The organism is Streptomyces sp. NPDC006140, from assembly GCF_040628815.1.
Taxonomy (GTDB): Bacteria; Actinomycetota; Actinomycetes; order Streptomycetales; family Streptomycetaceae; genus Streptomyces.
In genome coordinates this window covers 127,840-184,688 of record NZ_JBEXTS010000008.1, presented here as the reverse complement: position 1 = coordinate 184,688, position 56,849 = coordinate 127,840, and the positions used below count along the sequence as shown (strand labels likewise).

Here is a 56,849-nt window from a genome sequence, read left to right as displayed (position 1 = left end):
CCGCAGCACGGAGCCCCACAGGGCCCGCAGCCCGCCCTCCAGGGGCGGCGCGAAGAGCCCGGCGGCCGCCACGGAGGCGTACGCGAGGGCCAGCGACCCGATGCCGGCGAAGGCGAAGACGGCCATGGCGAGCGCGGCCAGGACGGCCGCCGGCAGCTGCACGCGCGGCTGGCCGCGCAGGTCAACGAGCCGGCCCAGCACCGGCTGTCCCACCGCGTTGGCGACGCCGTACACGCCCGCCAGCGCCCCGGCCAGGCTGTACGAGCCGCCTTCGGCCCGCACGAACAGCACGATCGCGATGGCCGCCGTGGCGTTGGGCAGCCGCCCCACCAGCGTGCCGACGAGCAGTCGGGCGGCGTGCCGCGCCCGAAGGATCTCCAGGTATCCCGTGGCCATGTCCCCGCCCTAGGTTTTACGTATAACGTCGGTTCCCATACGTACCATGTCCGCTGTTCGCGAGTCCAGACGAAGGAGCGGCCCGACGGTGGCACGAGGCAGCACACGGCCCACGAGCCGGGACGTCGCCCAGGCCGCCGGCGTCTCGCAGGCGGCGGTCTCCCTGGTCCTCGGGGACAAGTGGCGCGGCCGGGTCTCGGAGGCGACGGCCGAACGGGTCCGCGAGGCGGCCCGCGACCTGGGCTACCGCCCGAACCTGGCCGCCCGCAACCTGCGCCTGGGCCGCACGCGCACGGTCCTGCTGGTGGTCCCGGCCCTGACCACGGAGTTCTTCGCGGGCGTCTACACGGGCGCGGCCCGGGTCGCCGCCGAGCACGGCTTCGGCGTGGTCCTCTACCCCTCCCCCGAGGGCATCGGGCCCGCCCGCGACCCGTTCGCCTCCGCCCAAGCGGCCCTGGACGGCGTCATCGCCTCGTCCATGGCGGCGGACGCGCTGACCGCGATCCGCGGCGAGGCGCTCCCCCTGGTCATGCTGGACAGCGACCCGGCGGGCAGCCTCGGCGCGGCGACGGTCAACCTGGACATCGCCGACGGCGTCCGCCAGGTCGCGGAGCACCTGCTGTCCCTGGGCCACCGCCGCTTCCTCCATCTGGCGGCGGACGTGCCGTCCTGGACGTTCGAGGTACGGGCCCGGGAACTGGCGGCGCGGCTGGCCGGGGTACCGGGCACGTCGGTCCGCACGGCCCGGGCCCCCATCTCCATCGAGGGCGCCGTGGCCGCCACGGAGGCCGCCCTGTCGGTGCCCGGGCCGCGCCCCACCGCGCTGGTCTGCGACGACGACAAGCTGGCCGCGGGCGCGTACAAGGCGGCCCGCCGCCTCGGCCTCCGCATCCCCGACGACGTCTCCGTCACCGGGCTGGACGACCTGGCCCTCGCCACGGCCATCGACCCCGAGCTGACGACGGTCCGCCTGGACGCGGAACTCTTCGGCGAACGGGGCATGCGGGCCCTCCTGGCGGTCCTGGAGGGCCGTTCACCCGAGGGCGGGGACATCCCGGTGCAGTTGCTCGTACGGGGGTCCACAGCACCACCTCGTTAGCCCGCACCCGGCGCCGGTGCTGGGGCCGGGTGGGTCCGCAGCCCGGCGAAGCGGGGTGCCTCCCCCAAGCTCTCGGCTTCGCTCGAGCAGGGGGGACCCCCACGCCCACCCGTGCCGCCCTTAGCGGCACGATTGCCCGCAGCTAGGGCCGCAGCGGTTGGCGCGTCAACGGGGGGCGAGTCGGTACACAACCCCATCGCGCCGTTCCGAGGACGGACACCCCCCGACGCGGCCCCGACCCACCACCCGGCGTCACGCGCTACGCCCACCCCCACGCCGCCGCACAGGCCGCCGCAGGCGCACGACGGCGCGCCCCGGCCAGAAGCAGCCGGGGCGCGGCAAGCGCAAGCGGTGGGTCGCTACTCGGCGTCCTCGGATCCCTCCGGCTCCGACTCCGCTCCCGGCTTCCCCCCGTCCTCGCCCAGCAGCCGCTCCAGCTGCCGCCCACTGATCCGCTTGAACTTCCGCTTCTGCGGTCGCGTCCGGTCCAGCACCGCCACCTCCAGCCGCTCCGCGGGAATCTCCCGCTCACTGCCGTTGGTGTCCCGGGACAGCGACTGCACCGCCAGCTTGAGCGCCTCGGCCAGCGTCATACCGTCCCGGTGGCGCTGGTCCAGATAGCTGCTGATCTGCTCCGCGTTGCCGCCCACCGCGACCGAGCCGTGCTCGTCCACGATGGAACCGTCGTGCGGCAGCCGGTAGATCTGGTCCCCCTCCGGGGTCTCACCGACCTCGGCGACGACCAGCTCCACCTCGTACGGCTTCTCCCCGACGCTGGAGAAGATCGTGCCCAGCGTCTGCGCGTACACGTTGGCCAGACCGCGGGCCGTCACATCGCCCCGGTCGTAGGTGTAGCCCCGCAGGTCGGCGTAGCGAACGCCGCCGATCCGCAGGTTCTCGTACTCGTTGTACTTGCCGGCGGCGGCGAAGCCGATCCGGTCGTAGATCTCGCTGAACTTGTGCAGCGCACGGGACGGGTTCTCGCCGACGAACACGATGCCGTCGGCGTACTGCAGCACGACCAGGCTGCGGCCACGGGCGATGCCCTTGCGGGCGTACTCCGCCTTGTCGGCCATCGCCTGCTGGGGTGAGACATAGAACGGCGTCGACACCGGTTATCCGTCCCTCTCTTGAAGATTCCGTCGGTTCACTGGACCACCCTCACAAGAACGCCCGCCGCCTACAGCAGCGCGGCCCGCGGACCGTCCGGCTGCTGGAGACGCCGCTCCAGGACGGAGCGCGCGATCTCGGACGACTCGTCCTCGGTGAGCCGGCGGAAGCCGTCCTCGGTGATCACGGTGACGATGGGATAGATCCGGCGGGCGACATCGGGACCACCGGTCGCCGAGTCGTCGTCTGCCGCGTCGTAGAGCGCCTGGACCACGAGCGTCGTGGCCTCGGCCTCGCTGAGGTCGTCCCGGAAGAGCTTCTTCATCGCGCCGCGCGCGAAGATCGACCCGGAGCCGGTGGCCGCGTAGCCCTGCTCCTCGGAACGCCCGCCCGTGACGTCGTAGGAGAAGATCCGGCCCTTTTCCCGGTCCACGTCGTACCCGGCGAAGAGCGGGACGACGGCCAGACCCTGCATGGCCATGGCCAGGTTGGAGCGGATCATCGTCGAGAGCCGGTTGGCCTTGCCCTCCAGGGACAGCTGCGCGCCCTCGACCTTCTCGAAGTGCTCCAGCTCCAGCTGGAACAGCTTCACCATCTCCACGGCCAAGCCCGCCGTACCGGCGATGCCCACCGCCGAGTACTCGTCGGCGGGGAAGACCTTCTCGATGTCCCGCTGCGCGATGACGTTGCCCATGGTGGCGCGCCGGTCACCGGCGAGGACCACGCCGCCCGGGAAGGTCACGGCCACGATCGTCGTGCCGTGCGGCGCCTCGATGGCGCCCTGGACGGGCGGCAACTTCTTGTTGCCCGGCAGCAGTTCGGGCTGGTAGTCGGAGAGGAAGTCCATGAAGGAGGAAGAGCCTGGCGTCAGGAAGGCAGCTGGTAGACGCCCGGTGCTACGAGTGTTGGCTTCCACGCGATTCCTTCCACGTATGCGACAGCCCGCCCTGTGATCGTCGGGCCGATCCTTGGAACAACACCCCGGTCCGGTTGCGACCGGGGGCTCTGTATGCCACGGACCCTACCCGTCCTTTGGCGGTGATCCACATGCCCGGCGGATCCAACTCCGCCGGAGCGACGCCGCTGTTGCCCGCCGCTCACGCCCGGCGGGCCGCCGGGCTTTCCGGACGTCACGGACGCCCGGAGCGCCGCACACGAAGGCATCACCTGTCGCTGCCCCGCGCGCAGCGCTCCGCGCTCCGCCCGTCCGTCACCCGTGCACCCCATTCACCTTCGGAATGAAGGCGCTAGGGCCTTACTGGCCGCCCTTTTGAACGAAGGACCGCACGAAGTCCTCGGCGTTCTCCTCAAGGACGTCGTCGATCTCGTCCAGGACCGAGTCCACGTCGTCGCTCAGCTTCTCCTGACGCTCCTTGAGGTCCTCGGAAGCCTGCGCCTCTGCCGCCTGCTCCTCGACCTCCTCGGTGGACCGGGTGGCCTTCTGCTGTCCGCCGCCGGTGTCCTTGGTCGCCATATCCCTCACCCCGCTCGGTTCGCCCGACACAGTTGCTCGGTCAAGATCAGACCCTACTCGCCGGGTCTGACAATGGCCCCGCAGTTGCTCCAACGTACGGGGACCACCTCGATGATTCCCGGACCAGGGATTTTCCACCCTGTCCGACGGGCCCGACCCGAGTACCCGCTGATCGCGTTCATCCTCCCGAAAGCACCCTGACCAGGTCTTCCGCCGTGCGGCAGCGGTCCAGGAGCTCCTTGACGTGATTACGCGTTCCGCGAAGCGGTTCCAGGGTTGGGACGCGCTGCAGCGAGTCCCGGCCCGGCAGGTCGAAGATCACCGAGTCCCAGGAGGCGGCCGCGACGTCATCGGCGTACTGCTCCAGGCAGCGGCCGCGGAAGTACGCGCGGGTGTCCTCCGGAGGCGCCGTACGGGCCCGCTCGACATCCGCCTCGTCCAGCAGCCGCTTCATGCGCCCGCGGGCCACCAGACGGTTGTACAGGCCCTTGTCGGGCCGTACGTCGGCGTACTGGAGGTCGACCAGGTGGAGCCGGGCCGCGTCCCAGTCCAGGTTGTCCCGGCGGCGGTAGCCCTCCATGAGCTCCCGCTTGGCGACCCAGTCCAGCTCGCCGGCCAGACTCATCGGGTCGTGCTCCAGACGGGTGAGGGTGTCCTCCCAGCGGGACAGGACGTCCTTGGTCTGCTCGTCGGCGTCGGCGCCGAACCGCTCCTCCACGTACTTGCGCGCCAGCTCGTAGTACTCCATCTGCAACTGCACCGCCGTGAGCGTCCGGCCGCTGCGGAGCGTGACCAGACGCTTCAGGGACGGGTCGTGCGAGACCTGGTGGAGGGTGCGGACGGGCTGGTCGACGGCCAGGTCGACGGCGATGAAGCCGTCCTCGATCATCGACAGGACCAGCGCGGTCGTACCCAGCTTCAGATAAGTCGAGATCTCCGACAGGTTCGCGTCGCCGATGATCACGTGCAGGCGCCGGTACTTCTCGGCGTCCGCGTGCGGCTCGTCGCGGGTGTTGATGATCGGGCGCTTGAGCGTCGTCTCCAGGCCGACCTCGACCTCGAAGTAGTCGGCGCGCTGGCTCAGCTGGAAGCCGTGCTCGTGCCCGTCCTGGCCGATGCCGACGCGGCCCGCTCCGGCGAAGACCTGGCGGGAGACGAAGAACGGCGTCAGGTGGCGCACGATGTCCGAGAAGGGGGTCTCCCGCTTCATCAGGTAGTTCTCGTGCGTGCCGTAGGACGCGCCCTTGTTGTCGGTGTTGTTCTTGTACAGGTGGATCGGCTGGGCACCGGGCAGCTGGGCGGCCCGTTCCGCGGCCTCCGCCATGATCCGCTCGCCGGCCTTGTCCCAGAGGACGGCGTCCCGGGGGTTGGTCACCTCGGGGGCGCTGTACTCGGGGTGCGCGTGGTCGACGTAGAGCCGTGCACCGTTGGTGAGGATCACGTTGGCCAGGCCGATGTCCTCGTCGGTGAGCTGGCTGGAGTCGGCGGCCTCACGGGCGAGGTCGAAGCCTCGCGCGTCCCGCAGCGGGTTCTCCTCCTCGAAGTCCCAGCGGGCCCGGCGGGCCCGGTGCATCGCCGCCGCGTAGGCGTTCACGATCTGGGACGAGGTGAGCATGGCATTGGCGTTGGGGTGGCCGGGGACGGAGATCCCGTACTCCGTCTCGATGCCCATTACTCGCCGTACGGTCATGCGGCCCTCCTTGCCCGGCGGCACCCTCGGTCGTGGGCGCCACTCAGATACCGCTGGCGCTCGGTTGCGTGTGCGGTGCCCGTCCCCGCACTGCGCGACTCGGCGGTACGCAAGAGCCTAGAACGCCTTTGCGCTGGTGGGGAGATCATTTGCGTCATTGCGTTGCTCCAGCCGTGGCCTGAAAAACAGTCGGCTGCGGGTACCCGCGACGGGCACCCGCAGCCGCCCTGCCTTTTACAGGTACTGACCGGTGTTCGCCACCGTGTCGATGGAGCGTCCGGTGTCCGCACCCTGCTTTCCGGTGATGAGCGTACGGATGTACACGATCCGCTCGCCCTTCTTTCCGGAGATACGGGCCCAGTCGTCCGGGTTGGTGGTGTTCGGCAGGTCCTCGTTCTCCTTGAACTCGTCCACGCAGGCCTGGAGGAGGTGGGAGACGCGGAGGCCCTTCTGGTTCTTCTCGAGGAAGTCCTTGATCGCCATCTTCTTGGCCCGGCCCACGATGTTCTCGATCATGGCGCCGGAATTGAAGTCCTTGAAGTACAGGACTTCCTTGTCACCATTGGCGTAGGTGACCTCCAGGAAGCGGTTCTCCTCGGATTCGGCGTACATGTGCTCGACGGCCGTCTGGATCATGTTCTGGACCGTGGCACCCTTGTCGCCGCCGTGCTCACCGAGGTCGTCGGCGTGCAGCGGGAGGCGCTCGGTCAGGTACTTGCCGAAGATGTCCTTGGCCGCCTCGGCGTCCGGACGCTCGATCTTGATCTTCACGTCCAGCCGGCCGGGCCGCAGGATGGCCGGGTCGATCATGTCCTCGCGGTTGGAGGCGCCGATCACGACCACGTTCTGCAGGCCCTCCACGCCGTCGATCTCGGCGAGCAGCTGCGGGACGATGGTGTTCTCCACGTCCGAGCTGACACCGGAGCCACGGGTGCGGAAGAGGGACTCCATCTCGTCGAAGAAGACGATGACGGGCGTGCCCTCGCTGGCCTTCTCACGGGCCCGCTGGAAGACGAGGCGGATCTGCCGCTCCGTCTCACCGACGTACTTGTTCAGCAGCTCGGGGCCCTTGATGTTCAGGAAGAAGCTCTTGCCGGCGGCCTGGCCGGTCACCTCGGCGACCTTCTTGGCCAGTGAATTGGCCACGGCCTTGGCGATCAGTGTCTTACCGCATCCAGGGGGTCCGTACAGCAGCACACCCTTGGGCGGCCGCAGTTCGTGCTCCTTGAACAGGTCCGGGTAGAGGTAGGGGAGCTCGACGGCGTCCCGGATGGCCTCGATCTGGCCGCCGAGACCACCGATCTGCTCGTAGCCGATGTCGGGGACCTCTTCGAGGACGAGCTCCTCGACCTCGCTCTTGGGGACGACCTCGTAGACGTATCCGGAGCGGGGCTCCAGGAGCAGGGCGTCGCCGGGGCGGATGGTGACGTCCAGCAGCGGCTCGGCGAGCCGTACCACCCGCTCCTCGTCGGTGTGCCCGAGCACCAAGGCCCGCTCGCCGTCCTCGAGGATCTCCTTGAGGGTGACGATGTCACCGACGCGCTCGAACTCCATGGCCTCGACCACGTTGAGCGCTTCGTTGAGCATCACTTCCTGGCCGCGCCTGAGCTCCTCGAGCTCGACGCTGGGGCTGACGTTCACCCTGAGCTTGCGGCCGCCGGTGAAGATGTCGGCGGTGCCGTCCTCGTTCGCCGTCAGGAAGACACCGAAGCCGGCCGGCGGCTGTGCGAGCCGGTCGACCTCCTCCTTGAGGGCCACGATCTGGTCACGGGCCTCACGGAGCGTGTTGGCGAGTCGCTCGTTCTGCGCGGACACGCCGGCCAGATTGGTCTGCAGCTCGACGATCCGCTCTTCGAGAATCCTCGTGTGTCGCGGAGAGTCGGCGAGCTTGCGTCGCAGGACGGCGATCTCCTGCTCAAGGTAGGCGATCTGCCCGGCCGGGTCATCGGACCCGCGTCCCGGGCGGATGCCGCGGTTCATGTCGTCGTCGTGGGCTGCCACGGTCCTCACCTCCTCCAAGGGGAGCTGGACGCTTCCAGACCCTACCTGGGCGGGTGTCGATTGAAACCCCTAGATCACAAAGACGGTCGGGGTGTGTCCGATCTTCACCCTTGCGCTCTCCCTCACGCCAGGGGAATACCCACCGAACCTGATTGGAACCCAGGCGGAGGTAGGGTCGAAGCGTTCAACACCCGTCAGAGCTGGCCGGATTCCCGATACGGCTCGGCGGAGAAACGGCAGGAGAGATGAGCGTGCAGCAGGAGGCCGGGGTCGACGGCGAGGCTCTGGAGGTCTGGATCGACCAGGACCTGTGTACCGGCGACGGCATCTGCGCCCAGTACGCGCCGGAGGTGTTCGAGCTGGACATCGACGGTCTGGCCTATGTGAAGAGCGCCGACGACGAGTTGCTCCAGGACAAGGGCGCGACAACGCCCGTACCGCTGCCGCTTCTCACGGACGTGATCGACTCCGCGAAGGAGTGTCCGGGCGAGTGCATCCACGTACGTCGGGTTTCGGACAGGACAGAGGTCTACGGACCGGACGCAGAGTGACTACTTCTCTACGCACTGTCACTACTGTCTGATATCTCACACGCGCTGGCGCACGCGCCTCACACGCTGCGGGCACCGGCCGGCGTCGAGCGGACGAACGCGCCGTTCTGCCAACGCCATTTCACGTCGCTCCGCACGTCGGGGCAGCAACGCGGCACGTCGGTCGACGAGTAGCCGAGGAGCGTGGCCGTGACGGCCCCGTCGCGCACGGCGAAGTCCGCGACGGTGGTGCCGTCCTTGGGGTCGAGCAGCGTGGCCACCACCCGTGGCTTGCCGCCGTCGCCGCCCCGGGTGAGGACGAACACGCCGTCCGGCGGGGTGCCCATCGGGGAGTCGCAGCGGACCACGGCCACCGTCTCGGGTACGCCGTCGCCGTCGAGATCCCCGGAGGCCTTCTTCCGCACCACGGCCTTCACCGGGCCGCACTCGATCGGGAAGTCCACCGCGGCCGGATCGGGCGCGGCCGCGTTCGCCGGAGCGCTTCTGGTCTCGGGGGCGGCCGGCTGAGCGGCCGTCGCGGCGCCGGGCTGGAGGACCGAGGAGAGGGCCACCACGCCGGCCACGGCCGTGGCGGTGGCGAGCCAGTGGATGGGGCGGGTGTGGGTGTGGGCGAGCTCCGGGACGGCGGAAGGCTGCACTAGGAGTGTCTCCTGAGGGCTGTGCCGGTGGGGTGGCCAAGATGGTGCCACACGTCACACGGCGAGGGAACGGCGGGGTGTGCGCGTCCCGTGCCGGGGAAGTCAGAGGGGTTACGGTTCCTGCCGCTGTGTCAGCAAGCCGGGGCCGGCGCGGGCCGCCGGCGGCGGGCGAGGCGGCTGCCGGTCGCCTCGGGCCAGGTCAACGGTGTCGCGCGCGGTTTCACCCCGGGCGGCAACGAGAAGGCGCCGTGGCGCAGTTCCGGTGCGGTGTCCGGGAACTGCGCCACGGCGCCTGTGCGTTGTGTGCGGTGAGGTCTGTGCCTCGTGTGCGGTGACGGGCCGTCTCAGCGGGCGGTGCCGCCGTCGGCGTTGGGGCCGGCGTAGTCCTCGCCGTAGGCGCCCTTGGCGGGGCGGCGGCGGCGCATGGGGGGCTCGACGCCGTCGGCGAGGCGGCGGGCGGTGAGCAGGAAGCCGGTGTGGCCGATCATCCGGTGGTCCGGGCGGACGGCGAGGCCCTCGATGTGCCAGTTGCGGATCATCGTCTCCCAGGAGGTCGGCTCGTTGAAGCAGCCGATCTCGCGGATGGACTCGACGGTCCGGGCGAGCTGGGTGGTGGTCGCGACGTAGCAGCAGAGGATGCCGCCGGGGACGAGCGCCTTGGAGACGGCCTCCAGGCACTCCCAGGGGGCGAGCATGTCGAGGATGACGCGGTCGACGTCGGTGTCCGACAGGTTGTCCTGGAGGTCGCCGACGGTGAGCTGCCAGGCGGGGTGCGGGCCGCCGAAGTAGCGCTCCACGTTCGCCTGGGCGATCTCGGCGAAGTCGGCGCGGCGCTCGTAGCTGTGGAGCATGCCCTGGTCGCCGATGGCGCGCAGCAGGAAGCTGCTGAGCGAGCCGGAGCCCACGCCGGCCTCCACGACGCGCGCGCCGGGGAAGATGTCGGCGAAGGCGAGGATCTGCCCCGCGTCCTTCGGGTAGACGACGGCTGCCCCTCGGGGCATGGACAGGACGTAGTCGGGGAGCAGGGGGCGCAGCGCGAGGTAGGCGACGTTCCCCGTGGTGCGGACAACGCTGCCCTCGGGAGCGCCGATCAGTTCGTCGTGCGGGAAGGAACCCTTGTGGGTGTGGAAGTTCTTCCCGGCCTCGAGCGTGAACGTGTAGTGGCGGCCCTTGGGGTCGGTCAGCTGTACCTGGTCCCCGACCTTGAAGGGCCCGCGCCTGCGGGCGGCACCGGTCGGTTCGGACATGTGACCAGCCTACCGGCACCGGAGGGGGCCGCCGACCACCAGGACGGGCACCGGGGCGGCCACCGGGACGGCCGGCGGCCGGCCGCTAGGACGGCCTGGCCATCGCCTTGACGAAGGCGCGCTCCACGTCGGCCGCCGACAGGACGCCGTAGATCTCGCCGGTCTCCTCCACGACCAGGTACTCGGTGGCCGGGGCGGCGCGCAGGGCGTCGAGGAGTTCCTCGCCGGACAGTTCCGCCGAGACGCGCATGCCGTCGGTGAGCTCCTGGGCGAGGCCGCTGACCGCGACCCAGGGGCGGCGGTGCTCCGGTACGCCGACGATGGCGGCCTCGCGGACGAGGGAGAGCGGTTTGCCGTCGGCGTCGACGACGACCAGGGCGCGGGCTCCGGCGGCGTTGGCCCGGCGCAGGGCCTCGGAGAGGGGGGTGTCGGTCTCGACGGGGACCGCGCGGCGGGTCAGCGTGCGGGCGCGCAGCTCGGGGAGGTGCTCGCGCAGGCGGGCCATGCGCAGGCTGTTGCCGGCGCCGGTCCAGATGATCGCGGCGAGGATGGCGGCGAGCAGGGCGTCCAGGACGGTGTCCATGCCGACGTTGTCGACGGCCTCGGCGCCGAGGGCGCCGGACTGGGTGAGCAGGGGCAGGCCGATCAGGACGGAGACGGCGAGGGCGCGGCCGACCCAGGCGGCGGCGATGGTGCCGGCCATCGGCTTGCCGGTGAGCTTCCAGACGACGGCGCGGAGCATGCGGCCGCCGTCCAGGGGCAGGCCGGGCAGGAGGTTGAACGCGGCCACGATGAGGTTGGAGATCATCAGGCCGGCGAGCAGGACGCCGGGGACGGTGCCGGGTTCCACGGTCTGCACGGCGGCGTAGAAGACGCCGGCCAGGACGAGGGAGAGCAGCGGGCCGACGAAGGCCAGCACGAACTCCCGGCCGGGGGTCTCGGCCTCCTTCTCGATCTCGGAGACGCCGCCGAAGAACTGGAGCTGGATGCGGCGGACCGGGAGCTTGAAGCGGAGGGCGGCGACCGTGTGGGCCAGTTCGTGGACCAGCACGGAGGCGTAGAAGGCCACGGCGAAGAAGAGCGAGACCAGGTAGCGGGCGGCGCCGAGCTCGGGCAGCACGCGCTCCAGCTGGCCGCCGAACACCCAGGTGATCAGGGCGGCGACCAGGAACCAGCTCGGCGCGACGTACACGGGCACCCCGAAGGGCCGCCCCATGAGCAGCCCGCCCCGGGGCTCGGGCCGCTGGGGGGCGGGGCCCTTGCCGTCGGCGGAGTGCGCGAGGGGCCGGTGGCCCGGGGTGTGGTCGTGTGCGGCCGGGGAGTCGGGGTGGTGCTCGGAGCCGCCGGAGACGGGCGCGGGGGCCGCGCGAGGAGGCTCCGCCTCGGGGCGGTCGGCGATGGGGGTGTGACGGGGGTCTGCCTCGGGGCGACCGGCTGCGGGTGCGGTGGTGTGACGGGGATCCGCTTCCGGCCTGCCTGCCGCGGGCGCGGTGGTGTCACGACGGTCTGCCTCGGGCCGGCCGACGGGCGCGGTGTGCGGGTCGCCGGCGTAGGCGCGGTCCGGGTGCGCGTCGCCTCCGGAACGCGCGTCGCCCTTTCCGTGGGCAGGGGCCGTGGCGGAGCCGTCGGTGGCGGGGCCGGTGGGCCCATCGCTGTCGGGAGCGCCGCTCCCCTCGGCCTCGCTGCGGGTCGGCACCGTGGACGGGCCATCGGCAGAGCCGCCAGGCCCTCCGCTCTCAGTGCCGCTCCCCTCGGCCTCGCCATGGGCGGGGACCGTAGAAGGACCACCGGTGGCAGAGCCGCCGGGCCCACCGCTCTCGCTGTCGGGCGTGCGGCCCCCGTCGGCCTCGCCGTGGGCCGGGGAAGGGTCATCGGCCGTGGGGACGGTGGAGTCCTGGTGTGCAGGCGGGGTCGGTCGGGGCGCCGGGGTGTCTGATGACGGGGCGTCGTCCCGCTGTTCGGGGGTGAAGCGCCGTTCCTCCGTGGGGCGTTCGTCGGCGGGGGTCGGGTCGGCGGCCCGGGCCGGAGGCCCTGCGTGGCGCTCGGCCGACTCCTCGTTGCCGGACCGCGGCTGCCCGCGCCCGCCGCTCTCGTCCACCGGTGTCCCCTCGTTCGAAGCGTCTCCCGTGCGTGCCGGACGGGAGGGTCTCGAGTCGATGGTATGCGTCCGCCGAGGTGCGTTCCGCCCCGGCACCCCTGTGTTTCCCGTACGTCGACCTCCCCTCCCGGCTTCCCCCACGGAACGCGCCTGGGTCACTGTCAGTGGCGGGCCGTATGGTCTGGGGCATGGAGACGAGCACCGAGGGCGCGGCGCAGCCCGAGACCAGCCCTGCCGCGGCGGTGGATCCGCCGGTCACGGCAGGGCCCGAGGCGACGGCAGGGGACACGGCCGTCCAGGCAGTGGCGGAGGCGGCGGCGGAGACGGCCGCCGTGAGCGACCTCGTGACGAGGCCCACCGCCATACCGCCCGCCTCGCTGTCCCCCTCGCGTGCCAGTGACTTCATGCAGTGCCCGTTGCTCTACCGCTTCCGGGTCATCGACCGGCTCCCGGAGAAGCCGAGCGAGGCGGCGACCAGGGGCACGCTGGTGCACGCGGTCCTGGAGCGCCTCTTCGACGCCCCGGCGGCCGAGCGCACGCCGCCCCGGGCGAAGTCGCTGATCCCGGGCCAGTGGGACCGGCTGCGCGAGACGCGGCCGGAGGTCGTGGAGCTGTTCGCCGACGATCCCGAGGGCGAGCGGCTGGCGCGCTGGCTGGGCGAGGCGGAGCAGCTCGTCGAGCGCTGGTTCACCCTGGAGGACCCCAGCCGTCTGGAGCCGGCCGAGCGGGAGCTGTTCGTCGAGGCCGAGCTGGAGTCCGGGCTGCGGTTGCGCGGGATCATCGACCGGGTCGACGTGGCTCCCACGGGTGAGGTCCGGATCGTCGACTACAAGACGGGGAAAGCGCCCCGGCCCGAGTACTCCGAGGGCGCTCTGTTCCAGATGAAGTTCTACGCCCTGGTCGTGTGGCGGCTGAAGAACGTGGTGCCGCGGCGGCTCCAGCTGGTCTACCTCGGCAGCGGTGAGGTGCTGACGTACGACCCGGTCCTCGCCGACCTGGAGCGGGTCGAGCGCAAGCTGCTGGCGCTGTGGGAGGCGATCCGGCTGGCGACCGAGACGGGCGACTGGCGGCCGCGCCCCACGAAGCTGTGCGGCTGGTGCGACCACCAGGCCCACTGCCCGGAGTTCGGCGGCACTCCCCCGCCGTACCCGCTGCCGCTGAAGGTGACCGACCGGTGAGGGTGGCTGAGTCCGGCGGGCCCGCGCAGGGCAGAATGGGGCCGGACTAGCGAAGGAGACTTACGTGGCCATCCGCGTCCTACTGGTCGACGACCAGCCCCTGCTCCGCACGGGCTTCCGGATGATCCTGGAGGCCGAGCAGGACCTCGCGGTCGTCGGCGAGGCCGGAGACGGCCTCCAGGCGCTCGACCAGGTGCGGGCCCTGCAGCCCGACGTGGTCCTGATGGACATCCGCATGCCGCGGATGGACGGTGTGGAGGCGACCCGGCAGATCACCGGCCCCGGGCGGGACGGCCCGGCGAAGGTGCTGGTGCTGACCACCTTCGACCTCGACGAGTACGTGGTGGAGGCCCTGCGGGCCGGGGCGAGCGGCTTCCTGCTGAAGGACGCGCCCGCCAACGAGCTGGTGCAGGCGATCCGCGTCGTGGCCGCGGGCGAGGCGATGCTCGCGCCGAGCATCACGCGCCGGCTGCTCGACAAGTACGCCACACACCTGCCCTCGGGCGACGAGCCGGTGCCGGACACGCTGCACACGCTCACCGACCGCGAGGTCGAGGTGCTGAAGCTGGTGGCGCGCGGGCTGTCCAACGCCGAGATCGCCGCGGACCTGTTCGTCAGCGAGACCACCGTCAAGACGCACGTCGGGCATGTGCTCACCAAGCTGGGCCTGCGCGACCGCGTGCAGGCCGCGGTGTACGCGTACGAGAGCGGGCTGGTGCGCCCCGGCGCGCAGTAGGGCCGTCCAGCGCGTAGTGGGCGCCCGGCGCACAGCAGGCCGCCCAGCACGCGACAAGCCGTCCAGCCCGCGACAACGAAGAGGGCGCCCCCTGTCGAGCAGGAGGCGCCCTTCTTCACACCCGTGCGTCAGGCGTCCTTGCTCAGCTCCCAGAAGCGGAACACGGTCGACGCGTCGAGGCAGTACTCCAGGCCGTAGACGCCGTCGCGGACGACCGCGTACTGCTTGGCCTGCCACACCGGCAGGACGGGCAGTTCGTCGGCGACGATGTCCTGCAGCTCCCCGAACTCCTTGTCGGTGGCGGCCCGGTTGGTCAGGGCCGCGGTGCGCGGGATGAGCGAGCCGGTGATGGTGCTGTTGTCGTAGTTGTTGTTCAGCACGTTGCCCTTGCCGAAGAAGGGGGCCGTGAAGTTGTCGGCGTCCGGGTAGTCCGGGACCCAGCCCTTGACGTAGACGCCGTACTTGCCGGCCGCTATGTCCTTCTCGTACTGGCCGAAGGGGACGGACTTGACGTCGGCGTCGAACAGGCCGCTGGCGTTGAGCTGGCCGGCGATGGCGTTCAGCTCCTGGTCGGTGGCGGGGCCGTAGCGGGACGGGGTCGACCAGAGGGTCAGCTTCACCTTGCCGGTGATGCCGTCCTCGCGCAGCGCGTCCGCCGCCTTGGCCTTCGAGGGCCGGGCGCCGTAGGTGTCGAAGAAGGCCGTGTTGTGGCCGGCGATGCCGGCCGGGATGATCGAGTACAGCGGGGTGGCCGTGCCCTGGTAGACGTCCCTGATGAGGGCCTCGCGGTCGAGCAGGTGGGCGATGGCCTTGCGGACGCCGAGCTTTCCGGCGACCGGGTCCTTCATGTTGAACACCAGGTGCTGGACCTCGGCGCTGCTGCCCTCGACGACCTCGACGCCGGTGCCGTTGTCGGCCTTCTCCGTGTCCGCGATGTCGCTCGCGGTCAGGCCGCGGTAGGCGATGTCGACTTCCTCGTTCTGGATCGCCTGCTTCAGGGCGGTCTGGTCGCCGTCGAAGAACTTGAGCGTCACGCCGGTGTTCTTCACCTCGGCGGTGCCCTTGTAGTTCTCGTTGACGGAGAAGACGGCCTGGTCCTTGTCGAACGAGTCGAGCTTGTAGGGGCCGGAGCCGACGGCCTGGCCGTCCTTGCGGAGCCCGTCCGCGTCGTACTCGCGGTGGTCGACGATGGACCCGGCGCCCGAGGCGATCTTGCTGGGGAAGGTGGCGTCGGCCGTGTTGAGCCGGAAGACGACCGTCTTCTCGTCCGGGGTCTCGACCTTCTGCAGTGTGGGGAACATGATCGCGGGCCCGTCCGGGTCGTTGATCTTCAGCATGCGGTCGAAGGAGAACTTGACGTCCTCGGAGGTGAGTTCGTCACCGTTGCTGAACTTGAGGCCGTCCTTCAGCGTGCACTTGTAGACCGTGGTCTGGGTGTCGGTGAAGGAGCAGCTCTCGGCGGCCTCGGGCTGCGGTTCCGTGGCGCCCTTGGGGAAGCTGAGCAGCGACTGGAAGACGTTGTTGAACAACAGCCAGGAGCCGGGGTCGTAGCCGGAGGCGGGATCCGTGGCCAGGACGTCGTCGGACATCCCCACCACCACGTTGGAGCCCTCCCCCGCGGAGTCTCCGGTCTCCGTGCCACAGCCGGTGAGCAGGCCGGAGGCGAGCCCCGCCACGATGGGCAGGACCGGCCACTGGTTGCGTATGTTCACGTGTGTGCCTTGTCGTCGGTTCTCGAGAACGCCCGGAGCATGTCCCCGGCTCCGGGGCACGGATCCCCGGGGGCCGCGGTCACAGGCCCCGGGGTTCCAGTGGGTCCGTCAGCCACTCACGCCCCGCCCGAGCTCCCAGAGCTGGAGCGTCGAGGAGGAGTTGAGGGCGTACGCGGTACCCGTGATGTCGTCGCGCGCGGCGACGTACTGCTTGCCCTGCCACAGCGGCAGCACCGGCACGTCACTGGCGACGATGTCCTGAATGTCCGTCAGGCTGGTGGAGGCGGACAACCGGTCCGCCTCTTGGCGCGACTCGGGGATCAGGGTGTTGCGGATGCGGCTGTTGTCGTACGGCGAGCCGAGGGTGTTGTCCGCGTCGAGGAAGGGCGCGAGGAAGTTGTCCGCGTCCGGGAAGTCCGGGAACCAGCCCATGCCGTAGACGTCGTACTCGCCCTTCTTCTCGGCCGGGCGGAAGGTGTCCCACGGCGTGCCCTTGATGCCGACGTCGAACAGGCCGGTGGAGTTCAGCTGGTCGCGCAGGACCTCGAACTCCTTCTTGGTGGCCGGGCCGTAGTGGTCGGTGGTGTAGTGCAGCGTCAGCTTCACCGGGGTGGTGATGTTCGCCTGGTTGAGCAGGGCGCGGGCCTTGGTGACGTTCGGGTCGCCGTACTTGTTGAAGAACGAGTTGGAGTGGCCGGTGATGCTGGCCGGGACCAGCGAGTACAGCGGCTCGGCCTGGGAGCCGTAGACCTTGGAGACCAGCGCGCTGCGGTTGACGACCTGGGCCATCGCCTGGCGCACGGCCTTGGACTTGACGGTCGGGGCGTCGGTGTTGAAGCCCAGGTAGCGGATCTCCAGGCCGGGCATCTCGACGAGGTCGATGTCGGTGTCGGCGTCACCGGAGAGCTTGCGGATCTGGTCGGGCGACATGGTGCGGGTCATCAGGTCGATGTCGCCCTTCCGCAGCGCCTCGCCCATGGCGTCGGCGTCCTTGAAGGAGACCATGTCGACCTTGTCGTTGTTCACCTTCAGGCTCCCCTTGTAGTCGGGGTTGCGGGTGAACTCGGCCTTGACCATCGCGCCGTTCTCGACGTCGGCCTTGAGGGTGTACGGGCCGGAGCCCTCCAGGTCGAAGCCGTCGCGCAGCTTGTCCTTCGGGTAGTCGTCGGGGTCGACGATGCCGGCGACCGGGGTCGACAGCTTGTACGGGAAGGTCGCGTCGGCCGTCTTGAGGTGGAAGATGACCTCGCGGTCGCCCTGCGTCTCGACGGTGTCGATGGTGGACAGCAGGGCGAACACACCGCTGTCGGCCTTGAGGGAACGGGCGCGGTCGATGGAGTACTTGACGTCGGCCGCGGTGACGGGGTCGCCGTTGGCGAACTTCAGTCCGTCGCGCAGGGTGCAGGCGTAGCGCTCGTTGCCGGTGTCGGTGAAGCCGCACCGCTCGGCGGCCTCCGGTACCGGCTCGCCCTCGCCGCGCGGCTGGATCATCAGGGTCTGCACGGTCTGGCGCAGGATGTTCCAGGTGCCGACGTCGTAGGCGTACGCCGGGTCGAGGGGCGCGGGGGCGTCCTTCGAGGCGGTGAACCGGTCCGTGGTGCCGACGACGATCGCGCCGCTGTCGCTGCTCCCGCTGTCGGACCCGCCGCAGGCGGCGAGCACCGGCGCGAGCAGACCGATCACGGCCGGCAGCACCAAAGTCTTGCGGTTCATGCTCGAGTTTCTCCAGAGCTGTCTACTCCGTGTACCCGGCATGCAGGGGTGGCGCAGCGGATCACGGGGGTGGGGCGATGTTCTCGCGACGAGATTAGTCCGGACCGGCAGGAGGGTTCGCCGTCACCGGAGTTGAGGGGCCATCACGCTGCGGAACCGGGCGTGGACACACCGAAAAGCGGATGGCGGAAGCTTTGGTGCACCGATCCATCAATCGGGACACAAGGGCACGCCGACGGCCCCCCGGAGGGGGTGCGCGGCACACGCCGGATCCGCTGTCGACCCCGGATCGCGTGGGGAACGTCACACCCGTAAACGGGTTCGGACGCACGGGAATTCGGTCATCCGGAGAGGTTCGAATTCATCTCCGGAATTACCGCCTAACACCGCTGCACGCTGGGTGAACAGCTAGCGCATTTCCGTCATCAGCCCGTGCAGAAATGTCAGGTCGACCTCTTCCAGGGAGCTGACGACCGTCCGCCTCAGGGCCGGGGCGATGGGGGCCACGGAGGGCACCGCCACGACCCGGCAGCCCGCGGCCTCGGCCGCCGCGACGCCGGTCGCGGTGTCCTCGATGACGGCGCAGCGGGCCGGGTCCACGCCGAGTCCGACGGCGGCCGCCAGGTACGGGTCGGGGTGGGGCTTGGTGCGCGGCACCTCGTCACCGGCCACGGTCAGGCTGAAGTGGTGCGCGCCGAGCGAGGCCAGCACCCGGTCGATGATGCGCCGGTGCGAGGCGGAGACGAGGGCCGTGGGGACCTCGTACTCGTACAGCTCGGCCAGCAGCCGCCCGGCGCCGGGCATCAGCGGCAGGCCGCCGTCGATGCGGTCCTCGAAGCCGTTGTTCAGCAGGACCGTGAGTTCGTCGAGGGTGATGTCGGCGCCGGTGGCCTCGATCAGGAACCCCGCGCTGCGGGTCATGGGGCCGCCGACCACGACGTGGCGCCAGGACTCGTCGAGCGTGTGGCCGAGGGAGGCGAAGACCTCGGCCTCGACGTCCCACCAGAAGCCCTCCGTGTCCACCAGGGTGCCGTCCATGTCGAGGAGCACGGCTTGGAGGGCCGACCCTTCGGCCGTCCGGGTACCGAGCGCGGGGACCGTACTGGTCATCCACCTACCTCCTTGAGGGACGATCAGGCCGGTTCCCACATGGGAACCGGCCTGCAGTGGACCGACCAGTCTACGACGTGCGCGGCGGAAGTGCCTCGTTTGGTCCGTGTGCCCCGGGGCACACGGACCGCACGCCGGGGGCCGGTGCGGGGTGTGCCCGGTGGGGCGGCTCAGCGGGCGTTGAAGTACTTGGCCTCCGGGTGGTGGATCACGATGGCGTCCGTGGACTGCTCGGGGTGCAGCTGGAACTCCTCCGAGAGGTGGACGCCGATGCGCTCCGGCTGGAGCAGGTCGGCGATCTTGGCCCGGTCCTCCAGGTTGGGACAGGCGCCGTAGCCGAGGCTGAAGCGGGCGCCCCGGTACTTCAGCTCGAACATGCCCTGCATCTCGTCCGGGTCCTCGCCGGCGAAGCCCAGTTCGGAACGCACGCGCGCGTGCCAGTACTCGGCGAGCGCCTCCGCCAACTGCACGGACAGGCCGTGCAGTTCCAGGTAGTCCCGGTAGGCGTTGGCCTCGAAGAGCCGCGCGGTCTCCTCGCCGATGCGCGAGCCGACGGTGACGACCTGGAGGCCCACGACGTCCGTCTCGCCGGAGTCCTCCGGGCGGAAGAAGTCGGCCAGGCACAGGCGGCGGCCCCGGCGCTGGCGCGGGAAGGTGAAGCGGGTGCGCTCGTTGCCCTGCTCGTCGAGGAGGATCAGGTCGTCGTCCTTGGAGACGCACGGGAAGTAGCCGTAGACCACGGCCGCCTCCAGCAGGTTCTCCGTCTGCAGCCGGTCCAGCAGCCCGCGCAGCCGGGGCCGGCCCTCCGTCTCGACCAGTTCCTCGTACGAGGGGCCCTCGCCGGTGCGGGCCTGCTTCAGACCCCACTGGCCCTTGAACAGGGCGCCCTCGTCGAGCCAGCTCGCGTACTCCTTGAGCTGGACGCCCTTGATCACGCGGGTGCCCCAGAAGGGCGGCTCGGGGACCGGGTTGTCGGTGGCGACGTCGGAGCGGACGTGCCCCTCCTCGGGGCGCTCCTCCACGGCGGCCTGGGCGGCGGCCCTGACCCGGCGCTGCTTCAGCTCGGGCAGCTTCGCGCCGGGCACGCCCCGCTTGACGCCGATCAGGGCGTCCATCAGGCGCAGGCCCTCGAAGGCGTCGCGGGCGTAGCGGACCTCGCCCTCGTACAGCTCGTGCAGGTCCTGCTCGACGTAGGCGCGGGTGAGGGCGGCGCCGCCGAGGATGACCGGGTACTTCGCCGCCAGGTCGCGCTGGTTCAGCTCCTCCAGGTTCTCCTTCATGATCACGGTGGACTTGACCAGGAGACCGGACATGCCGATGACGTCGGCCTTGTGCTCCTCGGCGGCGTCCAGGATCGCGGAGACCGGCTGCTTGATGCCGAGGTTGACGACGTTGTAGCCGTTGTTGGTCAGGATGATGTCGACGAGGTTCTTGCCGATGTCGTGCACGTCGCCACGCACGGTGGCGAGCACGATGGTGCCCTTGCCCCCCTCGTCGGTCTTCTCCATGTGCGGTTCGAGGTGGGCGACGGCCGCCTTCATCACCTCGGCCGACTGCAGGACGAACGGCAGCTGCATCTGGCCGGAGCCGAACAGCTCGCCGACGACCTTCATGCCCTCCAGCAGGGTCTCGTTGACGATGTCGAGCGCGGGCCGCTCCTGGAGGGCCTCGTCGAGGTCGGCTTCCAGGCCGTTGCGCTCGCCGTCGATGATGCGGCGCTTGAGGCGCTCGTCCAGCGGCAGGGCGGCCAGCTCCTCGGCCTTGCCGGCCTTGAGGGACTTGGCGGTGGCGCCCTCGAAGAGCTGCATGAGCTTCTGCAGCGGGTCGTAGCCCTCGGCGCGGCGGTCGTAGATGAGGTCCAGGGCGGTCTGGACCTCCTCCTCGCTGAAGCGGGCGATCGGCAGGATCTTCGAGGCGTGCACGATCGCCGAGTCCAGGCCCGCCTTGACGCACTCGTCGAGGAAGACCGAGTTCAGCAGGATGCGGGCGGCCGGGTTGAGGCCGAAGGAGATGTTGGACAGGCCGAGGGTGGTCTGCACCTTCGGGTGGCGCCGCTTCAGCTCGCGGATGCCCTCGATGGTGGCGATGCCGTCCTTGCGGGACTCCTCCTGGCCGGTGCAGATGGTGAAGGTGAGGCAGTCGACGAGGATGTCCTCCTCGTGGATGCCCCAGTTGCCGGTGAGGTCGTCGATGAGCCGTTCGGCGATCTCGACCTTCTTCTCGACGGTGCGGGCCTGGCCCTCCTCGTCGATGGTGAGCGCGATGAGGGCGGCGCCGTGCTCCTTGGCGAGCTGGGTGACCTTGGCGAAGCGGGACTCGGGGCCGTCGCCGTCCTCGTAGTTCACCGAGTTGATCACCGCGCGGCCGCCGAGCTTCTCGAGGCCGGCCCGGATGACGTCGACCTCGGTGGAGTCCAGCACGATCGGCAGGGTGGAGGCGGTGGCGAAGCGGCCGGCCAGTTCCTCCATGTCGGCGACGCCGTCGCGGCCGACGTAGTCCACGCACAGGTCGAGCATGTGCGCGCCCTCGCGGATCTGCTCGCGGGCCATCTCCACGCAGTCGTCCCAGCGGCCGTCCAGCATGGCCTCGCGGAACTTCTTCGAGCCGTTGGCGTTGGTGCGCTCGCCGATGGCCAGGTAGGAGGTGTCCTGCCGGAACGGCACGCTCTGGTAGAGGGAGGCGGCGCCCGGCTCGGGCTGCGGGGAGCGCTCGCCCGGGCTGACGTTCCGGACGCGCTCGACGAGCTGGCGCAGGTGCTCGGGGGTGGTGCCGCAGCAGCCGCCGACCAGGGACAGGCCGTAGTCCTGGACGAAGTTCTGCTGGGCGTCGGCCAGGCCCTCGGGGTCGAGCGGGAAGTGTGCGCCGTCCTTGGTGAGGATCGGCAGGCCGGCGTTGGGCATGCACAGCAGCGGGATGCGCGAGTGGCGCGTGAGGTAGCGCAGGTGCTCGCTCATCTCGGCCGGGCCGGTGGAGCAGTTCAGGCCGATCATGTCGATGCCGAGGGGCTCCAGCGCGGTCAGGGCCGCGCCGATCTCGGAGCCGAGCAGCATGGTGCCGGTGGTCTCGAAGGCCATCGAGCAGAGCAGGGGCACCTCGACGCCGGTGGCCTCCATGGCCCGGCGGGCGCCCAGGACGGAGGCCTTGGTCTGCAGGAGGTCCTGCGTGGTCTCCACGATCAGCGCGTCGGCGCCGCCGGCGAGCAGCCCCTCGGCATTGGCCTGGTAGCCGTCGCGGATCGTGCCGTAGGTGATGTGGCCGAGCGTGGGCAGCTTGGTGCCGGGGCCGACCGAGCCCAGGACCCAGCGGGGGCGTCCGTCGCCGGCGGCGTACTCGTCGGCCACCTCGCGGGCGATGCGGGCGCCAGCCTCGGACAGCTCGTGGATCCGGTCGGCGATCTCGTACTCGGCCATGGCCGAGTGGTTGGCGCCGAAGGTGTTGGTCTCGACGCAGTCGACGCCGACGGCGAAGTACGCGTCGTGGACGGAGCGGACGATGTCCGGGCGGGTCACGTTGAGGATCTCGTTGCAGCCCTCGAGATTCTCGAAGTCCTCCAGCGTGGGGTCCTGCGCCTGGAGCATGGTGCCCATGGCTCCGTCGGCCACGACCACACGGGTGGCCAGCGCCTCTCGGAGGGCGGACACGCGGGTCCGGCTGTCTGTGGAAGGGGTCGGCGGCAACGAGGCCATGAAAAGGGCTCCCTCGGATGCGACGGCTGTCGGCTATGCGGCTTCCCGGACATCCGGCAGGGCATCCGGGGAGAGGCGCACGGCGCCAGCGTAACCGGGAGTCGGCCCGGATGGGCAGCACGTCCACGGGACGGACGCCGAGGGGGGCCGGGACCGGCCACGGTGACCCATGAGCATCCGCCGGGACCGGCCGCGGTGCGACCCATGGGCATCCGCCGGGGCGTCCATGCCGCACCATGTGGCGACCCGCCATTAGCGGGAGGTCGGCAACGACCGGTAGTGTTCGACATTGCCGAACGAGGGCTGCGGGCCCCACCTGTCGGCGGTCGAAGGGGACGGAGGCAGTACGGCGATGGCACGGAACATCCAGTCGCTCGAACGGGCGGCCGCGATGCTGCGGCTCCTCGCGGGCGGCGAGCGGCGGCTCGGCCTGTCGGACATCGCCTCGTCGCTGGGCCTGGCCAAGGGCACCGCGCACGGCATCCTGCGCACTCTCCAGCAGGAGGGCTTCGTGGAGCAGGACGACGCCTCCGGGCGCTACCAGCTGGGCGCGGAGCTGCTGCGCCTGGGCACCACCTACCTCGACGTCCACGAGCTGCGGGCGCGCGCCCTGGTCTGGGCCGACGACCTGGCCCGTTCCAGCGGCGAGAGCGTCTACCTGGGCGTCCTGCACCAGCAGGGCGTGCTGATCGTGCACCACGTCTTCCGGCCCGACGACAGCCGGCAGGTGCTGGAGATCGGGGCCATGCAGCCGCTGCACTCCACGGCCCTCGGCAAGGTGCTGTCGGCCTACGACCCGGTGGCGCACAGCGAGGCCCTGGAGGCCGACCGCAAGGCGTTCACGGACCGTACGGTGTGCGAGCCGGAGGCGTTCGAGCACATCCTCGACGTCACCCGCGCGCGCGGGTACGCGGCGGACGTGGAGGAGACCTGGGAGGGCGTCGCCTCCCTCGCGGCCCCCATCCACGACCGGCGGCGCATGCCGGTCGGCGCGGTCGGCATCACCGGCGCCGTGGAGCGGCTGTGCCGGTCCGACGAGGAGCGGGCGCTGCGCCCGGAGCTGATCGCGGCGGTCCGGGACTGCGCCCGCGCGGTCTCGCGGGACCTGGGCGCCGGACGGTTCTGACGGAACAGCACGGGACCGGGGGGCCACACGGCGTCCCGGTCCTCGGCATGCCCGCGCTCACCTGCGGCAAAGATCCTGGGGACCGGGGCGATCAGTAACGATCGTGTTTTCGACAACACAGCCCTTGACGTGCTCGTAACGCCGAAGCAAGACTCCCGTCCATCGGTCGACATTGTCGAACAGGTACCGGCAATACGCGCTAGAGTGTGACAACGCCAGGCCGGTATCGCACTTCCCCTGGACGAAGGACAAAGGAGTCGCGGGTGTCCAGCTCCGACATCTTCATCGGCGAGACCATCGGTACCGCCATACTCATCCTGCTCGGCGGCGGAGTCTGCGCCGCCGTGACGCTCAAGGCTTCCAAGGCCCGCAACGCCGGCTGGCTCGCCATCACCTTCGGGTGGGGCTTCGCGGTGCTCACGGCGGTCTACACGACGGCGCCGCTGTCCGGCGCCCATCTGAACCCGGCCGTCACCCTCGCGCTCGCGATCAAGGACGGCGACTGGAGCAACGTCCCGGTCTACTGGGCCGGCCAGCTCCTCGGCGCCATGATCGGTGCCGCACTGGTCTGGATCGCCTACTACGGCCAGTTCCAGGCCCACCTCACCGACCGCGAGATCGTCGGCGGTCCGGGTGCGCAGGCCACGACGGCCAAGGCCGTCGAGGCCCAGGAGAAGGGCGCCGGCCCCGTGCTGGGCGTCTTCTCCACCGGCCCCGAGGTCCGGGTCGCCTGGCAGAACCTGGCCACGGAGATCATCGGCACGATCGTGCTGGTGCTCGCCGTGCTCACCCAGGGCCTGAACGACAAGGGCAACGGCCTGGGCACCCTGGGCGCCCTGATCACCGCGCTCGTGGTGGTCTCCATCGGCCTGTCCCTCGGCGGCCCGACGGGGTATGCGATCAACCCGGCCCGTGACCTCGGTCCGCGTATCGTGCACGCCCTGCTGCCGCTGCCCAACAAGGGCGGCTCCGACTGGGGCTACGCCTGGGTCCCCGTGGTGGGTCCGCTGATCGGCGGCGCCATCGCGGCAGGCATCTACAACGTCGCGTTCGCTTAGCAGCCCCTCTTTCGCGCCCGTCGCGAAACTTCCAGCACGCGCCGTACGTAAAGCCCCTTAAACCCGGAATTACCAGGAGCACACAGTGACCGACGCGCACACCGCCGGCCCCTTCATCGCCGCCATCGACCAGGGCACCACCTCCTCCCGCTGCATCGTCTTCGACCGCGACGGCCGGATCGTCTCCGTCGACCAGAAGGAACACGAGCAGATCTTCCCCAAGCCGGGCTGGGTCGAGCACGACGCCACCGAGATCTGGACGAACGTCCAGGAGGTCGTCGCCGGGGCCATCGAGAAGGCCGGCATCACCCGCGACGACATCAAGGCCATCGGCATCACCAACCAGCGCGAGACGACCGTGCTGTGGGACAGGAACACCGGTGAGCCCGTCCACAACGCCATCGTCTGGCAGGACACCCGCACCGACGCCCTCTGCCGCGAGCTCGGCCGCAACGTCGGCCAGGACCGCTTCCGCCGCGAGACGGGCCTGCCCCTCGCCTCCTACTTCGCCGGTCCGAAGGCCCGCTGGCTGCTCGACAACGTCGACGGGCTGAAGGAGCGCGCCGAGGCGGGCGACATCCTCTTCGGCACCATGGACACCTGGGTCATCTGGAACCTGACCGGCGGTGTCGACGGCGGCAAGCACGTCACGGACGTGACGAACGCCTCCCGCACGATGCTCATGAACCTCCACACCATGCAGTGGGACGACCGGATCTGCGAGTCGATCGGCGTCCCGAAGCAGGTGCTGCCGGAGATCCGCTCCTCCGCCGAGGTCTACGGCGAGATCAAGGGCGGCAAGCTGGGCGACCTGCTCGGCGGCATCCCGGTCGCCTCCGCGCTCGGCGACCAGCAGGCGGCCCTGTTCGGCCAGACCTGCTTCTCCGAGGGCGAGACCAAGTCGACCTACGGCACCGGCACCTTCATGGTGATGAACACCGGCGACAAGATCATCAACTCCTACAGCGGTCTGCTCACCACCGTCGGCTACAAGATCGGCGACCAGGACACGGTCTACGCCCTGGAGGGCTCGATCGCCGTCACCGGTTCGCTGGTGCAGTGGATGCGCGACCAGATGGGTCTGATCTCCACCGCCGCCGAGATCGAGACGCTCGCGCTCTCCGTCGAGGACAACGGCGGCGCCTACTTCGTGCCGGCCTTCTCCGGCCTGTTCGCCCCGTACTGGCGCTCCGACGCCCGCGGTGTGATCGCCGGCCTGACCCGGTACGTCACCAAGGCGCACCTCGCGCGTGCCGTCCTGGAGGCCACCGCCTGGCAGACCCGCGAGATCGCGGACGCCATGACGAAGGACTCCGGTGTCGAGCTGGCCGCCCTCAAGGTCGACGGCGGCATGACCTCCAACAACCTGCTGATGCAGACCCTCGCCGACTTCGTGGACGCCCCCGTGGTGCGCCCGATGGTCGCCGAGACCACCTGCCTCGGCGCCGCTTACGCCGCCGGCCTCGCCGTCGGCTTCTGGAACAGCACCGACGACCTGCGCGCCAACTGGCGCCGGGCCGCCGAGTGGACCCCCCGCATGGCCGCGGAGACCCGTGACCGTGAGTACAAGAACTGGCTCAAGGCCGTCGAGCGGACCATGGGCTGGCTCGAGGACGAGGAGTAAGAAACCGCATGACCAGTCAGTCCACCCTGCAGTCCGTGCCTGCCCTGGGGACGCACCCGGCCTCCGGCTCGAACCCGAGCCGAGCCGAGACCAGGGAGCAGCTCGCCAAGGCGTCGTACGACCTTCTCGTGATCGGCGGCGGCATCCTGGGCATCTCCACCGCCTGGCACGCCGCGCAGTCCGGCCTCAGGGTGGCTCTGGTCGACGCCGGCGACTTCGCCGGTGCCACGTCCTCCGCCTCCTCCAAGCTGCTCCACGGCGGCCTGCGCTACCTGCAGACCGGCGCGGTGAAGCTGGTGGCGGAGAACCACTTCGAGCGCCGTGCGGTCTCCCGTCAGGTGGCCCCCCACCTGGCGAACCCGCTCACGTTCTACCTCCCCGTGTACAAGGGCGGGCCGCACGGCGCGGCGAAGCTCGGCGCGGGCGTCTTCGCCTACTCCGCGCTCTCGGCGTTCGGTGACGGCGTCGGGCACCTGCTCTCGCCGGCCAAGGCCGCGCAGGACGTGCCCGAGCTGCGCACCGAGAACCTCAAGGCCGTGGCCGTCTACGGCGACGACCAGATGAACGACGCCCGCATGGCGCTGATGACGGTCCGCGCGGCCGTCGAGGCGGGCGCGGTCGTCCTGAACCACGCCGAGGTGACGGGCCTGCGCTTCACCCAGGGCCGGGTCACGGGCGCCGAGCTGAAGGACCGCCTCTCCGGCGACGAGTTCGGCGTGAACGCCCGGCTCGTGCTGAACGCGACCGGCCCCTGGGTCGACCACCTGCGCAAGATGGAGAACCCGAACGCGGCGCCCTCCATCCGCCTGTCGAAGGGCGCGCACCTGGTCCTGAAGCGCACCTCCCCCTGGAAGGCCGCGCTCGCCACCCCCATCGACAAGTACCGCATCACCTTCGCCCTCCCCTGGGAGGACATGCTGCTGCTCGGCACCACCGACGAGGTGTTCGAGGGCGACCCGGCGGACGTCTCGGTGACCGAGAAGGACATATCCCAGATCCTCGACGAGGCCGCCTTCTCCGTCCGCGACCAGCAGCTCAGCCGCGACCTCATCACGTACTCCTTCGCCGGCCTGCGCGTGCTGCCGGGCGGCCCGGGCGACACCGCCAAGGCCAAGCGCGAGACGGTCGTCACCGAGGGCCGGGGCGGCATGCTGTCCGTCGCGGGCGGCAAGTGGACCACCTTCCGCCACATCGGCCGGACGATCATGAAGAAGCTGGAGACGCTGCCGGGCCACCCGCTCGGTGACGACTTCGAGCCGATCAGCTCGCTGCCGAAGAAGCTGCCGCTGCCCGGCATCGCCAACCCGCGCGCGGTCGCCCACCGGCTGCTGACCGACCGCCCGGCGCCCGGCCCGCGCATGGGAGCCGACACCGCCCGGCACCTGGCCACGCACTACGGCTCGCTGGCCTTCGACATCGCCCGCCTGGCCAACGAGAACCCGGAACTCGCCGAGCGCGTCCACCCGGAGGCCCCGGAGATCTGGGCGCAGGTCGTCTGGGCCCGGGACCACGAGTGGGCCGAGACGCAGGACGACGTGCTGCGCCGCCGGACGACGCTGACGATCCGCGGCCTGGCCACCGACGACGTCCGCGCCAAGGTGCAGGACCTGCTCGACAAGAAGTAGGACGGCACTCGGGGACCGCGTGCGGGAAGGGACGGCTCCACGCCGACGGAGCCGTCCCTTCCGCGTACTCGTCCCCGCATAATGACCTGATACGTCGGAGGTCTTGAACGACAGGGGAGGCCGGCCATGGCAGTCACCGACGAGGCGATCGAGAAGATCAAAGGCATGATCGTCTCCGGCGCGCTGCGGCCGGGCGACCGGCTGCCCAAGGAGAGCGAACTCGCCGCCGACCTCGGCCTGTCCCGCAACTCCCTGCGGGAGGCCGTCCGCGCGCTCTCCCTCATCCGGATCCTGGACGTCCGCCAGGGCGACGGGACGTACGTCACCAGCCTCGACCCGCAGCTGCTGCTGGAGGCGCTGAGCTTCGTCGTCGACTTCCACCGCGACGACACGGTCCTGGAGTTCCTGGCCGTACGCCGCATCCTGGAGCCGGCCGCGACGGCGATGGCGGCGCTGCGGATCAGCGAGCAGCAGCTGGACGCGCTCACGGCCCAGCTGGACAGGCTCGGCGAGGACCCGTCCGTGGAGGACCTGGTCGCCTGCGACCTGGAGTTCCACCGGGGCATCGTGCGCAGCTCGGGCAACTCCGTGCTCTGCTCGCTGCTCGACGGCCTGTCGGGTCCCACCACCCGGGCCCGGATCTGGCGCGGCCTCACCCAGGAGGACGCGGTGGGCCGCACCCTGCGCGAGCACCGGGCGATCCTCGCCGCCCTGCGCGACCGGGACGCCGAGGCGGCGCGCTCGTGGGCGACGGTGCACATCGCGAGCGTCGAACAGTGGCTGCGCTCCACGCTGTGACCAGGGCCTCACGGCCAGCTCGGATGACTCCGGGGTGTTCAGGGGTGGATCACGGGGCAGTCATGGGGGCACTCCCCCTGCAAGGGGGCTGCGGGCGCCCCCTTGGCACGCCGTAAGGTTGGGTGGTCAAGCGAGGGCACGTCGGAAGGAGGCACTGGGTGATCGAGCTCGAGGGGGTTCCCGAGCTGATCGACCCGGTCATGGTGGCCGCGTTCGAGGGCTGGAACGATGCCGGCGACGCCGCCTCCACCGCGGTCGCGCATCTGGACAGGGAGTGGAAGGGCGAGGTGTTCGCGGCGCTGGACGCCGAGGACTACTACGACTTCCAGGTCAACCGCCCCACGGTGTTCATGGAAGCGGGCGTCCGCAAGATCACCTGGCCGACGACAAGGTTGTCGGTCGTCCGGGTCGGCGGCGAGAAGCCGCGTGATCTCGTCCTGGTCCGCGGTATCGAGCCGTCCATGCGATGGCGTTCGTTCTGCAACGAACTGCTCGGCTTCGCCCACGAACTGGGCGTGGAACTGGTGGTCGTCCTGGGTGCCCTGCTCGGCGACACCCCGCACACGCGTCCGGTTCCGATCAGCGGGACGACGTCCGACCCGGACCTGGCCCGGCGGATGGACCTGGAGGAGACCAAGTACGAGGGCCCCACGGGCATCGTCGGCGTCCTCCAGGAGGCGTGCACGCACGCGGGGGTGCCGGCCGTGTCGCTCTGGGCGGCGGTGCCGCACTACGTGTCGCAGCCGCCGAACCCGAAGGCCACGCTGGCCCTGCTGAACCGCCTGGAGGACCTGATCGACGTGCGCATCCCGCTGGGCGAGCTGCCCGAGGACGCGCGCGCCTGGCAGGTCGGCGTGGACCAGCTGGCCGCCGAGGACAGCGAGGTCGCCGAGTACGTCCAGTCGCTGGAGGAGGCCCGGGACACCGCCGAGCTGCCGGAGGCGTCGGGCGAGGCGATCGCCCGCGAGTTCGAGCGCTATCTGCGGCGCCGGGACGGAGGCGGACCGCCCGCTTCCGGCGGGCACGCGACGGCGGACGGCAGCGACAGCCAGTCGTACCTCCGGGACAACCCCAGCGGCCGCACACGACCGCCGAAGCCGCCCAAGCCGGGTACGGACGACGAGGAGTCGTCGGAGGACTGAGCACCGAGCACAGCGAAAAGGGGCGTCTCCCGGCCGGGAGACGCCCCTTCGCGTGCCGTGGGGTTACAGCGCGACGCCGAGCAGTGCGTCCACCGCGCGGGAGACCACGCCGGGCGCGCCCGGGTCCGTGCCGCCGCTCTGTTCCTGGAGGGCGACCCAGCGGTCGACCGCGGTGAGGGCGGCGGGCGCGTCCAGGTCGTTGGCGAGGGCCTCGCGGATCTTCTCGACGAGCGCCTCCGCCGGCGGCCCGTCGGGCCGGGACACGGCGGCCCGCCAGCGGCCGAGCCGTGCGACGGCGTCCTGGAGGACCTGGTCGGTGTACTCCCAGTCGGCGCGGTAGTGGTGGGCGAGGAGCGTGAGCCGGATGGCGGCCGGGTCGACGCCGTCGTGCCGGAGCTTGGAGACGAAGACCAGGTTCCCCTTGGACTTGGACATCTTCTCGCCGTGCAGGGCGACCATGCCGGCGTGCACGTACGCCTTGGCCATGGGGAAGGCGCCGGTGAGGGCCTGGGCGTGGGAGGCGCCCATCTCGTGGTGCGGGAAGGCGAGGTCGGAGCCGCCGCCCTGGATGTCGAAGCCCATGCCGAGGTGGTCGAGGGCGATGGCCACGCACTCGATGTGCCAGCCGGGCCGTCCGCGCCCGAGCGAGCCGCCGTCCCAGCTGGGCTCGCCCTCGCGGGCGGCCATCCACAGCATCGGGTCGAGCGGGTTCTTCTTGCCCGGGCGGTCCGGGTCGCCGCCGCGCTCGGCGGACAGCAGCCGCATCGCCGCCGCGTCGAGGTTCGAGACCTTGCCGAAGTGCGGGTCGGACTCGACGGAGAAGTAGACGTCGCCGTCGAGTTCGTAGGCGGCGCCCGCGTCCCTGAGGCGCTCGACGAGCGGGACGATCCCGGGTATCGCCTCGACGGCGCCGATGTACTGCCGCGGCGGCAGCATCCGCAGGGCGGTCATGTCCTCGCGGAAGAGGGCCGTCTCCTGCTCGGCGAGGGCGGCCCAGTCGATGCCGTCGCGCTGTGCCCGCTCCAGGAGCGGGTCGTCGACGTCGGTGACGTTCTGGACGTAGTGAACCTGCCGCTTGGTGTCGAGCCACACGCGCTGCACGAGGTCGAACGCGTTGTAGGTCGCCGCGTGTCCCAGGTGCGTGGCGTCGTACGGGGTGATGCCACAGACGTAGATACGGGCGACGGGACCGGGGGCGAGGGTGACGAGGCCGCCGGTCGCGGTGTCGTGGATCCTCAGGTCGCGGCCCTGACCAGGCAGGGCGGGGACCTCGGAAGCGGGCCAGGCATGCATGCCTTGAGCCTAACCGGACTGAAGTTCCATATACGAATGGGAGCGGGCCGGACGGCCGAGAAGGCGCTCTTGCGGCGAACCGGCCGCTGTGCTGCTACACGGGCGGCCAGGGGATGGCCGGCCACTCCCCGCTCGGCTCGGGATGCTTCCCCGAGGCGAGCAGCGCGCCGACCCGCGCGCGGGTGGCGTCGAGCTCGGCGCCGGTGATCAGCGGTGCGAGCCGCGCGCTGAGAGCCCCGCCAGCCGCCAGGTCCTTCCGCAGGCCCTCCAGGACGTCGACGGCCTCCTGCGGCAGGGGCTCCCCCGCCCAGCCCCACAGCAGGGTCCGCAGCTTGTTCTCGACGTTGAACGTGACCCCGTGGTCGATCCCGTACAGCCGTCCCTCGCCGGTGGGCAGCAGGTGGCCGCCCTTGCGGTCGGCGTTGTTGATCACGGCGTCGAGCACCGCGAGCCGCCGCAGCCGCTCGTCGTCGGCGTGCACGAGCAGGGCCGTGCGCCCCTCGCCGACCTCGGCGAAGCCGATCGCCTTCCAGCCCGGCTCCGGCTCCTCACCGTCGACCAGCGCGAGCAGCTCCGCGTCGGCCGTCGCCTCGATCCACAGCTGGCACATGCCCTCGCCGTAGGGGCCGTCGCGCAGCACCGTGGGCGGCACCAGGCCCCAGCCGGTCGCCTCGGAGACCTCGTAGGCCGCCACCTCGCGCTGGGCGAGCGTGCCGTCGGGGAAGTCCCACAGGGGCCGCTCCCCCGCGACCGGCTTGTAGACGCAGGCCGCCTCCTGGCCGTCGTACGCCACCGTGCAGTACAGGGCCGCGTTGGACGCCTCACGGATGCGTCCGCGCACGGTGAGTTCGCCGCGGGCGAGCAGCTCGGCCGCGTTCGAAGGAGGTGTCACGCTCCGCGGCGGTATCCGTTCTGGCGCGGACATACGTGTCCTTCCGGGTCGAGCGGGAGGCTGCACAGCGGGCACGGCGGCCGCCCGGCGTTGACGACGTCGAGGGCGCGCTTGGCGAAGGCCCGGGCCTGCGCGCCGGTGAGGCGGACCCGCAGCATCGGGGGCCCGTTCTCCTCGTCCTGGAGCAGCCGTTCCTCGGCCTCGGCGAGGTCCTCCTCGGAGTCGGCGTCGAGCTCCACGAGGGCCTGCGCCTCGACGATCATGAGCTGTTCCTCGCCGTCCCAGGCGAGCGCCATGGTGCCGACCCGGAACTCCTCCTCGATGGGGGTGTCCAGCGGGGCGGTGTCGGTGTCGGACGGCGCGACGGCGGGGACGGAGGCGCTGCCTCCGCTACGGCGTACGACTTCGTCGAGCAGTTCGTCCATCCGCTCGGCGAGGGCGGCGACCTGGGTCTTCTCCAGGGCCACGCTGGTCACCCGGGAGCCGGCGACGGCCTGGAGGAAGAACGAACGGCGCCCGGGCAGCCCGACCGTACCGGCCACGAAACGTTCCGGATGGTCGTAGAGGAACACCTGACGGGACACGTCCTGTCTCCATTGGGATCGTGGGAACCGTGTGAGTACGGCACTGCTGCGACCGCTTCACCCTACTGCGGCCGACGATCACGGTGCGCCCGCACCACCCCCGACGGGGGCCTCGTCGCCCGGCGGTTCCTCGCGCGGCACCAGGGACGTGAAGTCGCCGGTGTCACCGAGGCGGACGAGAAACGGTCGCAGTCGTGTGTAGCGGATCGCGGTGATGGAACACGGTTCAACGGAAATCCGCTGGAAGAGGTCCAAGTGAAGTCCGAGTGCGTCCGCCACGAGAGACTTGATGATGTCGCCGTGCGAGCACATGAGGTAGACGGCGTCGGCGCCGTGGTCGCGCTCCACGCGCGCGTTCCACTCGCGCACGGCCTCGGCTGCCCGCGTCTGCATGGCCCGCATCGACTCCCCGCCGGGGAACGCCGCCGCGGACGGGTGCGCCTGCACCACCTCCATCAGGGGCTCGTCCTTGAGTTCGGCGAGCTTGCGCCCGGACCAGTCGCCGTAGTGGCACTCGCCGATGCGCTCGTCGGTGTGGGGCGTCAGTCCCGGCCGCGCCCCGAGGAGGGGCTGAATCGTTTCCTGGCAGCGCTGGAGCGGGCTGGTGACGATCTCGGCCAGGGGCAGTTCGGCGAGGCGTCCGGGCAGCGCGGCGGCCTGCGCGGCGCCGCGTTCGTCGAGGGCGACGCCGGGCGTCCAGCCGGCGAGCAGTCCCTCGGTGTTGGCGGTGGAACGTCCGTGCCGGACCAGGATCAGCGTGGGCATGCGCTCCAGCGTAGGCGCACGCGCGCGTGCCGTGTCGTTCGAGTGACGGGAGAACCGCTTCGTGATCGTCGACTGTGCCATCTACCGCGACGGACACCGGACGGAGGGCCCGGAGGACCTCTCCGACGCCCTGGGGGAGGCCCGGACAGCGGGCGGTTTCGTGTGGATCGGGCTGCATGAGCCGTCGGAGCGTGAATTCGACCATGTGACCCGGGAGTTCGGCCTGCATCCGCTGGCCGTCGAGGACGCCCTCAAGGCCCACCAGCGGCCCAAGCTGGAGGTGTACGACGACTCGCTCTTCGTGGTGCTGAAGCCGGTGGCGTACGAGCCGGAGACCGACACCGTCACCACCGGCGAGATCATGGTCTTCCTGGGCGAGGGTTTCGTGGTGACCGTCCGGCACGGCGAGGGCTCCCCGCTCAAGGCGGTACGGCACCGGCTGGAACAGGAGCCGGAACTGCTGGGCAAGGGCCCCACCTCCGTCCTGTACGCGGTCGCCGACGCCACCGTCGACCACTACCTGGACGTGGCGACCGAGTTGCAGGCCGACCTGGAGGGCCTGGAGGCGGAGGTCTTCTCGCCGGAGGACGGCGGCTCACGGCACACGGCGTCCCGGATCTACGACTTCAAGCGGCAGGTCCTGGAGTTCCGCCGGGCGACCGGGCCGCTGGCCCTGCCGATGACCCGGCTGGCGGGCACGGCACCGTACGGCGTGGCCGTGCCGTTCGTCGACGACCGGGCCCGGCCGTTCTTCCGGGACGTCAGCGACCACCTCACCCGCGTGAACGAGTCGGTGGACGGCCTGGACCGGCTGGTGTCGGACATCCTCTCGGCGCATCTGGCCCAGATGAGCGTCCGGCAGAACGACGACATGCGGAAGATCTCCGCGTGGGCGGCCATGGCAGCGATCCCCACGATGCTCGCGGGGATCTACGGCATGAACTTCGACCACATGCCCGAGCTGCGCTGGGTCTGGTCCTATCCGGCGCTCATCGCACTGATGGCGTTGCTGGAGGTGCTGGTGTTCCGGCTGTTCAAGCGCCGCGGGTGGCTGTAGGGAACGGGCCCGGTCAGGCGAACTCGGGTTCCGGGGAGGCCGGACCGCCGAGGGCGTCGCGCCGCTCGGGCGCCTTCAGCAAGACCATCCGGCGCCAGCCGCCCAGCCGTTCGTACGCGTACACGGCGTGGATACCGGCCGCGAGCATCGCCGACTTGGCCTTCGGCCAGCCGAGGACGCGGCCCATGTGCGCCATGACCGCGAGGCTGACGTCCCGGTAGATCCTGATCTCGGCGAGCGCGCACTCCCGCAGGGTCCGCTGGATGGTCCGGCCGTGGCCCGCGCGGGCGAGGCGCAGCAGTTCCTCGTGGCAGTAGGCGAGGTGGTTGCCCTCGTCGTTGGAGATCTGCTTGACCGCGCGGCCGATGTCGGGGTGGTCGGCGAAGTGCTTGCGGAGCAGGTCCATCTGCTCGGAGGCGCGCTGCTCGGTGACCCTGCTGTGCGAGAGGTAGGTGACGATGTCCTGGACGGTGAGCCGCTCGTCGCGCCGCAGCTGCTCGTGCGCGAGGCCGATGCCGTTCTTCTCCAGCAGCATCGTGTAGTCGGTCTCCGGCGGGACCGGGACGGGATCGAGGCCACGCTTCTTCATCAGGGCGTTGAAGATCCGGCCGTGCTTGTCCTCGTCGGCGCCGTGCCGGGAGATCTTGGGCGCGAGTTCGCGTTCGCCGTCGGGGACGAGTGCGGCGATGCGGGCGTTCTCCCAGCCGCCCTGGGACTCGCCGCTCGCGGCGATGGAACAGAACAGGGCGAAGGACTCGTCGTTCTCGAGGATCTCCTGGAACAGACTCTTGGCCGAAAACATCGTGGGCACCTCTTCCCGCGCGCGTGCGCGTGCTGCAGGATCCGCAGGTTTCCGCGAAGAACGAGTCAAGTGCGGGGCGGGGGGTGCTGCAACAGGTGTGCCGGACATCTCCGCCAAATGGAGGAGGCGTCGGGACCGGGCCGGGACTGTCCCGGGCGGTGCGGCGTAACCGGCCGGGGGCCCGGCGCGTTGTGCTGCGTGACGGCCGTGGCGGGGAAGACCCCCGAGCCCCCACCACGGCCGCTGAACCTCAGGCGAGCCCGGCGCGCTCCAGGGCCTGCGCACCCGCGCGGAGCGAGGCGAGCCGCTCGTCGAGCGTGAAGCCCGCGGGGGCGAGGCTGAGGGTGGTCACGCCGGCCGCGGCATAGGCCTTCATCCGGTCGGCGATGCGGTCCACGGAACCGAGCAGGGTGGTGCTGTCGATGAGGTCCTGCGGAACGGCGGCCGCGGCGCCCTGCTTGTCGCCGGAGAGGTACTTCTCCTGAATCTCGGCGGCCTCCCGCTCGTACCCCATGCGCTGGGCGAGCCTGTTGTAGAAGTTCTGCTTGCTGCTGCCCATGCCGCCGACATAGAGGGCGGTGTAGGGGCGGAAGGTGTCGGCGAGCGCGGCGATGTCCTTGTCGTCGCCCACGGCGAGCGGCAGGGTCGGGCAGACGTCGAACCCGTCGAGGGTCTTGCCGGCCTTCTCGCGCCCCGCACGCAGGTACTTGATCGTCGTGTCCTCGAGGTGCTCGGCGGACGGGAAGATCAGCAGGGCGCCTTCGGCGATCTCGCCGGTCTGCTCCAGGTTCTTCGGGCCGATCGCGGCGATGTACAGCGGGATGTGCTCACGCTGCGGGTGCACGGTCAGCTTGATGGGCTTGCCCGGGCCGCCGGGGAGCGGGAGCGTCCAGTGCTCGCCCTCGTACGACAGGCGCTCGCGGGTCATGGCCTTGCGGACGATCTCGACGTACTCGCGGGTGCGGGAGAGCGGCTTGTCGAACTTGACGCCGTACCAGCCCTCGGAGACCTGCGGGCCGGAGACGCCGAGGCCGAGGCGGAAGCGGCCGCCGGAGAGGGAGTCGAGGGTGGCGGCGGTCATGGCGGTCATCGCCGGCTGGCGGGCCGGGATCTGGAAGATGGCGGAGCCCACGTCGATGCGCTCGGTGTGGGCCGCGACCCAGGTGAGTACGGTCGCGGCGTCGGAGCCGTAGGCCTCGGCGGCCCAGCAGACGGCGTAGCCGAGCCGGTCGGCCTCCTGGGCGACGGCCAGATTGTCCGCGTCCATTCCGGCACCCCAGTAGCCGAGGTTGATACCGAGCTGCATGCCGCATCCCCTTACCGATCAGTAACTGCCTTGTCCGCAGACCATAGCGCGGGCGCTACGGGCACTGCATGCCCGGGGAAATCCGTCGTCCACAGCCACCCACACGGCAGGTTATGGCCAGTAATCTCGGCGTTCATGGAGCAGAGGCATCTCGGCCGCACCGGCCTGCGTGTGTCACGGATCGGGCTCGGCACCCTGACCTGGGGACGGGACACCGACGAGCACGACGCCGCGGACCTGATGAAGACGTTCTGGGAAGCGGGCGGGACCCTCGTCGACACCGCGGACGTGTACGGCGACGGGGAGGCCGAGTACCTCCTCGGCAGGCTGATGGACGGCCTCGTGCCCCGGCGGGATCTCGTCATCTCGACCAAGGCCGGCAGCGTGCCCGACCCCGACCGCCGCTTCGACGGCTCCCGCGGCCATCTGCTCACCGCGCTGGACGCCTCGCTCTCCCGGCTCGGCACCGACTACGTCGACCTGTGGCACGTGCACGCCTTCGACCCGGACACCCCGCTGGAGGAGACCCTCCAGGCCCTGGACACGGCGGTCGCCAGCGGGCGGGCCCGCTACGCCGCCGTCTCCAACTTCTGCGGCTGGCAGCTGGCCAAGGCCGCGACCTGGCAGCTGGCCGCCCCCGGCACCCGGACCCGGCTGGCCGGGACGCAGCTGGAGTACTCGCTGCTCCAGCGCGGCATAGAGCGCGAGGTCCTGCCGGCCGCGCTGGACCTCGGCATCGGGCTGCTGCCGTCCTCACCGCTCGGGCGGGGCGTGCTGACGGGCAAGTACCGGGGCGACACGCCCCCGCCGGACTCGCGCGGCGCCTCGGAGCACTTCGCGCCGTTCGTCGCGCCCTACCTCGACGACACGGCGAGCCGCATCGTGGACGCCGTGGCGACCGCGGCCGACGGGCTGGCGGTGACGCCGCTCCAGGTCGCCCTGGCGTGGGTCCGCGACCGGCCGGGCGTGGCCGCCCCCGTCGTCGGCGCGCGCAACGCGCAGCAGCTCACGGCGGCGTTGTCAGTGGAGACCCTTAGTCTTCCTGACGAGATCTGCCGGGCGCTCGACGATGTGTCGGCGCCCGTGCACCGCTATCCCGATCACGACTGGAGCACGCTGTGAGCACGGAGCCCGAGACCACGGAGGACGCCGAGCCGGGGACGCCGGGCGCCGAGAACCCTCCGGCCGGTGCTGCCGAGGGCGAGGGCGGTGAAGCCGGCGCCGAAGCCGGTGCCGGGCAGCTGTCCGAGGCCGAGGCCGAGCTGCGTGCCCAGCAGATCGAGCGGGAGCGCATCGCGCAGCGGAAGGCCGAGAAGAGGGCGCCGATCGAGGCCGGCGCCAAGCTGAGCGGCACGGCTGCCGATCTGCTCGCGGCCGTCCGGGCCGTGGAGAGCGGGGAGAAGCCCGCAGCCACGGTGTTCGCCGAGCCCGAGCCGGCCCCCCGGCGCTCCGCCCCGGAGCCGGTACGGCGGCCGCAGCCGGTGGCGGCCGAGACGGTCGCCGCGTCGGCCGCTCCCGCCCCCGAGGCGGTGCAGGCCGTGCGGCGGGTGCTCGCCGAGGGCGGCGCCCCAGAGGCGCTCGCACCGCAGGCGGCCGGGGCACTGGGCGAGGGCGCGGACGAGCTGCTGCGGGCGGATCCCTGGCAGTTGCTGCGGATCGCCGGCGTGCGGCCCGAGCAGGCCGACGGGTTCGCGCGGGCGCTGCTCGGCGCCGAGTGCGGCCCGGACGACGAGCGGCGGGGCCGGGCGGTCACCGTCTGGCTCCTGGAGCAGGCGGCGCTGGCCGGCCACACCGCCCTGGAACTGCCGGCGCTCCTCGCGGCCCTGGCCCAGCGGGGTGTGCCGGACCCCGACAGCGCCGTGCAGGACACGCTCGCGGAGGGCGAGGCGCTGGTCTTCCAGGACGCCCTGGAGGAGCCCGGCGCTCCGGCCCCGGTTCCGGCCCCGACGGAGGACGAAGACGCGGACGAGGAGCGCCCGGTCCGGGTCCTGGTCGGACTGGAGCGGTACGCGCTGGCGGAGGAGAGCCTGGCCGACGGTCTGGCCCGGCTGGTCAACTCGGTGCCCAAGCAGGACGGTCCGGCCGAGGAGTGGGAGCGGGCCGCCGCCGCGGCCCAGGGGTCGACGGCGGAGCTGATCCGCGCGGTCGCCGGCCACGGCCTGGTGCTGCACACCGGCGGGGAGGCGTCCCTGGCGGAGCCGGCGGCGCTGCTCACGACCGCGCGCTCCCTCGGCCTGCGCGCCTGGGCCGCCGCCCACAGCCCGATCGGCCGCACCCGCTTCGCCGCCCTGCTACGGCGGTCCGGCCTGGCGGCGGACGCCCCCGAGCGAGCCGGCGAGGCCGCCACCGCCGGCTCCCCCGTCGCCACCTCCGATTCCCCGGTCGCCACCGTCGCCGGGCTGCTGGCCGGTCTCGAAGGGCCGGGCCGGGACGCCGACGGGGCCCTGGACCTCGATCTGCTCGTCGTGCTCGACGCGCCGCAACTGGACGTCGAGACGGCGGCGCTGCTGACGGAGTCCCTGCCGGACGGGGCGCGGCTGCTGCTGTCCGGGGATCCGGCGGTGCTGTGGTCCGTGGGCCCGGGGCGGGTGTTCGCGGATCTGCTCGCGGCGCGGATCTGCCCGCAGGTCGCCTCACGGCTGCCGGATCCCGGGCCGCTGGGCGAGCTGGTCTCCGGTATCGGTGTCGGCGAGCTGAACCAGGTGGAGGCGCCCGGCAAGGAGGTCGTGATCGTGCCGGTGCGGGACGCGGGCGAGGCCGTGCACCGGACGGTGCAGCTCGTCGTGGACTCGGTGCCGCGGGCGATCGGCGTACCGGCCGAGGAGACGCAGGTGATCACGCCGGGGCACGGCGGTGCCGTCGGCACGCGCGCGCTCAACGCCGCGTTGAAGGAGCGGCTCAACCCGGGCCCGGGCCGCTTCGGCGGCTTCGACCCCGGTGACCGGATCGTCCACTCCCCCGTCCCGGGGCGGGCGCTGCCCGGCCGGGTGGTGAAGGCGGACGCCGAGGGGCTGCATCTGTCGTGCGCGGGCGAGACGGTCGTCGTCCCGAAGGAGCGGGTGGAGCAGTCCGTGCGGCACGGGTGGGCCATGACGGCGCACCAGGCGGTGGGCAGCCGGTGGCCCGCGGTGGTCGTGGTGCTGCCGGGAGACGCGGCGCAGGCCCTCAGCCGGCCGTGGGTGTACACGGCGTTCGGGCGGGCCGACCGCCATCTGTCCGTCGTGCACGGCGTGGAGCAGGCGCTGCCCAGGGCGGTGGCCGAGGTTCCGGCCAAGCCCCGGACGACCCGGCTTCCGGTGCTGCTCGCGCCGCAGGTCGCCGGAGAGTGACGACGGCGGTGGTCACGGGCCGGTCCCGTGACCACCGCCGTCGGGTGGCCGGCGCGCGCTCAGCGGCGGTCCGCGTCGAGCGGCTCCAGGTCCTCGTCCTCGTCGAGGTCGGTATCGAGGTCGGTGTCGAGGTCGTCCTCCTCCAGGCCCTCCCCGTCGTCGTCCTCGTCGTCCTCGTCGTCGATCTCGTCGTCGAAGACGGCGCTGACGTCGAAGCGGCAGACCACCTGCTGCGCGTCGACCTGCTCGAACGGCGCCTCCAGCCACTCGCCGGGCTCGGCCGGCTCGTCCGCCGCCGTCACCCAGAGCGTGGAGTCGCCCTCCTCAAGACCGAACTCCTTGTGCCGGGAGGCGATCTCGTCCGGCTCGAACTCGCCGAACAGCAGTCCCAGCGCCCCGTGGACGGTCCCGGAGGCCGGGGATCCGTCGTCGCCGTCCGCCGCCTCGATCCGCTGGGCGTGCGCCAGCAGCCGCTGTGGCTCGGCGACGGCGTAGTCGCGGCGGATCAGTACGCTCAGCGCGTTCGGTTCCTCGGGGCCCGTGTACGGGGGCAGCGCGTCCTCCGCACCGGGGATCTCGAAGGGGGTGACCTCGTCATAGCGGTCGTAGAGCAGTTCGTCGTACACCTCTGCGGCCGCGGCCAGCTGGTTGAACGCCTCGTAGACGGCCGGGTCGTCCTCTCCCGACCTGCGTTCGACCGCGGCCAGGTGGCGGTCGAGCGCGGTCTTGACCGCCTCGGCGGCGGCGCGTACCTCGGCAGCGGTGGGCTGCGCAGCATCAGACATAGTGCAGACGCTATCCGTACCGGGCCCCAGCCCGCACAATAGATGCGATGCCGGAATACGAATTTGTCGACGTGTACGTGCCTCGCGGGGTCTCCCCCAAGGAGACGGCACGTCTGCTGACCGACCACGCCGAGTACGGACACTGGGAGTTGTACCGTCTGAGCCTGCTGCGGGACGGCAGCCGCAAGGTGCGGTTGCGCCGGCGGATCATCCGCCAGGTACGGGCCACGTGGTGAGCTGAGTCGGTGCACTGGAAGAAGGCCGGGAGAAGGCATACACGGGAGCGGGCCCCGCGGTCGCGGGGCCCGCTCCGTGTGCGGGGGGTCTGTCAGGCCGAGGCGCGCGCCTTGCGGTAGAGGATCGCGCCCGCCAGCAGTGCGCCCGCGCCGGCCGGGAGGGCGAGGCCGAGCGGCAGGTCGCTGCCGGTGTCCGCGAGCTGGGAGTCGCCCTCGGGCAGGCTGACGGACTGGGCGCCCGGCTGGTTGCCGTGCGAGGAGCCGCCCGGCGTCTCGCCGCCGATGCCGGGCGGAGTGCCGGGGGTGCCGGGGTGACCGGGCCCGTCGGGGTTGCCGGGGTGACCCGGGGTGCCCGGGTCTCCAGGGTTGCCGGGACCGCCCGGATTGCCGGGACCGCCCGGGTTGCCGGGATCACCGGGGTTGCCGGGGTTACCGGGACCGCCCGGGTTTCCGGGGTGGCCCGGGTCGCCCGGCTGCCCGGGCGTCTCGTGGCCGCCGCCGGGCGGGGTGCCGTGGTGGCCGCCGTGGCCGCCGTTCGAGCAGTCGTTGCCCATGCTGGGGTTGCCGATGCCGATGATGTCGACGCTGTTGCCGCAGACGTTCACCGGCGCGTGGATCGGGGCCTGGACGTGGTTGCCCGAGCCGACGCCGGGCGAGTCGGTGGCGTGACCGCCCGCCTGCGAGCCGCCGTTACCGCCGTTGCCGCCGTGATCGCCGTATCCCCCCGACGACGATCCACCGCCCTGGTTGGCGCACGAGTTGCCGACCGACGGGTTGAGCACGCCGACGACGTTGACCGTGTTACCGCAGACGTTGACCGGCGCGTGCACCGGCGCCTGCACCGTGTTCCCGGACAGCACGCCGGGCGAGCCCGAACTGGAGCCCTGCGCGCCCGAGGCGGCGTGAGCGGAGCCGCCCGCGGCGGCGATCACGCCGGTCGCGGCCGCCACGGTCATCAGACCCTTGCGGGTGCCCTGTCGCATTGCTGAATACCTGCCTTCGACCCTGTCTCGAATTCTTCTCGAATTCCTAGAAAGAAGCGTTCGGTCCCGGAGCGCATGGCACGCGCTCCGGGACCGGTGGCTTTTGAACTCCCCTCTACCGAGGGGGAAGCATCACTTGTTGATGCAGGTGTTGCCGAAGGCGGGGTTCAGCACGCCGATCACGGAGACCGTGTTGCCGCAGACGTTCACCGGGACGTGAACGGGCACCTGGACAACGTTGCCGGACAGGACGCCCGGGGAGTGCACGGCGGCACCCTGGGCACCCGAGTCGGCGACGGCCAGGCCCGCGCCCGCGAGAACCAGCCCACCGGTGGCAGCCGCAGCAGCGACGACCTTCTTGATCATTATTCCTCCTAGTTGGCAAAGCGACCCATCTTGCGATCGCATTACCTGTAACGAGGAGGGAGTAATGAGGCTACGAGCTTATGGTCGCATTCACTCTTCCCAGTCGATTTCGTACACGCGACCGAATACTGACGTTTCGTTTGGGGCGGTTTCAGGACGCGTCGATGAACCGGTCGAGCACCCGCACGCCGAACTTCAGGCCCTCCACCGGCACGCGCTCGTCGACACCGTGGAACATGCCGGCGAAGTCCAGCTCCGGCGGCAGCTTCAGCGGCGCGAAGCCGAAGCCCCGGATGCCCAGGTCGTCGAAGGACTTCGCGTCCGTCCCGCCGGAGAGCATGTAGGGGATCGCCTTGGCGGTCGGGTCCTCGGCCAGCAGCGAGGACTGCATGGCCTGCACGAGCGCCCCGTCGAAGGTGGTCTCGACGGCCTTGTCGGCGTGGACGTCCTCGCGCCGCACCTTCGGGCCGAGGATGCGGTCGAGGTCGGCGAGGAACTCGTCCTCGTACCCGGGCAGGAACCGGCCGTCGACGTGGGCGGTCGCCTCGCCCGGGATCACGTTGACCTTGTAACCCGCGCCGAGCTGGGTGGGGTTGGCCGTGTTGCTCAGGGTCGCGCCGATGAGCTTGGCGATGCCGCCGAGCTTGGCGAGGGTCGACTCCATGTCCTCGGGGTCGAGCTCGGTGCCGAGCGCGTCGCCGAGTTCGTCGAGGAAGGCGCGGGTGGTCTTGGTCACGCGCACCGGGAACTTGTGCCGTCCGAGCCGGGCGACGGCCTCCGACAGCTCGGTGATCGCGTTGTCGCGGTGGATCATCGAGCCGTGGCCCGCCGTGCCGGCCACGGTGAGCTTCATCCAGTGCATGCCCTTCTCGGCCGTCTGGATCAGGTACAGCCGCCGCTCCTCGCTCACGGTGAAGGAGAAGCCGCCCACCTCGCTGATCGCCTCGGTGACGCCCTCGAAGAGGTCCGGGTGGTGGTCGACGAGGTGGCGCGCCCCGTAGGTGCCGCCGGCCTCCTCGTCCGCGAGGAACGCGAGGACGATGTCGCGCGGGGGCTTGCGGCCGCTGCGCAGCCGGTCGCGGACGACCGCGAGGGTCATCGCGTCCATGTCCTTCATGTCGACGGCACCTCGGCCCCAGACGCAGCCGTCGGCGACCTCGCCCGAGAAGGGGTGGTGGGTCCAGTCGTCCGCGTTGGCCGGCACGACGTCGGTGTGGCCGTGGATGAGGAGCGCGGGCCGGGAGGGGTCCTCGCCCTCGATGCGGGCCACCGTGGAGGCGCGGCCCGGGTGGGACTCGAAGATCTGGGGTTCGAGTCCGACCTCGGCGAGTTTCTCGGCGACGTACTCGGCCGCCTTGCGCTCACCCGGACCCGAGTGGTCGCCGTAGTTGCTGGTGTCGATCTGGATCAGCTCGCGGCAGAGGTCCACGACCTCGTCCTCGCCGGTGACGCTCCTGGCCGTGTCCGTCTCGCTCACGTGCTTCCTCCCGGTGTCACTGCTGGTGGGTCCCCCTCATCCTCCCTCCCCGCGGCGCGCTCCCCAAGGGCGCTCCCGGTCCGTCACACGCCGTTCACGCCCTGCCGGGGTGCGGACGGGGGGTGATCGGCCACCCTCGGAAGCCTGGTAATGTTTACGTCGTCGCCGCGGGGAGAACCCGCGCGACAGACACCTTGTCCGGGTGGCGGAATGGCAGACGCGCTAGCTTGAGGTGCTAGTGCCCTTTATCGGGCGTGGGGGTTCAAGTCCCCCCTCGGACACATGAGGCTGAGGGCCGTGACCGCGAGGTCGCGGCCCTCAGGCGTTTCCGTGGAGAGGTGACCATGACCAGGCGTTCCTGCCCGTGCGGGCTCCCCGAGGCCTACGAGGCGTGCTGCGGGCGCTTCCACTCCGGTTCCGCCGCCGCGTCCACCGCCGAGGCGCTGATGCGGTCGCGGTACTGCGCCTTCGTGCGGGGGGACGCCGGGTATCTGCTGCGGACGTGGCATCCGCGGACGCGGCCCGGGACGCTGGAGCTGGATCCGCGGATGCGGTGGACCGGGCTGGAGATCCTGGGCGCTCAGGACGGATCGGCGTTCCACTCCACCGGGACCGTGGAGTTCCGGGCGTCGTACCGGGGCGGTTCGCTGCACGAGCGGAGCCGGTTCGAGCGGGTCGACGGGGCGTGGGTGTACGTCGACGGGGAGTTCCTGCCGTAGCGGACGCCCCTTACGGCGCCAGGATGTCGAGTTCCTGGAGGGCGCCGACCGTGATCTCGCGGGTCAGTTCCTCGGCCCGGGCCGCGTCGCCCGCGCGGACGGCCTCGGCGACCTGGACGTGGAGCGTGACGGCGGCCGGGTCGGGGTCCTCGAACATCACGTCGTGCTGGGTGCGGCCCGTGAGGACCTCGGCGACGACGTCGCCCAGGCGGGCGAACATCTCATTACCCGAGGCCGTCAGGATGACGCGGTGGAAGGCGACGTCGTGGACGAGGTAGCCCTCCAGCTTGTGACCGCGTGAGTTCGCGACCATGCCGAGGGCGCACTCGGTGAGTTCGGCGCACTGCTCGGCCGTGGCGTGCCGGGCGGCGAGGCCGGCCGCGACCGGTTCGATCGCCGAGCGCAGCACCGTCAGGGAGCGCAGCTGCCGCGGGCGGTCGGCGCCGGCCAGCCGCCAGCGGATGACCTGCGGGTCGTAGACGTTCCACTCGGACTCGCGGCGGACCGTGACACCGACGCGGCGGCGGGACTCCACCAGGTGCATGGACTCCAGGACGCGGACGGCCTCGCGCATCACGGAGCGTGACACGTCGAAACGCTGGGCGAGTTCGTCCGTGCGCAGCACACTGCCCGGCGGGTACTCGCCGGCGGTGATCTCGGGGCCCAGGGTGTCGAGTACGCGGCCGTGCAGCCCCCGGCCCGGTGTGGTCATGCACTCAGCGTACGGGGTAGATCACGCAGACAAAAAGTCAGACTTATTCATCACGGCCTCTTGAATTCGTCGTACCTAATGGGTTTCAGTTGCGTCGACATCACGTGTCGACGAAGACAGCAGACAGTGAGGCAGCGATGAACACCCCCCACGTCGTCGTGGTCATGGGCGTCGCGGGCACCGGCAAGACCACCATCGGTCCCCTGCTCGCGGCCCGGCTCGGCGTTCCGTACGCCGAGGCCGACGACTTCCACCCGCCGGCCAACATCGCCAAGATGTCGGCCGGGACGCCGCTCACCGACGAGGACCGGTGGCCCTGGCTGGACGCCATCGGCGACTGGGCGCACGGGCGGGCCGGGCTCGGCGGGGTGGTCAGCTGCTCGGCGCTGAAGCGGTCGTACCGCGACCGGCTGCGGTCCGCCGCGCCCGGCGTGGTCTTCGTGCACCTCACGGGCGACCGCGCGCTGATCGAGGACCGGATGTCGCACCGGCAGGGGCACTTCTTCTCCGCGGCACTGCTCGACTCCCAGTTCGCCACGCTCCAGCCGCTCCAGGCGGACGAGGCGGGGGTCGCCGTGGACGTCTCGGGCAGCCCGGAGGAGATCACCGAGCGGGCGGTGCACGCCCTCAGCTCGCTCCCCGAGCCGATCCACTAGCTCCCCGAGCCGATCCGGTAGCCCTTTCCGGCCTCCCCCTCCCCCGACTCCCCCTCAACACAAGGGAACCAACCGTGACCAGACTCAGCGTCGAGATGCTGGCAGCGGACGCACCCGAGCCGATCACCTCGGCCGGCCACGCTCAGCTGGGCATCGCCGTCCTGGCGGGCATCGCCGTCATCGTCCTGCTCATCACCAAGTTCAAGCTGCACGCCTTCCTGGCGCTGACCATCGGGTCGCTGGCGCTCGGCGCGATCGCCGGGGCGCCGCTGGACAAGGTCCTCACCAGCTTCAGCACCGGCCTCGGCTCCACGGTCGCCGGCGTCGGTGTGCTGATCGCCCTCGGTGCGATCCTCGGCAAGATGCTCGCCGACTCCGGCGGCGCCGACCAGATCGTCGACACCATCCTCGCGAAGGCCGGCGGGCGGTCCATGCCGTGGGCGATGGTGCTCATCGCCTCCGTGATCGGGCTGCCGCTGTTCTTCGAGGTCGGCATCGTGCTGCTGATCCCGGTGGTGCTGATGGTCGCCAAGCGCGGCAACTACTCGCTGATGCGCATCGGCATCCCGGCGCTCGCGGGCCTGTCCGTGATGCACGGCCTGGTGCCGCCGCACCCCGGTCCGCTGGTCGCTATCGACGCGGTCAAGGCCGACCTGGGCGTGACGCTTGCGCTCGGCGTCCTCGTCGCCATACCCACCGTGATCATCGCCGGTCCGCTGTTCTCGAAGTACGCGGCCCGCTGGGTGGACGTCCCCGCCCCCGACAAGATGATCCCGCAGCGCGCCTCCGAGGAGCTGGACAAGCGCCCCGGCTTCGGCGCCACGCTGTTCACGGTCCTGCTGCCGGTGATCCTGATGCTGGCCAAGGCGCTCGTGGACATCGTCGTGGACGACCCGGAGAACCTGGTCCAGCGGGTCTTCGACGTCATCGGCGCCCCGATGATCGCGCTGCTCGCCTCGGTGCTGGTCGGCATCTTCACGCTGCTGCGGCCCGCCGGGTTCTCCAAGGAGCGGATCTCGCCGCTGGTCGAGAAGAGCCTCGGGCCGATCGCGGGCATCCTGCTGATCGTCGGCGCGGGCGGCGGCTTCAAGCAGACGCTGATCGACTCCGGCGTGGGGCAGATGGTCCTGGAGATCTCCGAGGACTGGTCGATCCCGGCGCTGCTGCTGGCCTGGCTGATCGCGGTGGCGATCCGGCTGGCGACCGGTTCGGCGACGGTGGCGACGGTCTCGGCCGCCGGTCTGGTCGCCCCGCTCGCGGCCGACATGTCGACCACGCACACCGCCCTGCTGGTCCTCGCCATCGGCGCCGGCTCGCTCTTCCTGAGCCATGTCAACGACGCCGGGTTCTGGCTGGTCAAGGAGTACTTCGGACTCAGCGTCGGCCAGAACCTGAAGACCTGGTCGGTCATGGAGTGCATCATCTCCGTGGTCGCGGGCGGCATCGTCCTTCTGTTGTCCCTCGTGATCTAGGAGCGCTGCGGCGATGACGGCTCACCCCCTCTTCGACATCAGCGGCCGGACGGCCCTGGTGACCGGCTCCAGCCGGGGCATCGGGCTGGCCCTGGCCCGGGGTCTGGCGGAGGCCGGCTGCACGGTCGTCCTCAACGGACGCGACCAGGACCGGCTGGCCGAGGCCGCCGCCGGGCTGCCCGGTGACCGGGTGCACACGGCCGCGTTCGACGTGACCGACGGATCCTCGGTGGCCTCGGGGGTCGCCGAGGTCGAGGAGCGGGTGGGCCCGCTCGACATCCTCGTCAACAACGCGGGCATGCAACTGCGCGCTCCCCTGCTGGAGTTCACCGACGCCGACTGGCACCGGATCCTGGACACCAATCTGACCAGCGCCTTCCTGGTCGGCCGGGAGGCCGCGCGCCGGATGACGGAACGCGGCCACGGCAAGATCATCAACATCTGCTCGCTGCAGAGCGAGGTGGTGCGGCCCGGGATCGCGCCGTACGCCGCCACCAAGGGCGCGCTGAAGATGCTCACCAAGGGTATGTGTGCCGACTGGGGGCCGTACGGGGTGCAGGTCAACGGGCTCGGCCCGGGCTACATCGAGACGGAGCTGACCCGGCCGCTGGTGGAGGACGAGGAGTTCAGCGCCTGGGTGCGGCGGCGCACGCCGGCCGGGCGCTGGGGGCGGACGCAGGACCTGGTGGGCGGGCTGCTGTTCCTGGCCTCGCCCGCCGCGGACTTCGTCGGCGGGCAGGTGCTGTACGTCGACGGCGGTATGACGAGCGTGCTGTGACCACCTGCCGGGAGGCTGTGATGCTGGGTTGTGTGATCCACGGTCAGGGCGACCTGCGGGTGGCGGAGTTGCCGGTGCCGGAGCCCGGGCCGGGGCAGGCGCTGGTCGCCGTCCGGTACGGCGGGGTGTGCGGGTCCGATCTGCACTACTGGCGGCACGGCGGGGTCGGTGACTTCCGGCTGCGCGAGCCGATGGTCCTCGGGCACGAGGTCGTGGGGACCATCCTGGAGTACGGGGCCGGCGCGTCGGGTCCGGCGCCGGGTACGGCCGTCGCCGTGCATCCGGCGACGCCGTGCGGGGTGTGCCCGGAGTGCGCGGACGGGCGGCGGAACGTCTGCCGGGACACGCGGTACCTGGGCAGTGCGGCGCGCTTCCCGCATGTGCAGGGCGGGTTCGCGGCGCGGGTGGTCGTGGACTGCGAGCAGCTGCGGGCCCTCCCCGAAGGGCTCGGGCTGCGGCGGGCCGCGCTGGCCGAGCCGCTGGCCGTCGCGCTGCACGCGGTGCGGCGGGCCGGGGACGTGGCCGGGCGGCAGGTGCTGGTGACCGGGGCCGGGCCCATCGGGTGCCTGGTGGTCGCGGCGGCGAGGGCGGCGGGGGCTTCGCGGGTGACCGTCACGGATCTGCTGCCCGAGGCGCTGGAGTACGGGCGGATCGCCGGGGCCGGGGCGCTCGTACGGGCCGATGATCCCGACGACCCCGGGTGGCCGGCCGAGGTGGATGTCGCGATCGAGGCGTCCGGGGTGGCCGCGGGGCTGGACGCGTGCCTGCGGCGGGTGCGGCGGGGCGGGGTCGTCGTGCAGCTGGGGATGTTGCCGGCGGGGCACAGTCCGTTCGCGGGGAACCTGCTGGTGAGCCGGGAGATCGAGCTGCGCGGGGCGTTTCGCTTCGACGGTGAGTTCGACGAGGCGTTGGGCCTGCTGGCGGCTGAGCCGGGGTTCGACGGGCTGATCAGTGCGGTGGTTCCCGTGGGGGAGGCCGAGGCCGCGTTTGTGCTGGCCGGTGATCGGAGTCGGGCCTGCAAGGTGCTGTTGGATTTCGCCTCGGCGCCGTGAGTCCTCCGTAGTCGTGCGTCCGCGGGTGCGTTGGGGTTGTTCGCGCAGTTCCCCGCGCCCCTGAGGCGAAGAACTACTCGCGCCACAAAGGGTGCTCCCGGTCCGCCCACTCTTTGCTCACGCAGCCCGTGCGCATGCCCCTTCTCGCCTCCGGGTCCGCCAGCGCCATGCCGATGTGGCCGGCCAGGACCATGCCGATCGTGAGGGCCAGCCAGTCGTGGACGAAGGTCGCGCTGGTGCGCCAGAGCAGGGGCGTGAGGTGGGTGAACCACATCATCAGGCCGGTGCCGAGCATGACGAGGGTGGCGCCGGCGATCCAGGCCGCGTAGATCTTCTGGCCCGCGTTGAACTTGCCGGCGGGGCGGGACGCCGGGCGTTCGTCGCGGTGCAGGGCGGCGCGCAGCCAGGTGCGGTCGTGCGGGCCGAAGCGGTTGAGGCGGCCGAGGTCGGCGCGGAAGGCGCGGGAGGCCAGGCCCGCCAGGACGGGGACGGGCAGGGCGAGTCCGGCCCAGGTGTGCAGCGTGACGACCAGGGCGCGGCGGCCGACGAGTTCGGCGAGCTGGGGGACGTAGAGGCAGGCCGCCGTGACGACGCAGACGCCCATCAGTGCGGCCGTGGTGCGGTGCACCCAGCGCTCGGTGCGGCTGAAGCGCCTGACGGCGACCGCGGTGTCAGCTCGTAGGCTCATCGTCGCGTCCGTTCGAGCGGCCCACCCAGGCGTCGACGTCGTAGCCGCGCTCCTCCCAGTAGCCCGGGCGGACCTCGTCGGTGAGGGTGATGCCGGAGAGCCACTTGGCGGACTTGTAGAAGTACATGGGCGCCACGTAGAGGCGGACCGGGCCGCCGTGGGAGTGGCCGAGGTCCTTGTCCTGCATGCGCAGGGCGACCAGGACGTCGGCGCGGCTGGCCTGGGCGAGGGTGAGGCTCTCGGTGTACGTGCCGTCGAAGCAGGTGAAGCGGATGGCCTTGGCCGTGGGGCGGACCCCGGCCGCGTCCAGGAGGCGGGACAGGCGTACGCCCTCGAAGGGGGTGTCGGGGACGCGCCAGCCGGTGACGCACTGGACGTCGCGGACCAGGCGGGTCTGCGGGAGGGCCTTGAGGTCGGCCAGGGTGTAGGTGGTGGGGTGGTCGACCAGGCCGTCGACCGTGAGGCGGTAGGTCTCGGCGTTCTTGCGCGGGACGGAGGAGGCGACCGAGTAGTAGCGGAAGCCGCCGCCGTTCGGGAGCAGGCCGGTCAGGCCGGTCGGGTCCTTGTCGGCGGCGCTGCCGAGGAAGCCCTCCAGGCCGCGTTGCAGCGGGGGTGCGGCGACCACGCCGAGGGCGCCCAGGGCGAGGGTGCCGAGGAAGACGCGGCGGCCGACCGGGGTGCCCCGTTCCGCGGGAGGTCCTGCTGTCACACCCTCATGTACGTCCTCGTTCACGGACTCATTCGAACACCCGCGGCCCCTTCACGACAGGGATCGCGGGTGCTCGTCAGACTTCCGTAACCACTTCTTACGCGGGCGGGGTCAGGACGACGCCGCCTTCTCCAGCTGGAACGCCTCGTTGCCGAGGCCGATGCGGGCGTGCTTCTCGGGGGCCCGGGCGCGCAGCACCAGGCCGAGGACCAGGCCGGCGACCAGGGCGAGGCCGATGGTGCCGGGCAGCACCCAGCTCAGCGAGGAGCCCGGGCCGGCGCCGACCAGCACCTCGAAGTCCTTCACCGTGTAGCCGGCGATGACGAGCAGGGCGATCCCGGCCAGCGCGGAGGTGACCAGCCGCCAGGCCTGGGCGCCGGCGGCGCCGCGGCGGACGAAGAAGACGACGACCGACAGTGAGGCGGCCGCCATCAGCACGATCACGCCGAGGGCGCCGATGTTGCCGAACCAGGTGAACAGGTGCAGGACCGGAGCGGTCGGGTCGCCGACCGGCTTGTCGTCGGCGACCGCGAAGGCGATCACGACCACCACGGCGACGACGGTCTGGAGCAGCGAGCCGGTGCCGGGGGCGCCGCTGGTGCCGCTGGTGCGGCCGAAGGCGGCGGGCAGCAGGCCCTCGCGGCCCATGGCGAAGGCGTACCGGGCGACGACGTTGTGGAAGCTGAGCAGGGCCGCGAACATGCCGGTGACGAACAGGACGTGCAGGACGTCCGTGAAGGTGCCGCCGAGGCGGGACTCGGTGAGGAAGAACAGCAGTCCGGCGCTCTGCTTCTGGGCCGTGCCGACGATGGCGGAGGGGCCGGTGGCGACGGTGAGGGCCCAGCTGCTCAGCGCGAAGAAGACGGCGACCCCGCCGACGGCGAAGAACATCACGCGCGGCACCAGGACGTGCGGGCGGCTGGTCTCCTCGGCGTACACGGGGGCCTGCTCGAAGCCGAGGAACGCGGCGATGCAGAAGCAGAGCGCGGTGCCGACGCCCGCGCCGGTGAGGGTGTCGGGGTTGAAGGCGTGCAGCGACAGGCCCTCCTTGCCGGGGTCGGCGAGGGCCGCGATGTCGAAGATGACCACGAGGAGCACCTCGATGACCAGCAGCACGCCGAGCACGCGGGCGTTGACGTCGATCTTGAGCCAGCCCAGCAGGCCGACGGCGAGCGCGGCCACGAGCGCCGGTATCCACCAGGCGATCTCCACGTCGGCGTAGGTGGCGAGGAGTCCGGAGACCTCGAAGCCGAAGATGCCGTAGATGCCGATCTGGAGCGCGTTGTAGGCGACGAGGGCGACCAGCGCGGCGCCCGCTCCGGCGGTGCCGCCGAGGCCGCGGGAGATGTAGGCGTAGAAGGCGCCCGCGTTGTGGACGTGGCGGCTCATCTCGGCGTAGCCGACGCTGAACAGGACCAGGACGACGCCGAGGACGACGAAGAGCAGCGGCTGGCCGACGATGCCCATCACCGCGAATGTGGTGGGCATGACACCCGCGACCACCATGAGCGGGGCGGTCGCGGCGAGGACGGAGAGCAGCAGCCCGCCGGTGCCGAGCCGGTCGGCGCGCAGGGCGCGCTCCTGCCCCTTGAAGGTGCTGATGCCGCCGGCGGCGGCTGTGCTCGGGCTCGAACTGTCCGTGGTCATCGGGAGAGCGTCCTCACTGGTGGGATTCCGGGGTGTCAGGCCGTGCCGAGCGCGCCGGCGCGGGCGGCGGCGAAGGCGGTGTGCGGGTCGCGGTCCGGGTACGACCAGGGCGCCGGGGTGGCGTACCGGCCGATCCGGTGGAAGAGGGCGGCGGCCTCCGCGCCCCGCCCCTCGCAGAACTTGGCGTGGGCGAGGAAGTTCAGGTCGATCAGCCGGCGCGGGTGGCCCTCCAGCTCCCACTCCAGCCACCAGTCGAAGGCCGCCTTCATGACCTGCCGGGCGCGGCGGCCGGTCCAGTGGCCCGAGACCGCCGGGTCGGCGGGTTCGTGGCCGGTGGCCGCCAGCACGCGGTAGCGCTCGGCGTGGGCGATGACCGGCAGGATCGCGAGCGGGGAGTCGGCGGGCGCCTGTTCGGCGGCCCAGTTGGCGAAGTCGTAGACCTCGTGCAGCGGGTCCGGGCCGGCCTCGGTGCGGCGGCCGGCGAGCCGGGCGACCATCAGGTGGTGGGCGTGGTGGTGGTCGGGGTGCCGGGCGCGGACCTGCTCGAAGGCCCGGACCACGTCCTGGTCGGTGCCGTCGGCGCACTCCAGCATCAGCAGGCCGAGCCAGGGAGTGGGGTCGGCCGGGGCGCGTTCGGCGGCCTGCCGGCAGGCCTCACGGGCGGGCGCCGGCTTGCCCTTGCCGTGCAGGGCGCGCCGGACCTGGGCGAGGGCGAGCAGCACGGCGGCATCGGCCGCCTCGGGTTCGGCGAGCAGCCACTCGCGGGCCCAGGCGGCGCTGTAGGCCTCCCGCGCGAGGACCGTGACGCGGTGGCCGCGGCGGTCCCAGTCGTCCCCGGTGCGCACCAGCAGGGACCGGGCGTTCTGCCAGCGGCCCTGCGCCAGCGCGGCGCGGGCGGTCACGAGGTCGGCGTCGTCGAGGGCCTCGTCCAAGGCCTGCGCCGCACGTCTGCGGCCACGGCCGAGGGGAGGCGGGGGTGGGGACACCGCGGGACTTCCTCACGCGCTCTTCTGGTGTTTCGGCTCACGGCGGTCGAGGGCGCGGGTGTGCGCATTGCCATGAACTGATCACGCACAGCCAACCCCCAGCCAATGGTTGCCGTCAAGGGCCGTCAGCGCGTTACACGCGTCAACTGCCGTTACTTGTGAGGGATTTGTGATCAACGGGGCCACTGAGGGCCATGCGACCTGCATCCGATTTATCCGTTTCGCCCTTTTGTGACGTGCGTCATAGCGTGGGCGAGCACCGCCCCTGACGATGGAAAGACGTACGGGCGCGCCGGGCGAAGCCGGCCGGTACAGTCGGCCCCTACGCCATCGTGAACCCGACCTGACGATCGAGGTACACCGCGTGTCGGTTCTGGTCCTGGTGCTCGCCCTGAGCGCCGCCTGCTGTCTGGGCTTCGGATTCGTCCTGCAGCAGAGCGCGGCCCAGCGGGCCCCGCTGAGCGACTTCCTCTCCTTCCGCCTGCTGATCGACCTGGTGAAGGTGCCGCGCTGGCTCGGCGGTATCGCGCTGATGGTCGTCGGCATGGCCCTGGGCGCGGCCGCGCTGGGACAGGGCGAGCTGTCGCTGGTGGAGCCGCTGCTGGCGACGAACCTGCTCTTCGCGCTCGCCCTGTCCCGCAAGCAGTCCCGGCAGCCACTGGGCCGTCAGGGCTGGGCCGGCCTGCTGCTCCTGGCAGGCGGGGTGACGGCGTTCATCGTGGCCGGTCAGCCGCAGGGTGGCACCGCGACGGCCGATCCGGTGCGGCAGTGGCTGATCATCGGGGTCATGATCGGGCTGGCGCTGCTGCTCACGGCACGCGGCAAGCGGTCCCGGCTGAGCTCCGGCCCGGTGCTGCTGGCACTGGCCGCCGGGCTGCTGTACGGCGTGCAGGACGCGCTGACCCGGGTGAGCGGGCAGACGTTCACCGAGGGCGGCATCGCCGGGCTGCTGACCGGCTGGCAGCCGTACGCCGTGCTCGCGCTCGGCGTCACCGGGCTGGTCCTCGTGCAGAGCGCCTTCGAGACGGCGTCCCTGCGCAAGTCGCTGCCCGCCCTGACCGCGGCGCAGCCGCTCGCCGGGATCATCTGCGGCGTCGGTTTCCTGGGCGACCGGCTGCGGACCGACGCGGTGGCGCTGACCTGGGAGGCCGGTGGGCTCCTGGCCGTGGTGGCCGGGATCGTGCTGCTGGGGCTGCATCCGGCGATGCCGACGGGGACGGCGCCGGAGCGGACGCGCGTGCCTTCTTCCGTGGCCGCGAGCCCGGCGTCACCCTGACGCACCCGGCCCCGGCCTCCGCCTCGCCTGACGCACCCGGCCCCGGCCTCCGCCTCACTCGACGGCCCCTGCCCCGCCCCGGCCTCCACCCCCTGCTTGGATGAGGCCATGAGCGCTGCTGACGAGATCCTCGACATCGTCGACGAGAACGACCAGGTCATCGGGCAGTCCCCGCGGGGCGAGGCCTACGCCCGGGGCCTGCGGCACCGCTGTGTGTTCATCCAGGCCCGGGACGCCGAGGGCCGGATCTTCGTGCACCGGCGGACGCCGACCAAGCTGGTCTTCCCCTCCCTGTACGACATGTTCGTCGGCGGAGTCGTCGGCGCGGGCGAGGCCTACGACACGGCGGCCCTGCGCGAGGCCGAGGAGGAACTGGGCGTGACCGGCCTGCCGGACCCGCGGTATCTCTTCAAATTCCTCTACGACGACGGCACCGGCCGGACCTGGTGGTCGGCGGTGTACGAGGTGCGCTGCGAGCTGCCCGTCCAGCCGCAGGCCGAGGAGGTGGCCTGGCACGACTTCCTGCCCGAGGACGAGGTGGAGCGGCGCCTGGGCGACTGGGAGTGGGTGCCCGACGGGCTGGCGGCGTACGAGCGGCTCAGGGCGTTCCGCTCGACGGGCTGACGCGGTGGGCGATCTCGCCCCGGGTAGGGTCGCGCATGTGATCGAGTTCGTGCGGAACGTCCGGTTGTGGTTCGTGCCCGCGGAGGTCCGGCGGGACGGCGAGACGCCCGACTACCGGTTCTCGCTGGCGAACGAACGCACCTTCCTGGCCTGGCTGCGCACCGCGCTGGCGCTGATCGGCGGTGGCTTCGCCGTCGACCAGTTCCTGCCCGACCTGCGCTGGGGCTGGCGGGTCGGGCTGGCGCTCGCGCTGCTCGCCGCGGGCGTGCTGTGTTCGCTGCGGGCGGTCAACCACTGGGTGCGCTGCGAGCGGGCCATGCGCCGGGGCGAGGACCTGCCGGTGTCCCGGTTCCCGGCGCTGCTGAGCCTGGTCGTCGCGGTCGTCGCCGTCGCCATGGTCGTCGTGGTGCTCGTGGGGTGGGAAGGGTGAGCGCGCCGGCGGCCCGGCAGCGGGACCCCGACCGCAACCCCGGGCTGCAACCCGAGCGGACCCGGCTGGCGTGGCGGCGTACGACGCTGTCGGGCACGGTCTCCGCCGTCCTCGCCGTGAAGACCGCGCTGCACGGCGGGGCGTCGACGCCCGGGATCCTCGCGTGCGCGCTGGTCTGCGCCCTGTGGCTGGGTTTCCTCGGCGCCGCCCACCGCCGCATCCGCACGCTGGCGGCCACCGCCGCCCCCGCCGCGTTCGCACCCCGGCACGCCGCGGCGGCGGCGCTGTGCACGGTGGCGATGGCGGTGTGCGGGGCGGCACTCGTCCTCTAGAGCACTCTCCTCGGACGCTCCGGGGAGCACCGGCTGATCAGCCGCCCTCGCTCTCCCACTCCACCGTCACGACGATCTTGCCGCGCGTGCGGCCCTCCTCGTTCAGCCGGTGCGCGTCCGCCGCCCGCTCCAGCGGGAACGTCTCGTCGACGTGCACGGCCACCACGCCCTGCTCCGCCAGCTCGGACAGCCGGCCGAGGTCCTCGGCATCGGGCCGGACGAAGTAGTAGCGGCCGCCGTAGGTCACGACGTCGTCGTCGGCGACGGAGACCAGCCTGCCCTCGGGTGCCAGCAGGTTCGCCGACACCTTCAGCGCGTCCCCGCCGACCGTGTCGAACACCGCGTCCACGCCCTCGGGCGCCAGCCCCCGCACCCGCTCCCCCAGGCCCTCCCCGTACGTCACCGGCTCCCCGCCCAGGCCCCGCACGAAGTCGTGGTTCGGCTCGCTCGCCGTACCGATGACCCGGGCGCCGAGATGGGCGGCGAGCTGCACGGCGACGGAGCCGACGCCGCCGGCCGCCGCGTGCACCAGGACGGTCTCGCCCCGCTTCACCTGGAGCACCTTGACCAGCACCTGGTAGGCGGTGAGCCCGACCAGGGGCAGTCCGGCCGCCTCCTCCCAGGTGAGGTTGCGCGGCTTGCGCGCGAGGGTGCGCAGGGGCGCGGCCACGTACTCGGCGAAGGTGCCGCGGGAGAGGAAGTCCTCCCGGACGTACCCGATGACCTCGTCCCCGACGTCGAACTCCGAGACGGCCATGCCGGGCCGCACGACGACGCCCGAGACGTCCCAGCCGGGCACCACCGGGAAGACGGGCGCGAGGATGCCGTCGAGGTAGCCCTCGCGGGCCTTCCAGTCGACGGGGTTCACGGCCGCCGCCCGCACCTTCACCAGCACCGCGTCCGGGCCGACCACGGGGTCGCGCACCTCCCCGAACGCCAGCACCTCGGGTCCGCCGTACCGGGAGTAGCTGATCGCCTTCATGCGTCCGACCCTCACGGCTCGGCGGGCGGCCCGCAAGCCGGATGGCCTGAACGAACCGGCCGGAACCTCCCCGGCGCCCCGCCGCGGACGCCGTCGGCC

At 71.5% G+C, this 56,849-nt stretch carries 51 protein-coding genes, 1 tRNA gene and 1 pseudogene (1 of these 53 running past the window's edge); 24 read left to right on the top strand and 29 right to left on the bottom strand.

What is annotated here, in order from left to right:
- On the bottom strand, positions 1–396 hold the start of the coding sequence (locus ABZ386_RS21930) for an MFS transporter (RefSeq protein WP_351342722.1). The gene continues 864 nt to the left of window position 1, outside the view; 396 of the gene's 1,260 nt are visible here — the first part of the coding sequence; its start codon is at positions 394–396; the stop codon falls past the left edge of the window.
- An 88-nt stretch (positions 397–484) separates the two neighbouring features.
- Here ABZ386_RS21930 and ABZ386_RS21925 point away from each other — a divergent pair, with 88 nt between their 5' ends.
- On the top strand, positions 485–1,495 hold the full coding sequence (locus ABZ386_RS21925; protein ID WP_198678105.1) for a LacI family DNA-binding transcriptional regulator: 1,011 nt from the start codon (positions 485–487) through the stop codon (positions 1,493–1,495).
- Positions 1,496–1,854: 359 nt separating this feature from the next.
- Here ABZ386_RS21925 and prcA read toward each other — a convergent pair whose 3' ends face one another.
- The 5 genes from prcA to arc form a co-directional block, all read right to left on the bottom strand.
- Complete coding sequence (prcA, locus tag ABZ386_RS21920; RefSeq protein WP_114251061.1) at positions 1,855–2,607, bottom strand: proteasome subunit alpha; 753 nt, start codon at positions 2,605–2,607, stop codon at positions 1,855–1,857.
- Positions 2,608–2,675: 68 nt separating this feature from the next.
- The gene (prcB, locus tag ABZ386_RS21915) at positions 2,676–3,521 is read right to left on the bottom strand and encodes a proteasome subunit beta (protein ID WP_351342726.1); all 846 of its coding nucleotides are present in this window, start codon (positions 3,519–3,521) and stop codon (positions 2,676–2,678) included.
- A 339-nt stretch (positions 3,522–3,860) separates the two neighbouring features.
- Entirely contained in the window at positions 3,861–4,079 is a 219-nt protein-coding gene (locus tag ABZ386_RS21910) for a ubiquitin-like protein Pup (protein ID WP_030244016.1), read from the bottom strand.
- 178 nt (positions 4,080–4,257) lie between these two features.
- Positions 4,258–5,769 (bottom strand): depupylase/deamidase Dop, encoded by a 1,512-nt coding sequence (gene dop, locus ABZ386_RS21905; RefSeq protein ID WP_343236394.1) that lies wholly within the window; start codon positions 5,767–5,769, stop codon positions 4,258–4,260.
- A 234-nt stretch (positions 5,770–6,003) separates the two neighbouring features.
- Entirely contained in the window at positions 6,004–7,770 is a 1,767-nt protein-coding gene (gene arc / locus ABZ386_RS21900) for a proteasome ATPase (protein ID WP_114251065.1), read from the bottom strand.
- A 245-nt stretch (positions 7,771–8,015) separates the two neighbouring features.
- Between arc and ABZ386_RS21895 the strand changes: the two genes are divergently transcribed.
- Positions 8,016–8,321 (top strand): ferredoxin, encoded by a 306-nt coding sequence (locus ABZ386_RS21895; protein WP_114251067.1) that lies wholly within the window; start codon positions 8,016–8,018, stop codon positions 8,319–8,321.
- A 59-nt stretch (positions 8,322–8,380) separates the two neighbouring features.
- Here ABZ386_RS21895 and ABZ386_RS21890 read toward each other — a convergent pair whose 3' ends face one another.
- From ABZ386_RS21890 to ABZ386_RS21880, 3 genes are all read right to left on the bottom strand, one after another.
- Positions 8,381–8,959, bottom strand: coding sequence for a hypothetical protein (locus ABZ386_RS21890; protein WP_351342730.1), 579 nt, complete (start codon positions 8,957–8,959; stop codon positions 8,381–8,383).
- A gap of 344 nt (positions 8,960–9,303) precedes the next feature.
- Entirely contained in the window at positions 9,304–10,206 is a 903-nt protein-coding gene (locus ABZ386_RS21885; RefSeq protein WP_031114607.1) for a tRNA (adenine-N1)-methyltransferase, read from the bottom strand.
- Between the two features lie 85 nt (positions 10,207–10,291).
- Entirely contained in the window at positions 10,292–11,902 is a 1,611-nt protein-coding gene (locus ABZ386_RS21880) for a site-2 protease family protein (protein ID WP_358965603.1), read from the bottom strand.
- Positions 11,903–12,492: 590 nt separating this feature from the next.
- Between ABZ386_RS21880 and ABZ386_RS21875 the strand changes: the two are divergent.
- Positions 12,493–13,532, top strand: a pseudogene (locus ABZ386_RS21875) (RecB family exonuclease).
- A 14-nt stretch (positions 13,533–13,546) separates the two neighbouring features.
- Positions 13,547–14,218 carry a response regulator transcription factor gene (locus tag ABZ386_RS21870; protein WP_030606450.1) on the top strand — a complete coding sequence of 224 codons (672 nt, stop codon included), beginning with the start codon at positions 13,547–13,549 and terminating at the stop codon, positions 14,216–14,218.
- A gap of 128 nt (positions 14,219–14,346) precedes the next feature.
- Here the strand turns inward: ABZ386_RS21870 and ABZ386_RS21865 are convergent, their stop codons facing one another.
- The 4 genes from ABZ386_RS21865 to metH form a co-directional block, all read right to left on the bottom strand.
- Positions 14,347–15,930, bottom strand: a complete 1,584-nt coding sequence (locus ABZ386_RS21865) for an ABC transporter substrate-binding protein (protein WP_351342735.1) — start codon at positions 15,928–15,930, stop codon at positions 14,347–14,349.
- Positions 15,931–16,038: 108 nt separating this feature from the next.
- Positions 16,039–17,643 carry an ABC transporter substrate-binding protein gene (locus tag ABZ386_RS21860; RefSeq protein WP_358965601.1) on the bottom strand — a complete coding sequence of 535 codons (1,605 nt, stop codon included), beginning with the start codon at positions 17,641–17,643 and terminating at the stop codon, positions 16,039–16,041.
- A gap of 408 nt (positions 17,644–18,051) precedes the next feature.
- Positions 18,052–18,753: an HAD family phosphatase gene (locus ABZ386_RS21855; RefSeq protein ID WP_351342739.1), complete on the bottom strand. Its 702-nt coding sequence runs from the start codon at positions 18,751–18,753 to the stop codon at positions 18,052–18,054.
- A gap of 170 nt (positions 18,754–18,923) precedes the next feature.
- Positions 18,924–22,439 carry a methionine synthase gene (gene metH / locus ABZ386_RS21850; protein ID WP_358965600.1) on the bottom strand — a complete coding sequence of 1,172 codons (3,516 nt, stop codon included), beginning with the start codon at positions 22,437–22,439 and terminating at the stop codon, positions 18,924–18,926.
- 352 nt (positions 22,440–22,791) lie between these two features.
- Here metH and ABZ386_RS21845 point away from each other — a divergent pair, with 352 nt between their 5' ends.
- The 6 genes from ABZ386_RS21845 to ABZ386_RS21820 all read left to right on the top strand — a co-directional run bounded on the left by ABZ386_RS21845 (position 22,792) and on the right by ABZ386_RS21820 (position 29,812).
- Positions 22,792–23,565: an IclR family transcriptional regulator gene (locus tag ABZ386_RS21845; RefSeq protein WP_059419398.1), complete on the top strand. Its 774-nt coding sequence runs from the start codon at positions 22,792–22,794 to the stop codon at positions 23,563–23,565.
- Between the two features lie 263 nt (positions 23,566–23,828).
- Positions 23,829–24,623 carry an MIP/aquaporin family protein gene (locus tag ABZ386_RS21840; RefSeq protein WP_351342744.1) on the top strand — a complete coding sequence of 265 codons (795 nt, stop codon included), beginning with the start codon at positions 23,829–23,831 and terminating at the stop codon, positions 24,621–24,623.
- A gap of 85 nt (positions 24,624–24,708) precedes the next feature.
- Complete coding sequence (glpK, locus tag ABZ386_RS21835) at positions 24,709–26,247, top strand: glycerol kinase GlpK (protein ID WP_114251076.1); 1,539 nt, start codon at positions 24,709–24,711, stop codon at positions 26,245–26,247.
- An 8-nt stretch (positions 26,248–26,255) separates the two neighbouring features.
- Positions 26,256–27,872 (top strand): glycerol-3-phosphate dehydrogenase/oxidase, encoded by a 1,617-nt coding sequence (locus ABZ386_RS21830; RefSeq protein ID WP_351342746.1) that lies wholly within the window; start codon positions 26,256–26,258, stop codon positions 27,870–27,872.
- Between the two features lie 126 nt (positions 27,873–27,998).
- Positions 27,999–28,670: a FadR/GntR family transcriptional regulator gene (locus ABZ386_RS21825; RefSeq protein WP_114251078.1), complete on the top strand. Its 672-nt coding sequence runs from the start codon at positions 27,999–28,001 to the stop codon at positions 28,668–28,670.
- A gap of 158 nt (positions 28,671–28,828) precedes the next feature.
- On the top strand, positions 28,829–29,812 hold the full coding sequence (locus tag ABZ386_RS21820) for a PAC2 family protein (RefSeq protein WP_114251079.1): 984 nt from the start codon (positions 28,829–28,831) through the stop codon (positions 29,810–29,812).
- 63 nt (positions 29,813–29,875) lie between these two features.
- Here the strand turns inward: ABZ386_RS21820 and mshC are convergent, their stop codons facing one another.
- The 4 genes from mshC to ABZ386_RS21800 all read right to left on the bottom strand — a co-directional run bounded on the left by mshC (position 29,876) and on the right by ABZ386_RS21800 (position 33,346).
- A complete protein-coding gene (mshC, locus tag ABZ386_RS21815; RefSeq protein ID WP_356502263.1) occupies positions 29,876–31,105 on the bottom strand; it encodes a cysteine--1-D-myo-inosityl 2-amino-2-deoxy-alpha-D-glucopyranoside ligase in 1,230 nt (409 codons plus the stop codon).
- 94 nt (positions 31,106–31,199) lie between these two features.
- Positions 31,200–32,030, bottom strand: a complete 831-nt coding sequence (locus ABZ386_RS21810; RefSeq protein ID WP_356502265.1) for an SCO1664 family protein — start codon at positions 32,028–32,030, stop codon at positions 31,200–31,202.
- Positions 31,994–32,581 (bottom strand): DUF3090 domain-containing protein, encoded by a 588-nt coding sequence (locus ABZ386_RS21805; protein WP_358965599.1) that lies wholly within the window; start codon positions 32,579–32,581, stop codon positions 31,994–31,996. The genes ABZ386_RS21810 and ABZ386_RS21805 overlap by 37 nt, the downstream gene beginning before the upstream one ends.
- Positions 32,582–32,659: 78 nt before the next feature.
- Positions 32,660–33,346 carry a histidine phosphatase family protein gene (locus ABZ386_RS21800; RefSeq protein WP_114251083.1) on the bottom strand — a complete coding sequence of 229 codons (687 nt, stop codon included), beginning with the start codon at positions 33,344–33,346 and terminating at the stop codon, positions 32,660–32,662.
- Between the two features lie 61 nt (positions 33,347–33,407).
- Between ABZ386_RS21800 and ABZ386_RS21795 the strand changes: the two genes are divergently transcribed.
- Positions 33,408–34,403: a magnesium and cobalt transport protein CorA gene (locus ABZ386_RS21795; RefSeq protein WP_351342756.1), complete on the top strand. Its 996-nt coding sequence runs from the start codon at positions 33,408–33,410 to the stop codon at positions 34,401–34,403.
- A gap of 13 nt (positions 34,404–34,416) precedes the next feature.
- Here the strand turns inward: ABZ386_RS21795 and ABZ386_RS21790 are convergent, their stop codons facing one another.
- Together ABZ386_RS21790 and ABZ386_RS21785 are read right to left on the bottom strand one after the other, a co-directional pair.
- Positions 34,417–35,205, bottom strand: a complete 789-nt coding sequence (locus ABZ386_RS21790) for a ferritin-like domain-containing protein (protein WP_355725895.1) — start codon at positions 35,203–35,205, stop codon at positions 34,417–34,419.
- A 250-nt stretch (positions 35,206–35,455) separates the two neighbouring features.
- The gene (locus ABZ386_RS21785) at positions 35,456–36,511 is read right to left on the bottom strand and encodes an LLM class F420-dependent oxidoreductase (RefSeq protein ID WP_351342760.1); all 1,056 of its coding nucleotides are present in this window, start codon (positions 36,509–36,511) and stop codon (positions 35,456–35,458) included.
- A gap of 135 nt (positions 36,512–36,646) precedes the next feature.
- Here ABZ386_RS21785 and ABZ386_RS21780 point away from each other — a divergent pair, with 135 nt between their 5' ends.
- Positions 36,647–37,633 carry an aldo/keto reductase gene (locus tag ABZ386_RS21780; protein WP_358965597.1) on the top strand — a complete coding sequence of 329 codons (987 nt, stop codon included), beginning with the start codon at positions 36,647–36,649 and terminating at the stop codon, positions 37,631–37,633.
- A complete protein-coding gene (locus ABZ386_RS21775; RefSeq protein WP_358965596.1) occupies positions 37,630–39,840 on the top strand; it encodes a helix-hairpin-helix domain-containing protein in 2,211 nt (736 codons plus the stop codon). Before ABZ386_RS21780 ends, ABZ386_RS21775 begins: the two co-directional genes overlap by 4 nt.
- Positions 39,841–39,899: 59 nt before the next feature.
- Here ABZ386_RS21775 and ABZ386_RS21770 read toward each other — a convergent pair whose 3' ends face one another.
- Complete coding sequence (locus ABZ386_RS21770; RefSeq protein WP_358965594.1) at positions 39,900–40,625, bottom strand: hypothetical protein; 726 nt, start codon at positions 40,623–40,625, stop codon at positions 39,900–39,902.
- 47 nt (positions 40,626–40,672) lie between these two features.
- Between ABZ386_RS21770 and ABZ386_RS21765 the strand changes: the two genes are divergently transcribed.
- Positions 40,673–40,861, top strand: coding sequence for a DUF5703 family protein (locus tag ABZ386_RS21765; RefSeq protein ID WP_358965592.1), 189 nt, complete (start codon positions 40,673–40,675; stop codon positions 40,859–40,861).
- Positions 40,862–40,953: 92 nt separating this feature from the next.
- Here the strand turns inward: ABZ386_RS21765 and ABZ386_RS21760 are convergent, their stop codons facing one another.
- From ABZ386_RS21760 to ABZ386_RS21750, 3 genes are all read right to left on the bottom strand, one after another.
- Positions 40,954–41,844, bottom strand: coding sequence for a chaplin (locus ABZ386_RS21760; protein ID WP_358965590.1), 891 nt, complete (start codon positions 41,842–41,844; stop codon positions 40,954–40,956).
- Positions 41,845–41,976: 132 nt separating this feature from the next.
- Complete coding sequence (gene chpH, locus ABZ386_RS21755) at positions 41,977–42,210, bottom strand: chaplin ChpH (RefSeq protein WP_351342771.1); 234 nt, start codon at positions 42,208–42,210, stop codon at positions 41,977–41,979.
- A 151-nt stretch (positions 42,211–42,361) separates the two neighbouring features.
- Positions 42,362–43,687, bottom strand: coding sequence for a M20/M25/M40 family metallo-hydrolase (locus tag ABZ386_RS21750; RefSeq protein WP_351342773.1), 1,326 nt, complete (start codon positions 43,685–43,687; stop codon positions 42,362–42,364).
- 196 nt (positions 43,688–43,883) lie between these two features.
- On the opposite strand from ABZ386_RS21750, the gene ABZ386_RS21745 reads away from it, so the two are divergent.
- Positions 43,884–43,968, top strand: a tRNA-Leu gene (locus ABZ386_RS21745).
- A 63-nt stretch (positions 43,969–44,031) separates the two neighbouring features.
- Positions 44,032–44,406, top strand: coding sequence for a YchJ family metal-binding protein (locus ABZ386_RS21740; protein ID WP_355713619.1), 375 nt, complete (start codon positions 44,032–44,034; stop codon positions 44,404–44,406).
- A 10-nt stretch (positions 44,407–44,416) separates the two neighbouring features.
- Here the strand turns inward: ABZ386_RS21740 and ABZ386_RS21735 are convergent, their stop codons facing one another.
- Complete coding sequence (locus ABZ386_RS21735; RefSeq protein WP_351342777.1) at positions 44,417–45,118, bottom strand: FCD domain-containing protein; 702 nt, start codon at positions 45,116–45,118, stop codon at positions 44,417–44,419.
- 137 nt (positions 45,119–45,255) lie between these two features.
- Between ABZ386_RS21735 and ABZ386_RS21730 the strand changes: the two genes are divergently transcribed.
- The 4 genes from ABZ386_RS21730 (at position 45,256) to ABZ386_RS21715 (ending at position 49,076) form a co-directional block, all read left to right on the top strand.
- Positions 45,256–45,774: a gluconokinase gene (locus tag ABZ386_RS21730; RefSeq protein WP_356617480.1), complete on the top strand. Its 519-nt coding sequence runs from the start codon at positions 45,256–45,258 to the stop codon at positions 45,772–45,774.
- Positions 45,775–45,848: 74 nt separating this feature from the next.
- The gene (locus tag ABZ386_RS21725) at positions 45,849–47,246 is read left to right on the top strand and encodes a gluconate:H+ symporter (protein ID WP_358965587.1); all 1,398 of its coding nucleotides are present in this window, start codon (positions 45,849–45,851) and stop codon (positions 47,244–47,246) included.
- Positions 47,247–47,259: 13 nt separating this feature from the next.
- Positions 47,260–48,024 carry an SDR family oxidoreductase gene (locus ABZ386_RS21720; protein ID WP_351342783.1) on the top strand — a complete coding sequence of 255 codons (765 nt, stop codon included), beginning with the start codon at positions 47,260–47,262 and terminating at the stop codon, positions 48,022–48,024.
- Between the two features lie 20 nt (positions 48,025–48,044).
- Entirely contained in the window at positions 48,045–49,076 is a 1,032-nt protein-coding gene (locus ABZ386_RS21715) for an L-idonate 5-dehydrogenase (protein ID WP_355713628.1), read from the top strand.
- Positions 49,077–49,149: 73 nt separating this feature from the next.
- Here the strand turns inward: ABZ386_RS21715 and ABZ386_RS21710 are convergent, their stop codons facing one another.
- From ABZ386_RS21710 to ABZ386_RS21695, 4 genes are all read right to left on the bottom strand, one after another.
- The gene (locus ABZ386_RS21710) at positions 49,150–49,764 is read right to left on the bottom strand and encodes a cytochrome b/b6 domain-containing protein (RefSeq protein ID WP_356671452.1); all 615 of its coding nucleotides are present in this window, start codon (positions 49,762–49,764) and stop codon (positions 49,150–49,152) included.
- Positions 49,748–50,473, bottom strand: coding sequence for a molybdopterin-dependent oxidoreductase (locus ABZ386_RS21705; RefSeq protein ID WP_358965584.1), 726 nt, complete (start codon positions 50,471–50,473; stop codon positions 49,748–49,750). The genes ABZ386_RS21710 and ABZ386_RS21705 overlap by 17 nt, the downstream gene beginning before the upstream one ends.
- Before the next feature lie 111 nt (positions 50,474–50,584).
- The gene (locus ABZ386_RS21700; RefSeq protein WP_356502281.1) at positions 50,585–52,120 is read right to left on the bottom strand and encodes an APC family permease; all 1,536 of its coding nucleotides are present in this window, start codon (positions 52,118–52,120) and stop codon (positions 50,585–50,587) included.
- Between the two features lie 35 nt (positions 52,121–52,155).
- Complete coding sequence (locus ABZ386_RS21695; protein WP_356502283.1) at positions 52,156–53,106, bottom strand: hypothetical protein; 951 nt, start codon at positions 53,104–53,106, stop codon at positions 52,156–52,158.
- Between the two features lie 364 nt (positions 53,107–53,470).
- On the opposite strand from ABZ386_RS21695, the gene ABZ386_RS21690 reads away from it, so the two are divergent.
- The 4 genes from ABZ386_RS21690 to ABZ386_RS21675 all read left to right on the top strand — a co-directional run bounded on the left by ABZ386_RS21690 (position 53,471) and on the right by ABZ386_RS21675 (position 55,768).
- Positions 53,471–54,382, top strand: coding sequence for a DMT family transporter (locus ABZ386_RS21690; protein WP_356502285.1), 912 nt, complete (start codon positions 53,471–53,473; stop codon positions 54,380–54,382).
- 108 nt (positions 54,383–54,490) lie between these two features.
- Complete coding sequence (locus tag ABZ386_RS21685; protein ID WP_351342797.1) at positions 54,491–55,006, top strand: NUDIX domain-containing protein; 516 nt, start codon at positions 54,491–54,493, stop codon at positions 55,004–55,006.
- A 37-nt stretch (positions 55,007–55,043) separates the two neighbouring features.
- Positions 55,044–55,436: a DUF202 domain-containing protein gene (locus ABZ386_RS21680; protein WP_031114549.1), complete on the top strand. Its 393-nt coding sequence runs from the start codon at positions 55,044–55,046 to the stop codon at positions 55,434–55,436.
- Positions 55,433–55,768, top strand: a complete 336-nt coding sequence (locus ABZ386_RS21675; RefSeq protein ID WP_358965583.1) for a DUF202 domain-containing protein — start codon at positions 55,433–55,435, stop codon at positions 55,766–55,768. Before ABZ386_RS21680 ends, ABZ386_RS21675 begins: the two co-directional genes overlap by 4 nt.
- A gap of 37 nt (positions 55,769–55,805) precedes the next feature.
- Here the strand turns inward: ABZ386_RS21675 and ABZ386_RS21670 are convergent, their stop codons facing one another.
- On the bottom strand, positions 55,806–56,750 hold the full coding sequence (locus ABZ386_RS21670) for an NADP-dependent oxidoreductase (protein WP_356502287.1): 945 nt from the start codon (positions 56,748–56,750) through the stop codon (positions 55,806–55,808).
- Positions 56,751–56,849 lie beyond the last annotated feature (99 nt).

Bases quoted from the DNA above. Each gene is read 5' to 3' on its own strand.
- ABZ386_RS21910 (WP_030244016.1), bottom strand. From the start codon at position 4,079: ATGGCGACCAAGGACACCGGCGGCGGACAGCAGAAGGCCACCCGGTCC.
- dop (WP_343236394.1), bottom strand. From the start codon at position 5,769: ATGACCGTACGGCGAGTAATGGGCATCGAGACGGAGTACGGGATCTCC.
- ABZ386_RS21895 (WP_114251067.1), top strand. From the start codon at position 8,016: ATGAGCGTGCAGCAGGAGGCCGGGGTCGACGGCGAGGCTCTGGAGGTC.
- ABZ386_RS21885 (WP_031114607.1), bottom strand. From the start codon at position 10,206: ATGTCCGAACCGACCGGTGCCGCCCGCAGGCGCGGGCCCTTCAAGGTC.
- ABZ386_RS21860 (WP_358965601.1), bottom strand. From the start codon at position 17,643: ATGAACCGCAAGACTTTGGTGCTGCCGGCCGTGATCGGTCTGCTCGCG.
- ABZ386_RS21855 (WP_351342739.1), bottom strand. From the start codon at position 18,753: ATGACCAGTACGGTCCCCGCGCTCGGTACCCGGACGGCCGAAGGGTCG.
- metH (WP_358965600.1), bottom strand. From the start codon at position 22,439: ATGGCCTCGTTGCCGCCGACCCCTTCCACAGACAGCCGGACCCGCGTG.
- ABZ386_RS21845 (WP_059419398.1), top strand. From the start codon at position 22,792: ATGGCACGGAACATCCAGTCGCTCGAACGGGCGGCCGCGATGCTGCGG.
- ABZ386_RS21830 (WP_351342746.1), top strand. From the start codon at position 26,256: ATGACCAGTCAGTCCACCCTGCAGTCCGTGCCTGCCCTGGGGACGCAC.
- ABZ386_RS21825 (WP_114251078.1), top strand. From the start codon at position 27,999: ATGGCAGTCACCGACGAGGCGATCGAGAAGATCAAAGGCATGATCGTC.
- mshC (WP_356502263.1), bottom strand. From the start codon at position 31,105: ATGCATGCCTGGCCCGCTTCCGAGGTCCCCGCCCTGCCTGGTCAGGGC.
- ABZ386_RS21810 (WP_356502265.1), bottom strand. From the start codon at position 32,030: ATGTCCGCGCCAGAACGGATACCGCCGCGGAGCGTGACACCTCCTTCG.
- ABZ386_RS21800 (WP_114251083.1), bottom strand. From the start codon at position 33,346: ATGCCCACGCTGATCCTGGTCCGGCACGGACGTTCCACCGCCAACACC.
- ABZ386_RS21790 (WP_355725895.1), bottom strand. From the start codon at position 35,205: ATGTTTTCGGCCAAGAGTCTGTTCCAGGAGATCCTCGAGAACGACGAG.
- ABZ386_RS21785 (WP_351342760.1), bottom strand. From the start codon at position 36,511: ATGCAGCTCGGTATCAACCTCGGCTACTGGGGTGCCGGAATGGACGCG.
- ABZ386_RS21780 (WP_358965597.1), top strand. From the start codon at position 36,647: ATGGAGCAGAGGCATCTCGGCCGCACCGGCCTGCGTGTGTCACGGATC.
- ABZ386_RS21770 (WP_358965594.1), bottom strand. From the start codon at position 40,625: ATGTCTGATGCTGCGCAGCCCACCGCTGCCGAGGTACGCGCCGCCGCC.
- ABZ386_RS21765 (WP_358965592.1), top strand. From the start codon at position 40,673: ATGCCGGAATACGAATTTGTCGACGTGTACGTGCCTCGCGGGGTCTCC.
- ABZ386_RS21760 (WP_358965590.1), bottom strand. From the start codon at position 41,844: ATGCGACAGGGCACCCGCAAGGGTCTGATGACCGTGGCGGCCGCGACC.
- chpH (WP_351342771.1), bottom strand. From the start codon at position 42,210: ATGATCAAGAAGGTCGTCGCTGCTGCGGCTGCCACCGGTGGGCTGGTT.
- ABZ386_RS21740 (WP_355713619.1), top strand. From the start codon at position 44,032: ATGACCAGGCGTTCCTGCCCGTGCGGGCTCCCCGAGGCCTACGAGGCG.
- ABZ386_RS21735 (WP_351342777.1), bottom strand. From the start codon at position 45,118: ATGACCACACCGGGCCGGGGGCTGCACGGCCGCGTACTCGACACCCTG.
- ABZ386_RS21730 (WP_356617480.1), top strand. From the start codon at position 45,256: ATGAACACCCCCCACGTCGTCGTGGTCATGGGCGTCGCGGGCACCGGC.
- ABZ386_RS21720 (WP_351342783.1), top strand. From the start codon at position 47,260: ATGACGGCTCACCCCCTCTTCGACATCAGCGGCCGGACGGCCCTGGTG.
- ABZ386_RS21715 (WP_355713628.1), top strand. From the start codon at position 48,045: ATGCTGGGTTGTGTGATCCACGGTCAGGGCGACCTGCGGGTGGCGGAG.
- ABZ386_RS21710 (WP_356671452.1), bottom strand. From the start codon at position 49,764: ATGAGCCTACGAGCTGACACCGCGGTCGCCGTCAGGCGCTTCAGCCGC.
- ABZ386_RS21700 (WP_356502281.1), bottom strand. From the start codon at position 52,120: ATGACCACGGACAGTTCGAGCCCGAGCACAGCCGCCGCCGGCGGCATC.
- ABZ386_RS21685 (WP_351342797.1), top strand. From the start codon at position 54,491: ATGAGCGCTGCTGACGAGATCCTCGACATCGTCGACGAGAACGACCAG.
- ABZ386_RS21670 (WP_356502287.1), bottom strand. From the start codon at position 56,750: ATGAAGGCGATCAGCTACTCCCGGTACGGCGGACCCGAGGTGCTGGCG.